Origin of the sequence: Rhodococcus sp. F64268 (genome assembly GCF_023015605.1) — a bacterium.
Taxonomy (GTDB): Bacteria; Actinomycetota; Actinomycetes; order Mycobacteriales; family Mycobacteriaceae; genus Rhodococcus.
Genome location: NZ_JALKAI010000010.1, coordinates 115,344 through 157,185 on the forward strand (window position 1 = coordinate 115,344; position 41,842 = coordinate 157,185).

Sequence of the window (41,842 nt, forward strand, 5' to 3'; positions counted from 1 at the left end):
GTCGGGGTCGGCGAGCAGCCGCATCGTGGTGGCACGGTCGGACGCCGAGATGCCGGTGCCGATACCTTCCTTCGCGTCGACGGTGACCGTGTACGCGGTACCGTGCTTGTCCTGGTTCGTGGAGTACATGGGGGGCAGACCGAGCCGGTCGCAGTCGTCACCGTCGAGCGGCACACACAGATAACCGGAGGTATAGCGCACCATGAACGCCACGAGTTCGGGAGTGGCCTTCTCCGCAGCGAAGATGAGGTCGCCCTCGTTTTCACGGTCTTCGTCGTCGACCACGACGACCGCCTTACCGGCGGCGATGTCGGCGACCGCGCGCTCGATGGTGTCGAACCTCGTCACTTGCCCTGACTCCAAATCTTCTAGTCGGACGACTCGTGCTTCGCGTCCACTGTCCTGTTCCACAGTACGACCTCTCACCGAGCGTTCTGCAGTCGCTCCACGTACTTCGCGATCACGTCGACCTCGAGGTTGACGGTGGTACCCGCCTCGGCGCCACCGAGCGTGGTCAGCGACAACGTCGTCGGGATCAGTGAGATCTCGAACCATTCGTCGCCGGGTTCGCCGCCGAGCGCCGACACCGTCAGCGACACACCGTCTACCGTGATCGAACCCTTCTCGACGACATACCGGGCGATGCTCGCAGGCAACGAAATCCGGACCACCGTCCAGTTCTCGGACGGCGTGAGCAAGAGCACGGCTCCGGTACCGTCGACGTGGCCCTGAACGATGTGCCCGCCGAGACGACTGTTCACCGCCGCCGCGCGTTCGAGGTTGACGCGGCTGCCCGCAGTGAGACCTTCGAGGCTCGAACGGTTCAATGTCTCCTGCATCACATCCGTGGTGAAGGAGTCGGTGTCGACCACGTCGACGACGGTCAGGCACACACCGTTGACCGCGATCGAGTCGCCGTGTTTGGCGTCGGCTGTCACCACCGGCCCCCGCACAGTGAATCGAGCAGCATCCGCGAGGTCTTCGCGCGCCACGATTTCACCCAGTTCTTCCACGATGCCGGTGAACACGGTCGGCTCCTTCACTCCCGGTCCGGGACCGGGTTCGTCAGTCCCGGTCCGGGACCAGGGTCATGAGGACATCGGCGCCGACGGTCTCGACGCGCTCCCGACGAAACCGTAGCGCCTCGGTGATCGTGGTGACGCCCGCGTCCTGCACAGCGGCGGTGCCGTCTCCGAGCACGACCGGCGCGATGTAGGCCTGGATTCGATCGACCCGGCGGGCCGCGAGGAATGCCCCCGCGAGACGCGGGCCACCTTCGAGGAGCACGTCGGGGTGATCGGCGAGCGCAGCAAGGACCTCGTCGACGTCGTGGGTGCGCAGCACCAGGGTGGGCGCGCTGTCGTCGAGCACTCGCGCATCGGTGGGCAGGTCGCTGAACCCGACGACCACACGCAAGGGCTGATGGGGCGCGAGATCACCGTCGGGCAGACGCGCGGTCAACCATGGGTCGTCGGCGAGAACGGTGCCGGTGCCCACGACGATCGCGTCCAGTCTGCTGCGTTCGTCGTGCACGCGTGTGCGGGCGTCCGCTCCGGAGATCCACTGGCTGGTGCCGTCGGCGGCCGCGCTGCGCCCGTCGAGCCCCGCCGCGTACTTCCAGGTCACGTGCGGCCGGCCGGTGCGTTGCCGATGCAGCCACGCGCGAAGTGAGCTGTTGGCCACACTGTCCGCGCCGAGACCTTCGTGGACCGCCACGCCTGCGCCACGCAGGGTGTCTGCGCCGCCCCCGGCAACCGGGTTCGGATCTGCGATCGCGTAGTGCACTGTCGCAATGCCGGCATCGATCAAAGCTTGTGCGCAGGGTCCGGTACGACCGGTGTGGTTGCAGGGTTCGAGGGTGACGACGGCGGTTCCGCCACGCGCCCTGTCTCCGGCGGCCGCCAGGGCGCGCACTTCGGCGTGGGGACCGCCGGGCGGTGCAGTGGCCCCCACTCCGACGATTCGACCGTTCGCGTCGACGATGGTCGCGCCCACCGGCGGATTGGGGCTCGTCGTCCCACGCACTGCTTCCGCGGCGTCGAGCGCGAACTGCAGCGCTTCGGTGAGTTCCGGCGCGATCACGGCGCGAGGGTCAGGTGCGCGGAGGCCTTCCCGGCCTGCGCGCGCAGTTTGCGCACCGCGTCTGCGGGATCCTCCGCGCCGTAGACCGCAGAACCTGCGACGAAACAATCGACACCGGCCTCGGCAGCGGCCTCGATGGTATCGGCGTTGATCCCCCCGTCGATCTCCACGAGAAGGCGCAGTTCACCGGAATCCACCAGTTTCCGGACCGCGCGGGCTTTGCCGAGCACGTCGGGGATGAAGGACTGCCCACCGAATCCCGGTTCGACACTCATCACGAGAAGCGTGTCGAACTCTTTCAGGATCTCGAGATACGGCTCGATGGGGGTGCCGGGCTTCACAGACAGTCCGGCCTTACCACCTGCGGCGCGGATATCCCGCGCGACAGCGATGGGATCGTCCGTGGCCTCGGCGTGAAACGTGACGTTGTGCGCGCCGGCCTCGGCGTACGGCGGCGCCCACCTACCCGGATCCTCGATCATCAGATGACAGTCGAGAGGGATGTCGGTTGCCTTCAGCAAGGACTGCACGATCGGCAGTCCGAGAGTCAGGTTCGGTACGAAATGCGCGTCCATGACATCGACATGCAACCAATCGGCGCCGGCGACGGCCTGGGCCTCGTCGGCGAGGCGTGCGAAATCCGCGGACAGGATGGAGGGGGCAATCATCGGGTGGGCCACATCGGTCGAGTCTAGTGCGCGCGATGACGTCCGTGTCGGTGCGGGCTACACACCGAATCGGGGACTTTCTGCCCTGGTCAGCGTGCCGACAGGATGGTTTCCTGAAGGAAGGTCAGGGCACTGTGCCCGCTACCGCGGGTAATCCGCCGAACTCGGCGAGGTGCCATCCGGCCTTGTCCACCGCACTATCTCGGTCGCGGTCGCCTCAGCGCCGCAGGGGGGTGCTCCGGTGATCGCGACCGCGGTGCGGTCGCAGAGGAAGCGCGCTCCGCACCGAGGATCGCATCGGTCGACGACACGACGCACGCAACGCCGATCAGGCCGGCACGCCGGTGGGCTGCGCGCGCCCCAATCCCACCGCACGAGTTGCCTGCACCAAGGAGCGGGCCGCTCGCGCGGCGAAGGAATCCGACACCGGAATCCGCACCGGACGAATCCGGCCATTATGGATCGCCGTGAACAGCCAACCCTCCGCGGTTCGAACCGCAACGATGGTGTTGCGGGTCAATCGCCGTTTCGGTGGTTGCGACCGCCATGCAACGACGACCGAACCGGTGCCGTACAACAGCGCGACATCGTCACCGAGGTGACGTATCGAGTCGATCTCGCCGACCAGGGCGCTACCGAACAGCACACCTCGGAACAGCGCGTCGTGGGATTCGATAACCGCGCCGCGCCCGATGATTCGGGTGCCGTCGAACGAGACATAGTCGCAATCCTCGCTGAAGCACGCGCCGTAGGCCTTCGCGTCGCCGTCGGTCCACGCTCGGCACATCCGATCGAACAGATCCCTGAGCTGTGCATCATCGGTCATGATCTTTCTCCTTTGCTCTCGATATCGCTTCGGTCCGCATGATCGCGACCCTCCGGTACGAGAATTCGATGCTGCGGGAGAGGAATTCGGCAATGGTGGCGAGTTCGTGATCGTCGAATCCCGCGACCAGACCGGCCGCGTCGTCTCGGATGCTGCCGAACACCTCGGCGATCTCGGGCGAGGCATCGAACACCGGACGCAGGATCTGCTTGCGCCCGTCACGAGGGTCGGGCTCACGTGTCAGGTGCCCCGCCTTCTCCAGCCTCGCGACGACCCCGGTGACCGCGCCGGTGGTCAACCCTGTGATCGCCGCCAACTCACTGCCGGTCATCGCACCCCTCTCGTACAGCAGATCGAGGCACTTGTGGTCGGTGGGACCGAGCCCGAGCCGTTCGGCGACGGCGTGATGAAACAGGACCGTGGCCGTGCTCAATCGACGGGAGAGATCACTCGTGACCACGTCCGCCAGATCGTCGCGGCCCTCCCACATCGACCTGTTCACGTCACTCCCCTTCGTTTTCGCTTAGAATCTAAGCTACTTTCTAAGCGGGATTACGACAAGGGCGGAGCGCTCGCGAACGCCGTCGGCTTCCGGGACTTTCCTCTCGTCACACGGGTTTCCTCAGGTCGTCGAGGTGCGGAAACCCACAGACATGGGCGAAACTTCGAGCACTCATGGACACGGCGAACCAGTGGAGCCGTCGCGTTCGACCCGAAGCGGCGCCGTCGAAATCACAGACCGCGGGCGAGCGCGTCGAAACGATCGATGTCTTCGCGGCGGCAGACGTGGCTGCCCGCCGTCAGCAAGGCGGCGGAGCCGCAGGCAATTCCCAGCGCCAATGCGTCACGCAGCGGCCGATCCTGCAACAATCCCACGACAAGCCCGGCGACCATGCTGTCACCGGCACCGACCGCGCTGCGCACCTCGACGTCGAGGGCAGGCACCTGCACGACCTCGGCGGCGGTGACCATGATGGCTCCGTCGGCGCCGAGCGACACCACGACGATCTCCGCGACACCACGGTCGACGAGTTCGCGGGCCGCGGCGATCCGGTCGTCCGAGGTAGGGAGGTCATGACCGACCCATTCGCACAGTTCGTCCAACGACGGTTTGACGAGAAAGATCCCCGACTCGATGCTCGTGAGGGCGTCGCCCGACGAGTCGAGGACGAACCGCGCACCGGCGTCGCGGGCGGCCTCGGCGACCCTCCGCACGAAGGTGCCCCGCACGCCGGGCGGGAGGCTCCCGCTGGCAACGACGTATTTCGCGTCTTTCGCCACCTTGGTCAGCGTGGCGAGGCACTGTTCCTGTTCCGCAGCGGTCAGTTCTGGGCCGGGCGTGACGAACCGGTATTCGAGCCCACTCGTGCGGTCGATCGCCGTGAAGCATTCCCTGGTGTCGTCGACGATGGGCACGATGTGTTCTTCGACGTCGTCGTCGTCGAGCAGACCGCTCATCTGCTCGCCGCGCGTACCCCCGGCCGGATACACCGCTGCGGCCGACGCACCGAGTACGCGGGCGACCTTCGCGACATTCACCCCGCCCCCGCCGGCGTCGTAGAACGGCTCGTCGCACCGGAGTTTGCGGGTGTGCACCACGTGGTCTGTGAATGTGGTGACATCGAGGGCCGGATTCATGGTGAGCGTGACGATGTCGGGCATATGCGAACCTTATGGGCAGAGATGCGCACACGTCGACTCACGTCGCGGGAGACCGCGCGCTCCTATCGATCAGGCGGTGTAGCGCAGCAGGGAGACGCCGTTCCGGAAGCCTCGGGCCTCGATCAACTGGAGGCCGGTTGCCTCGTACCCGTCGGGGAACAAACGTCTCCCCCGACCTTGGACAATGGGATAAACGAACAGTCGGTACTCGTCGACCAGACCGGACTCGATCAGGCCGTGGGTCAGCATGATGCTGCCGGTGACGACGATGTCTTGGCCTTCCTGTTCTTTCAGGGCCGCAACCCGGGCAATCCAGTCGCCGGTGAGCACGGTCGAGTGCTGCCATCGGGGATCGGCCAGCGTCGACGAGACGACGTATTTCTCGATGCGGTTGAGTTCGTCGGTTATCCCGGTGTGGTCGTCGGTCTGCTCTGGCCAGAAGCTGCGGAAGTCCTCGAAGGTTCGCCGACCCAGCAGGATCGCGTCGGAGTCTTCGGACTGTGAACGGGTTGCGTCCAGCAGTTCCGGGTCCTGACCCATCGGATCGAACCAGTCGCCGAGCATCTCGATGGCGCCGTCGAGGGTGATGTTCTGGGTGATCGCGAGTGTCCTCATGTCGAATATCGACCTTTTCGGGACTGCAGAATCATCGCTGCTGCAGGGCTGCGGATCGGGAATCCGTCGAATCCGGCATCCTGCTCTGTGCGCGTCAGGCTGCGGTCACCGCGGCCACCCGGCGCTTGTTCTTCTTGCCTCGTCCCCTGTTCCGGCATGCGACAGCGGAGCCGAGCATGAGCAACCGCATGGACCGGGCAGCGGCGTCGACCAGCAGCTCGTGTCCGTTGGCGACGGCCTCTTCGAGTTTCATCGGGACGGGGATGATCGACGCAATCGCGCCGATCCCGACGTCGTGCACGTCCGGGGCGCCGCGGCCGAGCGACCCGGCGAGCGCGAGCACCGGAACCCCGACCTGCTGAGCGCGCCGCGCGATCTCGGCGGGCACCTTGCCGTGCGGCGTCTGGAAGTCGATGCTTCCCTCCGCGGTGATGATCAGGTCGGCGCGGGCGACGAGACCGTCGAGGTCGATGCCGGACAGTCCGCTGTCGAGCAGCACGTCGAAACGGGATGCGATACGTGCCCCGGCGAGCGCTGCGAGTCCCGCGCCGAGCCCGCCGGACGCCCCGGTTCCGGGACCGGTCCGGATATCGAATCCAGGAGTAGTGCAGTGTTGTTCGAGCACCTCCGCCCACCTGCTCAGCGCGGCGGAGAGTTCGTCGACCTGCGTGGGAGTCGCGCCCTTCTGGGGACCGAACACGCGGGCGACCCCCTGCGGCCCGCACAGTACATTGTGGGTGTTGCAGGCAAGGACGATCTCGGCATCGGCGAGGGCCGGGTGCAGGGCGTCGAGGTCGAGTCGATCGGCTCGCACGAGGTGGCGACCGCCGTCGGGAAGATCATGTCCGTCCCGGTCGAGGATCCGAACGCCGAGTGCGCGCAGGGCGCCGGCGCCGCCGTCGCTGGTTCCGGAGTCACCGCATCCGACGACGATGCGGCGGATCCCGTCGTCGAGCACAGCGGCGATGAGTTCGCCGACACCCCGGGTGGTGGTCGCACCGGGGTCGCGGCGGCTGCCGGGCACGAGTCGCAGGCCGGCAGCCGAAGCCATCTCGACCACTGCGGTGCCCGCGGAGGCACCCCCGAGTCGCGCCCACTGCGCGACCACGGGCTCGCCGACAGGGCCGGTGACCGTGGCCGGAACGAGAGTGCCTCCGGTGGCCGCCGCGAGGATCGCGGCGGTGCCCTCCCCTCCGTCCGGGATCGGAACGGTGTCGACGGCGACGCCGGGCAGCGCCCTCCGGACCCCGATCGCGATCGCCGACGCAACAGAAGGTGCGTCGAGACTCTCCTTGAATCCGCTGGGTGCGACAAGAATTCGGTGCGGAACCTTCAATGCCATTACGCCACTCCTATCGGTGAGGGGAGAACAATTCAGAGGGTGACCACGGGTGGAATCACGGGAACAGCGGCATGCCGAGCAGCGGCCACACGAACCAGGCGAACAGGAGCACAAGCACGGCGCTGAGTGGGCCGAGAACCGCGGACAACCGCAGCAGGTCCCTGCTCGTGTAGGTGGGGACCTCCGGCACCGACGAGAACAGCGTCACCGGTTTCGCGGAACTGGGCAATGTCAGACAGAAACCGGCTGCGGCGGTCGAAATGAATGCTGCCGCAAGCGGATCGACGCCTACCGTGGGTGCGAGTGCCACGACCACGGGAATGAGCACCGCCGACCGTGCCGAACGCGACTGGATCACCAGGTGCGCGGCGGTCGAGATCACGACGACGACCACGACGAACAGCGGTCCCGCTGCCGCACCGCGTGAGGTGAGCGGACCGAACGCGGTGGTTGCGAGCCAGTCCGCGGCGCCGCTGGTGGTGAGCGCGGTACCGATCGACAGGGTCGCGGCCATGAACAGCAGCAGTGTCCACGGCACGGTCTTCAGCGCGGCGCCGAGCTTCACGGATCCGTAGCGCGGTGAGGTTGCCACGAGCGCGCCGAGCAGCGCCACCACAGCAGGATGGATGCCATGCAGCGGCTCGGTGCACCACAGCACAATCACAACGGCGAGCAGCAGCGCTGCCCGGGACTCGGCGACGGTCAACGGACCGGTCACCGGAGTCGAGGACTGCGCACCGATGTCCTCGGCGGTGATCGACAGGCCCCGATGACGGTCCTCCGCGTCGGTGAACATCCAGAGCACCAATTCCGCCGCAGCATGCGACGAGACGATCGCCAGGGGCAGCCCCAGCAGCATCCACGTCGCGAATTCGAATCCGCTGCCGGTCGCGGTGGTGACGATCCGGCTCGTGATCAGGTGTGCACCGGCGCCGAGCAGCGAAGCCACGGCCGACAGCAGTATCACCGTCGGGAACAGCAGCGCCAGGGCACGCACCAGCCGGGGGCGGTCCGCCAGGACGGTGGCAATCGCGATGAAGACCGGCAACACGAGCGCCGCACGCCCCGAAGTCGACGGTACGGCGAACGCGGACACCACCAGCGCCGCGGTCACCAGGTGGATCAGAGCCCGTGGGGTTCGCGCGCCGGTGACGAGGAACGCGGCGCCGCGGGTGGCCAGCCCGGAGGAGGCAACGCCTGCGGCGATGACGAACGCCGACATGAGCAGCCACACGATGTCGTCGCCGAGCGCGGCGAACAGCGCATCGGCGTCGGTGACTCCCACGACGGTGAGGGTCGCGGCAGCACCGAGCGCAATATAGGTGTCGTCGACACGGGTGAAGATCCACAGCCATACCGCAATCACGAACACGATCAGGGTGAGTGCGGCGTCCGCGCTCAGAGCGACATCGGTGCGGGCGAGATACACGATGCCTGCGCATGCGACGAACAGGACGACAAGGGCTGACAAACGACCCGGGGTCGGCAGGTGCCGCTCCCGCCGAGGTGAGCGCGGCGAGGTTGTCGGCGCGCGCGGTGGTGTGGTCGCGAAGTACGTCATCGCAGCCGATACCCCGCTCCGCGGATCGTCTCCACCCGGTCGCCGCCGATCTTGTTGCGTAACGCGCGCACGTACACATCGACGACGTTGGAGGCCGGGTCGAAGTCGTAGCCCCACACGTGCCCGAGGATCTGTTCACGGGAGAGCACCTGGCCGCGATGCCGCAGGAACACCTCGAGTAGGGAGAATTCGCGGCTGGTGAGGTCGACTGTGGCGCCACCGACCTCGACGCGGCGGGTACGGAGGTCCAGTGCAAGATCGCCGTCGCCCAGTACCGACGTCGGATCGGTCGCGCCGACGTCACCGATCCGCAGCCGGATCCGTGCGAGGAGTTCGGCGAACTGGAACGGTTTGCTGACGTAATCGTTGGCTCCGCCTTCGAGCCCTGCGACGGTGTCGGTGACGCTGTCGCGTGCGGTGAGCACTATGACCGGAGTCCGGACCCCTTCGCCCCTGAGCCGGTCGAGCACGGTGAAACCGTCCATCTTGGGCAGCCCGATATCGAGGATGACCAGGTCGAACGCGTCACTGCGGGCCAGCAGCAGCGCCGTCTCCCCGTCGCCCGCATGGGTGATGGTGTAGCCGGCGGCGCGCAGCCCCTTATCCAGGAAGGCGACGATCCGTGGGTCGTCCTCGGCGATCAAGATGCGGCTCAATGGATTACGGCCTCTCCAAGGTCGGAGCTGATACGGGCTCGCGGGGGCCCGGCTCGGTGTGTTCACGGTGGTCGGTGGCGTGGACGCGCGCACCGGGACCGTCCACAGGGAGGTCGATACCGAAAGTGGCGCCCTCTCCCGGGATGCTGTCCACCCACACCGAACCGTGGTGGGCGTCGGTGATGGCCCGCACGATCGCCAATCCGAGTCCCGCACCGCCACGTTCGGGTGCCGGCCCGTCGACGTCGGCAGGGCCGGGGTTACCATGCCGGAACCGCTCGAAGATGCGACTCGCGTCCTCCGGTGCCACACCGGGACCGGTGTCCTTCACCCACACCCGGAACAGACGATGCCCGTCATCGACGACGAAGGCAGATCCGAGCTGGATGACGTCGCCGGCGTGAGTGTGGGAGACCGCGTTGGTGGCGAGCTGCAACGCGGCCTGGGTGACACGCTGGCTGTCGATGTCGGCGACCCCCTCTGCCACTTCCATGAGCTGCCAGTCGCGGGTTCCGAGCATCTGTGCCTTGGCTTCGATGTCGAGTGTCAGGTCGGTGACGTCCACGTCGCGGCACGTCACGAAATCGGGGCGTTCGGCCTTGGCAAGCACAAGCAGGTCGCTGACGATGCGGGCCATGCGATCGAGCTCGTCCTCGACGAGGCGAAGAGTCGCGGCGCGGGTGGTGGCATCGGTGGTTCGGTCGAGTTCCATCACTTCGAGGTGCCCGCGGATCACGGTGATCGGCGTGCGCAATTCGTGTCCGGCGTCGTCGACGAACCGTTGCTGGGTTGCGTGAGCCTGTTCCAAGCGATCGAGCATCGAGTTGAAGGTTTCGGCGAGCGCAGCAATATCGTCGCGCCCGTGGACGGGCACCCGACTCGTGAGGTCTTTCTCTCCGATCGACGCGGCGACCTCGCGCACCTGCCGGATCGGGGCGAGGATCTGGGCAGCGACAAGCCAGCCGATGACTGCGGTGAGTCCGAGTCCTCCGACCGCGACGAGCGCGATGGTGCGGATGGTCTCGCCGACCTGCGCTCGTTGTTCGGCGGTGAACACCGCGACGATGAGCGCGCCGTCGTCGCTACCCGAGGTGACGTCGGAACGGGCCCACCGTACCCGGCCGCCCGGGGCGTCGATGACGCCCGAACTGGTAGGTGTGGCAAGCATCTGGTCGAAGAGATTTCCGTCCTCGGTCAGGCCCGGCGGCAGGTCCGGCCTGTCGAGGGCGATACGCCGATCGAACAGCAGGTCACCACCGACGACCCCGACGATCACCTCACCTTCCGAGGTGTGTTGCCGGTTCAGGTACACCTCGAGCATCCGGTCCACGCTGGTGAACGGCGCGGCGGTGGTCGGGTCGACACCGACGGACGCGAAGGCGCGGAACTCGTCGATCTCCTGGGTGATGTCGGCGTTCGCGTCGTGGTCGACATCGTTGAGCAGCAACGCGCGGGCCGTGACAACGACCGACACCAGCGCGACGGCGGTGGTGAGGAGAATCCAGGTGAGGATGCGCCAGCGGGCAGGCAGGGCCGACCCTCGCGATGCAACCACCTCATCACTCGCCATCGTCGTCCCAGTCATCATCCTCGGTGTCGTCGTCCCAATCGTCATCGTCCCAGTCGTCGTCCCATTCCTGTGCGGGAGCGGGTAGCGGCTGACGTTGCACATCGGAGATCTGAGGTGTGGGAGGCGCCGTGTTCTCTGCCGTCGGCGCGACAGGTTCCACCGTAGGAATCGGACCGGGACGCACCGCCTCCGGGCCCGGCGCGTCGGTTTCCTCTGCGCCGTCACCGGGTGACTGCGACTGCGGTCCGCGCACGCGGGGAGCGTCGTCGGTCCTGCCGGGGTCGCGGGGATCGACCGACACCGTGATCGAAGCGTTGCCCACGTCCGGGGACCCGGCATGGCCGCCGAGTAACTGGCCCGCCCATGCGAGGCCCGCCGGAATCACCAACAGGGCTACCAGCGCAGAGATCCGCTTCACGATTGCCATGACCACAATGTTCTGGCCTCGGCGTGAACAGTTCGTGAAGCGAAGATGAGAGAGTCTTCATCTTTCGACACTCGTCGTGGTTGCGCCCGACCCGTGCCACCAGGCCCAACGGTCACCGGACAGCACGGTCGGGAGCCGGCTACTCCACCGGCTTACGCAGTGCCGCCATGAACATCGCGTCGGTGCCGTGCCGATGCGGCCACAGCTGCACGCCCGGCCCTGCACCGAGTTGCGGCACCCCCGGGACGAGTTCGCGGGTGTCGAGTTCTTCGACCCCGTAGCGGCGCACCGCGTCGGCGACGACCGCCACCGTCTCGGACACGTGCGGCGAGCACGTCGAATACAGCACGACACCGCCCGGACGCAACAATCCGATCGCAGATGCGAGAAGTTGCTTCTGCAGGCGCACCAGGTCGGCGACATCGCCAGGTCGGCGGCGCCACCGCGCCTCGGGCCTGCGGCGCAACGCCCCGAGCCCGGTGCAGGGCGCGTCGACGAGGATACGGTCGTAGCCGGGTTCGAGACCCGGTTCGCGTCCGTCCGCCACATGCACGGTGACCGGCAGACCACGAGCGGTCTTGCGAACCAGGTCGGCGCGGTGTTCGACCGGTTCGACGGCATCGACGGTGAACCCGTCGAGGTCGGCGAGCGCACCGAGCAACGCGGCCTTGCCACCCGGTCCGGCGCACAGGTCGAGCCAGCGTCCACCGTCGTCGCCGGTGAGCGGAGCCAGGGTCAATGCCCGGGCGACGAGTTGGCTACCTTCGTCCTGCACGGCGGCCATGCCTTCGCGGACGGGTTCGAGCCGGCCGGGGTCGCCGTGGTCGAGATGCACCGCGTACGGCGACCACTTGCCTTGTTCCCCACCGGTGATGAGCGCGAGTTCTTCGGCGGTGATGATGCCGGGGCGTGCCACGAGGTGCACGATCGGGCGGGCATCGTCTGCAGCGAGCACCTCGGCGAGCTCCCCGGCGTCCGGGCCGAGTGCATGCGCGAACGCCTGCGCTATCCACACCGGGTGTGCGTGGCGGAACGCGAGGTGTCCCACCGGATCCCGGTCCGCGTCCGGAGCGAGCCGCTCGACCCATTGGCCCTCGGTCTGCTCCCCCACACGCCGCAGCACCGCGTTGACGAATCCTGCTCGGCCCTGGCCGAATTCGGCGCGGACCAGATCCACACTGGTTGCGACAGCAGCGTGATGCGCGACGCGAGTCCGCAGCAGTTGGTAGGCCCCCAGGCGCAGCACGTCGAGCAGCGCACCGTCGATCTCGTCCACGGGACGCTGCGCGGCGGACTCGATGACCGCGTCGAGCATCCCCTGGGCGCGACACGCACCGTACGTGAGTTCCGTCGCGAGCGCTGCGTCGCGGGAATCGAGCTTACGTTCACGCAACAGCGCGGGAAGGACGAGGTTGGCGTAGGCGTCACGGTCCCGGACCGCGCGCAGCACGTCGCGCGCGGCGGTGCGCGCGGGATCGACCGCGGACTGCGATGGGCGTCGGGCCTGACGCGGTTTCGGGTTGCGATCGCCGGTTCCTTTTCCGGGACGCCGTGCGGGCCTGCGAGATTCGGTCACTGTGCACTCACTTCGGTGTCGAGGCGGGCGCCGCGCGCCCAGTCGGCGGCGGCCATCGCCTTCTTGCCGGGTGGCTGGACGGTGCCGAGCCGGACAGCGCTGGTTGCCGTCCCGATGAACAGGCCGTCCTTCCGAGCGAGAATCTCGCCGGGTTCGAGAGTTTCGTCCGTTACGGTGACGGGTCCGAGCTTCACACGCAGGTCACCGATCATGGTCCACGCGCCGGGTGCCGGGCTCACGGCACGAATGTGGCGGTCGACGACGTGCGCGGGATGCGTCCACGTGACCCGGGCCGCGTCGACTGTGATCTTCGGGGCCAGCGAGACTCCCTCGGAGGATTGGGGTACGGGGCTGAGTATGCCGTCGGCGATACCGTCGAGGGTCGATTCGAGGAGGATCGCTCCAGCGTCGGCGAGGCGGTCGAGAAGGTCACCGGCCGTGTCGGTGGGGCGAATGGTCTCGGTGACCACGCCGTAGACGGGACCGGTGTCGAGGCCGGCCTCGAGCCGGAATGTGCTCGCGCCGGTGATCTCGTCGCCTGCGGCGAGTGCGGCCTGTACCGGTGCGGCGCCGCGCCACGCCGGGAGCAGCGAGAAGTGCAGGTTGACCCATCCCTGGGCGGGGATGTCGAGGACGTCCTGCGGGATCAACGCGCCATACGCGACGACCGGGCAGCAGTCGGGTGCCAGCTCGGTCAGTCGGGTCACGAACTCGGGGTCGCGCGGTGAGCGCGGGGTGAGCACCTCGATGCCGTGCTCGTCGGCGAGCCGGCCCACGGCCGACCGGACGGCTTTGCGACCGCGGCCTGCGGTGGTGTCGGGGCGGGTCACCACAGCCACGACCTCGTGCCGGTCGGATTCGATCAGTCGGCGAAGCGACGGGACAGCGGGCTCGGGTGTGCCCGCGAAGACGACGCGCATGTCAGCGGACCACCGCTTCGACTCGAGGTGGTGCGGAGGGGCGGGGTCCGGTCGGACGTGTCACGAATACTGCTCCCGAATCTCGACGACGATGATTCCCACAGTCTAGGGAGTCGACGGGTGGCAGATCGGAGCAGCCGACTGTCGGCGACTCAGAAGTTGCTCTGGATGATCATCTCGGGGATGCCGGTGCCCAACGCCACGGGAACACACTCGCCGAGACCGTATCGGTCCGGATCCAGAGCATGCCGAATCAGGGACAGCGCGAACGGGTCGTAGACCATGTTGAAATGCCCGGTCAGGTTCTGCGGGCACAGCTCCTGGATCACGTAGTTCAGTGCGCCACCGCTGCGCAGTGCGACGTTGCCGGGGGGCTGGATCACCTCGTCGACATTCGTGCCGATCGTCGTGTACTGCACTCCGGGCACAGTATCGGTGGGGGTGTTGACCTCGGCGAGCAGCTCCGAGCCCTCAAGTTGCTGGACGAGCGCTTCGGAGAACGACTCCTGTGCGATCTCCAACGCTCCGGGTACCAGCGCGGCAGCGGCACCGAGACCGTAGAAGGTTCCTCCGTAGCTCGGCGACGCGACACCTACCCAGCGGTCGACGAACTCGGCGCCGCCGAGTTCGTTGATGTAGTAGCGGGCGACGGTGGCGCCCTGCGAATAGCCGACGAGGTCGACCTCGTCGGCACCGGTGGCCGAGCGTACGGTGTCGACGAATCCGCCGAGCTGAGCGGCGCTGACACGGATGTCTCCGGTGCCGTACTCCTCGTCGCCCGCGGCGAGGCCGTAGTCCAGGACGAACACGCACCAACCGGACTCCGCGAGCAGTGGAGCGAGAGCAGCGAAGTCCGAGTAGCTGTTGGAATCGGTGCCGTGTGCCAGGATCACCGGCTTCGGATGTTCGCTCGACGGTCGGCAGGTGAAGTCATTGGCGCCGGCGGGCGCTGCACCCCGGTGAGTCTCGGCGTACTCGGCAGCCTCTGCGTGAGTGCGAACTACCGGACCGGGGGTCGAGGGCACGAAAGCGGTGGAGCTTCCGGCGGGTTGGGCACCCGCTGGACCTGCGACGAGAGCGAGGCTGCACAGCGCACCCACCACGGCCGCACCCACCGTCCGATGTGTCCGCACAGCGGCTTCCTTCCTCTGAACCCGACCCGACACAATTGTGACCTGAAACAGTGGAGCTGTCTCGCCGACATGAGATTCCACGGAGAGAGAGATGGGTCACCCGCGGGGCGCGGCTAGCATGTCGGGGTGGCAACGACCGGAGTGATCACCGTCAGTGCAGTCGTGTTGCGCAATGCGGAAGGCTCGTCGGTATTGACCGTCCGCAAGCGCGGAACCGATCGCTTCATGTTTCCCGGCGGAAAGCCCGAACCGGGTGAGACGGCCGCCGAAACGTTGATCCGTGAACTCGACGAGGAACTCGGCGTACGTCTCGACCCCGACGCCCTGCGACCGCTCGGAGTGTTCCGGGCCGCGGCCGCCAACGAAGCCGGTTTCGAGGTCGAGGCCACCGTGTTCGCACATCCGACGGTGCCGATCGGGGGGCCGGCCGCCGAGATCGACGAGGTGCGCTGGCTCGACCTCGGCCTCGACGACATCCCGGACGACATCGCGCCACTGACCGCACAGATGCTTCCCGCGCTGCGGGCCGATCTGCACGGGCACTGATCCCGTCAGCCGATCTTCGGCGGGTCCATCTGGACACGCAGCGGCCCATTCGCTCGGCGTGCTGTGCGGGTCGCCTGCGCCTGCCGCAACGCCAGACCGAGTTCCCGTCCACGGTTGCGGGCAACCCGGATGAGCATGCGGTGCACCTCGTCGGGTTCCGGATCGTCGGCGCTGAACGGCAGCCGCTGACCGGGCGGTAACGGAACCGGTCCCAGCACCTCGGCACCGTCGGGCAGATGTGTGGCCGCGATCAGTTCGGCCACCGCCGTCGCTCCCCCGTCGATCGCGGCCATGTGCACGGCGGGCGGGAAACCGACCTCTGCGCGCTCGGCGACTTCGTTGCGCGCATGCCCGACCGGATCCCAGCGCACCAGCGCCTGCACGGTCGGGATCCCGGAATCCGCGACCACGACAACCTGACCGCCGTCCGAGAACGACCGCACCAGCGCCGACGCAGTGAGCCACCGGCGCATCGTCTCTTCTGCGGCCCTCAGGTCGGCGCGGCCGAGCAGCGCCCAACCGTCGAGCAGCAGCGCGGCGCCGTATCCTCCGGGCACCACAGGTTCCGCACCGACGGTCGACACCACCAGAGCGGCACCTTCGGGTGCCGTGGCCTTCACCTCCGAGCCTCCCGACGTCACGACCGGCACACCGGGAAACGCTCGACCCAACTCCTCGGCGGTGCGTCCTGCTCCGACCACCACCGCGCGCAATGACCGAGCACCGCACGCATGACACCGATGGGTGGCGTCGGCAACACCGCACCACCGGCAGGCCGGCACCGCCGCCCCGTCGGGTCCACCGGCCGACGGCAACGCCAGGGGCCCGTTGCAGCGGCGGCACCGAGCGGGTGCCCGGCACTTACCGCACGCCAGAGCCGGGACATAGCCGCGACGCGGTACCTGCACCAGCACACCGTGCCCCGCAGCGAGCGCGGAACGGGCCGCCGCGAACGCGATCGCGGGGAGGCGGGCTGCTCGGGCCGCAGGATCACGAGCCAATGCCTGATCACTGTCGGCGAGCGCGGTGACCTTGGGTGCGCACGCGCGCAGCAGCTCACGGGACGGGATCAGATCATGTGCCCATCCGGCCTCGACGAGCGCCTGGGTCTCGGCGGTGCGCGCGTGCCCCGCAACGACGACCGAAGCACCCGTGGCGTGGGCGCGCAGCGCCGCAACCTCTCGGGTGTGCGGGTAGGGCGAACGTGGTTCGCAGTGTAGGTCGTCGCCGTCGTCCCAGATGACGAGCAGTCCGAGCCGCGGTGTGGGGGCGAACACGGCGGCGCGAGTCCCCACCACGATGCGGGCCGAGCCGCGCAATGCGTCCAGCCAGCGTCGATAACGCTGCGCGGGACCGAGACCGGCCGCGAGACCCACGACGTGTTCGGTCCCGGCAACTTCGATGCACGCGGACAGGACCCGGTCGAGGTCACGCTGATCGGGGACGACGAGCACTGCCGCGCGGTCATCGGACGCGACGACTGCCGCGAGCTCGGCGAGTCGTCGCGGCCAGTCGTCGCCGGGAAGTACCTGCCACGCGGCACGAACGGCACGACCGGCGCCGAGCGCTTCGAGAAAGTTGGCCCCATGTCGGTAGCGGGCCCACGCCGCGTGATCGATCTCGGGCACCGGGGGCACCGCGGTGACGCGGGTGGGTTCGGCTTCGACTCGGGCGTGTCTCGGCGGGACCGCGAGTCGCAAGACGTCTGCGCGGGTCCCGGCGTAGCGCGTGGCGACCTCGTCGGCGAGTCCGACGATCTCCTCGGTGAGGACCACTTCCCCGGACACCACGCGATCGAGCCAGCCCAGTTTGCCCGGATGATCACTCGTCGCGACGCGGGACAGCAGGAATCCGTCGACGAGCCGCCCTGCGAACCGCACGCGGACGCGGACGCCCGGTCGGGCGTCCGCGTCGAACTCGTGCGGGATCAGGTAGTCGAATTCGCGGTCGAGGTGCGGCAGCGGAAGCAGCGGAAGCACCCGCGCGACCGGGTCGACTTCGGCAGCGCGTCGTGGCTCGGCCACCGCTACCCGATCCCCGGGTTACAGACCGGCGGCCGCGCGGAGCTTCTCGGCGCGGTCGGTGCTCTCCCAGGGCAGGGAGATGTCGGTGCGACCGAAGTGGCCGTACGCGGCGGTCTGCGCGTAGATCGGCCGCAGCAGGTCGAGGTCGCGGATGATCGCGCCGGGGCGCAGATCGAACACCTCCCCGATGGCCTGCTGGATCTGTGCGGGATCGGTCTTCTCGGTGCCGAAGGTCTCCACGAACAGCCCGACGGGTGCGGCCTTACCGATAGCGTACGCGACCTGCACCTCGATGCGGTCGGCCAGGCCGGCGGCGACGGCGTTCTTCGCGACCCAGCGCATGGCATAGGCGGCCGAACGGTCCACTTTCGACGGGTCCTTGCCGGAGAACGCACCGCCGCCGTGGCGTGCCATGCCGCCGTAGGTGTCGACGATGATCTTGCGGCCGGTAAGCCCTGCGTCGCCCATCGGGCCGCCGAGCACGAACGACCCGGACGGGTTGACCAGCAGCCGGATGTCGGAGGTGTCGAGCTGCGCGAGGTTGGGGTCGGCCAGCACGGCATCGACGACATGGGTGCGCAGGTCGGGGGCGAGCAGGTTGTTCAGATCGATGTCCGCGGCGTGTTGCGTGGAGATGACGATGGTGTCGAGACGAACGGGGATGTCGCCGTCGTACTCGATGGTGACCTGGGTCTTGCCGTCCGGCCGCAGGTACGGGAGTACACCGGTCTTCCGGACCTCGGTGAGCCGTCGGGCGAGCCGATGCGAAAGGGAGATCGGAAGGGGCATCAGTTCGGGGGTGTCGGAGCAGGCGTAGCCGAACATCAGGCCTTGATCGCCGGCTCCCTGCAGGGCCACCTCGTCGTCGGTCAACGTGCCCGTGCGTGCTTCGTGGGAGACGTCGACGCCACCCGCGATCTCCGGCGACTGCGCGCCGATTGCGATGTTGACGCCACACGAGTTTCCGTCGAATCCCTTGGACGACGAGTCGTATCCGATCTCGAGGACACGGTCACGCACGATCTTGGGGATGTCTGCGTAGGCGGAGGTGGTGACCTCACCGACGACATGAACCTGTCCGGTGGTCACGAGGGTTTCCACCGCCACGCGCGAGCGGGGATCCGCGGTGAGCAGCGCGTCGAGGACGGAGTCGCTGATCGCGTCACAGATCTTGTCCGGATGTCCTTCTGTCACGGACTCACTGGTGAAAAGACGACCGCCGGTCTTGCTCACAGAACTCCCTCTCGCCTGTTGGATGTAGCGCTGAACCGTACCTGGTGGAACACGAATGCCGATGATCGGGACACATCCGACCACGTGCCGACGCTACTGCTCCCGGAGCGTCGGCGCGAGTGCTGAAAATCACTCGAGCACATTGCCGGATGGGTTGCGATCAACTCGGCGGGGGAAGCAGCGGACGCAAGGCGTCGAGCACGCGACTGGCCATGAGGGCCTTCGAGCCGTGCGCGAGTGCGGTCTCCGAGCCGTCCGCCGCGAGCAGCCACCCGTCGTTGTGATCGACTTCGAAGGCCTTACCGTCGCCGACCGCGTTGACCACGAGCAGGTCGCACCCCTTGCGGGCGAGCTTCGCGCGGGCGTAGGTGAGCACATCGCCCTGTTCGTCCCCGGTCTCAGCAGCGAACCCGACGATGACCGTCTCGGCCGACAGGCTGCCGTCGCTGCGGGACTGCACCAGACCTGCGAGGATGTCGTCGTTCTTGGTCAGGGCGATCGAGTCCGGCTCCCCCGCACCTTTCTTGATCTTGCTGCTGGCGAAGGTTGCGGGACGGAAATCCGCGACGGCCGCCGACATGATCACGGCGTCGGCGCCGACGGCGTGCTTGCCAACGGCATCGCCCATCTGCTGTGCGGTCTGGACCCTCACCACGTTCACCGCAGCCGGATCGTCGAGTCCGGCGACCGCCCCCGCGACGAGGGTGACCTCGGCGCCGCGCTGCGCGGCGAGGCGCGCGAGCGCGTAGCCCTGCTTACCGGAGCTACGGTTTCCGAGGAAACGCACCGGATCGAGCGGTTCACGGGTACCGCCGGCCGAAATCACCAGGCGGCGACCTGCGAGGTCGCGGGGCAGGGCGTCCGCGCGTTCGAGGAGCAATGAGGCCAGCGCGAAGATCTCATCCGGTTCGGGCAGGCGCCCGGCTCCGGTGTCCTTGCCGGTCAGTCGTCCCGACGCGGGCTCGACGACGATGCTGCCGTGTCGGCGCAAGGCGGCGACGTTCTCGACCGTGGCGGGGTGTTCCCACATCTCGGTGTGCATCGCGGGCACGAACATCACCGGGCAACGCGCAGTAAGCAGCGTCGCGGTCAGCAGATCGTCGGCGCGTCCGGTAGCGGCACGCGCCATCAGGTCCGCGGTCGCGGGGGCCACCACGACCAGATCGGCTTCCTGACCGAGCCGCACGTGCGGCACCTGCGGCACATCGGTGAACACGCCCGTATGCACGGGGTTCCCGGAGAGCGCTTCGAAGGTGGCACGCCCGACGAACTCCAGAGCGGATTCGGTCGGCACGACACGAACCTGGTGCCCGGCCTCGGTGAGGGCGCGGATCAGCGCACAGGATTTGTAGGCGGCGATCCCACCGGCAACCCCGACGACGACGCGACGGCGCCCGGAGTCCGGGACGCCGTCGACAGCCGGAGCGTTCACTCGCCTTCGGTGTGCTCGAGCAGATCCGAGTGGATCTCGCGCATCGCGATCGACAGCGGCTTCTCCTGCAGGCCCGGCTCGACGAGGGGGCCGACGTACTCGAGGATGCCGTCGCCGAGCTGGTTGTAGTAGTCGTTGATCTGGCGGGCACGCTTGGCCGCGTAGATCACCAGCGCGTACTTCGAGGACGCACGCTCGAGCAGCTCGTCGATCGGCGGGTTGGTGATACCCAGCGGGGTGTCGTAGACCGGGAGGGCGTCGCCCGCCAGGTCGGTCGCGGCTGCCTGAATGCTGCTCACTCGGTGTTCTCCTGAGTATTGGCGGGAATGAAAACTGTGGCGGATGCGCCCCGAACCGCAGTCGGCCGAGGGGGTCGGTCGCGAACGTCGGCTAGGTAGCGCGGGATCCGACCAACAAGGATACCAACTCCGCGCAAGCGCGGTCGACATCATCGTTGACGATCACCGTGTCGAACTCGTCTTTCGCCGCGAGTTCGGTGCGCGCGGTCTCGAGTCTGCGAGCCACCACGTCCTCGGATTCGGTGCCTCGACCGGTCAGCCGCTCGACGAGCACCTCCCAACTGGGTGGTGCAAGGAATGCGAGTGTGGCCTCGGGCATCGCAGCGCGCACAGCGCGTGCACCGGCGAGATCGACCTCGACGAGTACGGGCCGGCCGGCGTTCAGCGCTTCCTCCACCGGCGCGGCAGGCGTTCCCGATCGTTGCAGGCCACCATGGATGTCCGCCCATTCGAGCAACTCGCCGTTGTCGATCATGCGATCGAAGGCATCCCTGGTGACGAAGTAGTAGTCGTGTCCCTCGACTTCGCCGGGTCGCGGATCGCGGGTCGTCGCCGACACGCTGAACAGCAGATCCGGTACAAGGGTGCGCAGAACGCGCACGACAGTCGACTTCCCGACGGCGGAGGGGCCGGCCAGAACGACCAGCCGACCCCTTCGCGTCTCGGGTGCGCTGTCCGACACAGGTTGTGCGTCAGCTACCACGGTGCTCAGGCTTCGAAATCGAACCTGGCAAGCAGTGCCTTGCGCTGGCGATCACCGAGTCCGCGCAGACGGCGGGTCGGAGCGATCTCCAGTTCGGTCATGATCTCCTGCGCCTTGACCTTGCCGACCTTCGGCAGTGCCTCGAGCAGGGCAGACACCTTCATCTTGCCGAGGATCTCGTCGTTCTCGGCGTCAGCGAGCACCTGCTTGAGGTCGGTGCCGCCACGCTTCAGGCGCTCCTTGAGCTCTGCCCGGGCACGACGGGCAGCAGCCGCCTTCTCCAGAGCAGCGGCGCGCTGCTCGTCAGTCAGCTGGGGAAGGGCCACGGTTCCTCCGTCTCATCGTTGGAAAACAGTCTTCGACCGCTGTAACCAGCGGCGATAGCGACCGTACTCACGCGCGCCGACGATTGCGAACCCGACCCCCGCCGTTCCACTCGAAAATCCGTGCGGTAATGCACGCGAATCCCGCAGCGCGGAACTCGCAGGTCGCCGCGCCGCCGGAACGGCCGTCCTCTCCCCTGTCGACGAAGAACCGCAGGTGAGAGGCATCTGCAACGGCGTTCACCCGGTCCCGGCAGCACGCGCACCAGGTCGCCGTGAATCGAGCGCGGGTACCTCGAAGCACCGGACGAAAAAAATCTGTGCCCTGCGCGTGTCGCGCAGGGCACAGAGCTGCGAAAAGGCGTGCACCGTGCATGTTCGGCCCGCGGGCCGGCCCGGCGCTCAGGCCCGGAGGAACGCGAACCCGTCGACGGTGCGCGCCACCGCGTCACGCAACGCCGCGACGGACGGCCCCGCTCGCAACACTTCACGTGAGACGTTCGGCACCACCCACCCGAGCGCATCACCGGCGAGACGACGCACGTCGTCGGCGGTCCCTCCCTGCGCGCCGACTCCGGGCATCAGAATCGGTCCGTGCAGCGCACTCAGGTCCGGAGCATCGGTCAGGGTCGCTCCGACCACCACACCCACGGACCCGAGAGTGTCGGCGCCGGCGTTGCGTCGGGCGGCCTCGTCGACCATCACCTGCGCGACGGTCCGGCCGTCGTCCACCCGGGCTCGTTGCACCTGGGCGCCCTCCGGGTTGGAGGTCGCGGCGAGCACGAACACCCCGCGCTGGGTCTGTGCAGCGAGCTCCAGGGCCGGAGCGAGCGCGCCGAAGCCCAGGTAGGGCGATACGGTCACCGCGTCGGAGCGCAGCTCAGAGCCCTCGGCGAGCCAGGTGCGTGCGTACGCGTCCATGGTCGAGCCGATGTCGCCGCGTTTGGCGTCGGCGAGCACCAGGGTGCCCGAACTCCGCAGTGCCTCGAGGGTGCGTTCGAGGACAGCGATTCCCGCCGACCCGAAGGCCTCGAAGAACGCCACCTGCGGCTTCACCAGCGCAACCGAGCCGAACGCCTCGACGCACAGTTCGCTGAACGCCTCGAGTCCTGAGACATCGACGGTCAGGCCCCATTCGGTGAGCAATTGCGGATGCGGATCGATGCCCACGCACAGCGGCCCACGCTCGGCCATTGCCGAGGCGAGCCGCTTCCCGAACGGCGTGCCTGCTGCGTGCTCGGTCACTGTGCTGCGCTGTCGCGCAGCCGCGCCTGCAGACGCTGGATCGACGCGACCCCGATGTCCCCGCGCAGAGCTGCCTCGATGCCCTGGATCGCGGCCGACGCGCCCTGCACGGTCGTGACACACGGAATGTTGGCCGCGACCGCCGCACTGCGGATCTCATATCCGTCGACGCGCGGACCGGAGTTGCCCCACGGGGTGTTGATCACCATGTCGACGTCGCCGGCCCGGATGCGGTCGACGATGTCCAGCGCGCCCTCGGGTCGTTCCTCCCCCGACACCTTGTACACCTGCTCGCACGGGATGCCGTTGCGACGCAACACTTCCGCGGTACCGACGGTGGCCATCACATGGAACCCGAGGTCCGCGAGCCTCTTCACCGGGAAGATCATCGACCGCTTGTCCTTGTTGGCGAGCGAGACGAACACCACTCCGGAAGTCGGCAGCGGACCGTATGCGCCGGCCTGGCTCTTGGCGAACGCGGTGCCGAAGTCGTCGTCGATGCCCATGACCTCGCCCGTCGACTTCATCTCGGGGCTGAGGAGGGTGTCGACGCCGGTGCCATCGGCCCGGCGGAACCGATTGAAGGGCAGCACCGCTTCCTTGACCGCGACCGGGGTGTCGAGCCGGGTGTCGCTGCCGTCGCCGGTTGCGGGCAGGATGCCCGATGCGCGCAGTTCAGCGATGGTCTCACCGAGCATCACCCGTGCACACGCCTTGGCGAGCTGTACCGCGGTCGCCTTCGACACGAACGGCACCGTGCGGCTCGCGCGGGGGTTCGCCTCGAGGACATAGAGGATGTCGTCCTTGAGGGCGTACTGCACGTTGAGCAGACCCTTGACCCCGATGCCCTTCGCGAGCGCTGCCGTCGAGCGGCGGACGTTGTCGATGTCGGCGCGGCCGAGAGTGATCGGAGGCAGCGCGCACGCCGAGTCGCCGGAGTGGATGCCGGCCTCCTCGATGTGCTCCATGATGCCGCCGATGTACACCTCGGTCCCGTCGCACAGCGCGTCGACATCGATCTCGATCGCGTCGTCGAGGAACCGGTCGACCAGCACAGGCCGATCGTCGGAGATCTCGGTGGCGTTCTCGATGTAGGTGGCGAGTGATTTCTCGTCGTAGACGATCTCCATGCCGCGTCCGCCGAGGACGTACGACGGGCGCACCAGCACGGGATATCCGATTCCGGCGGCGATCTCGCGTGCGCCGTCGAACGTGGTGGCGGTTCCGTACTTCGCGGCGGGCAGGTCCGCCTCGTCCAGCACACGACCGAATTCGCCGCGGTCCTCCGCGAGGTCGATGGCCTCCGGGCTGGTGCCGACGATCGGGACGCCCGCATCCTTCAGGCGGCGCGCCAGTCCCAGCGGTGTCTGGCCGCCGAGCTGCACGATCACGCCCTCGACCGTGCCGGATTCACATTCGGCGCGATACACCTCGAGCACGTCTTCGAAGGTCAGCGGCTCGAAGTACAGACGATCGGCCGTGTCGTAGTCGGTGGAGACGGTCTCCGGGTTGCAGTTGACCATGACGGTCTCGTACCCGGCCTCCGACAGGGTCATCGCCGCGTGCACACACGAGTAGTCGAACTCGATGCCCTGGCCGATGCGGTTCGGACCGGAGCCGAGGATCAAAACCTTCGGCCTGTCCGGCTGGGGGGCGACTTCGGTCTCCGCCGCGGGGTCCAGCTCGTAGGTCGAGTAATGGTACGGGGTCTTCGCCTCGAACTCCGCAGCACAGGTGTCGACGGTCTTGTACACGGGGTGGATGCCGAGCTCTCCGCGCAGCGCCCGCACGTCGTCCTCCGACCGGAACTGCGCGGGACGCAGCTCCGCGATCTGCCGGTCGGAGAACCCGTGGTGCTTCGCAAATCGCAGCTCGGTCGCGCCGAACTCTTCGGCCGAACGCACGTGCTCACCCAGCTCGGAGATCTGCTGGAACTGATCCAGGAACCAGGGGTCGATTGCGGTGGCATCGAACAGTTGCTCGACGGTCGCGCCCAGATCGAGCGCTCGCGCGATCTGGTAGAGCCGCCCGTCGGTGGGGGTCTTGATCGCCTCGAGCAACTCGTCGAGGGTGCCCTCGACCTCGGGGCCGGTCCAGAACCCGGCGCGCTTGGTTTCGAGCGAGCGCAATACCTTGCCGAAGGCCTCGGTGAAGTTGCGGCCGATGGACATCGCCTCTCCCACCGACTTCATCGTGGTGGTGAGGGTGCCGTCGGCACCCGGGAATTTCTCGAACGCGAACCGCGGCGCCTTGACCACGACGTAGTCGAGCGTCGGCTCGAAGCAGGCCGGGGTTTCCTTGGTGATGTCGTTGACGATCTCGTCGAGCGTGTAGCCGATCGCGAGCTTGGCAGCCATCTTCGCAATCGGATAGCCGGTCGCCTTCGAGGCGAGCGCCGAGGAGCGTGACACGCGCGGGTTCATCTCGATGACGACCAGGCGCCCGTCCCGCGGGTCCATCGCGAACTGGATGTTGCAGCCGCCGGTATCGACACCGACTTCGCGCAGGATCGCGATCGACAGGTCGCGCATCGCCTGGTATTCGCGGTCGGTCAGCGTCATCGCGGGGGCGACGGTCACCGAGTCACCGGTGTGCACACCGACCGGGTCGACGTTCTCGATCGAGCAGACGATGACGACGTTGTCGCGCCCGTCGCGCATCAACTCGAGTTCGTACTCCTTCCAGCCGAGGATGGACTCCTCGATCAGGACGTTCGCGGTCGGTGACGCAGCGAGACCACCGCCGGCGATACGTTCGAGGTCGGCTTCGTCGTAGGCCATGCCGGAGCCGAGGCCGCCCATGGTGAACGACGGCCGGACCACGACGGGGTACCCGAGGTCGGCGACGGTCGCACGTACCTCGTCCATCGTGTAACAGACTGCCGACCGGGCGGATTCGCCACCGCACTTGGCGACGATGTCCTTGAACTTCTGCCGGTCCTCGCCGCGCTGGATGGCGTCGAAGTCGGCACCGATGAGTTCGACGCCGTACTTGTCGAGAATTCCTTGCTCGGACAACGCGACCGCGGTGTTCAGCGCGGTCTGTCCGCCGAGTGTCGCGAGCACCGCGTCGATGGGGGTGCCGTTCGCCGCCTCGGTCGCGAAGACCTTCTCGACGAATTCGGCGGTGATCGGCTCGATGTAGGTCGAGTCGGCGAATTCCGGGTCGGTCATGATCGTCGCGGGGTTCGAGTTGACGAGCGAGACCCTCAGGCCTTCCTCGCGCAGCACCCGGCAGGCCTGGGTGCCCGAATAGTCGAACTCACAAGCCTGACCGATGACGATCGGACCTGAGCCGATCACCAGGACATGGGAGAGATCGGTACGGCGTGGCATCAGTTCTTCTCTCCCTCGAGCATGCGGGTGAAACGGTCGAACAGGTAGGCGGCGTCATGCGGTCCGGCAGCCGCTTCCGGGTGGTACTGAACGGAGAACGCGGAACCATCGGCGAGCTTGACACCCTCGACGGCACCGTCGTTGGCGCACGTGTGGCTGACCACCGCACGACCGAACGGGGTATCGAACTCTTGGCCGGCTTCTCCCTCGAGCGCGAACCCGTGATTCTGTGCGGTGATCGCGATACGACCGGTCTCGTGCTCGACGACCGGGATGTTGATGCCGCGGTGGCCGAACTTCATCTTGTAGGTGCTCAGCCCCAGCGCGCGACCGAGGATCTGATTGCCGAAGCAGATACCGAACAGCGGCAACCCCTGTCCGAGTACCTCCTTGGTCAGGTGGACCGCCCCGTCGGCGGTGGCCGGGTCGCCGGGCCCGTTCGACAGGAACACGCCGTCGGCCTTCAGGTCGAGGATGTCGTGGAGCGTCGCGGTGGACGGAAGCACGTGGACGCGGATACCGCGCTGCGCGAACATGCGCGGCGTGTTGGTCTTGATGCCGAGGTCGATCGCCGCAACAGTGAAGCGCGGTTCACCGCCGGTGGGTTCGACGACGTACCCGCTGGTGGTGCTCACTTCCCCGGCGAGATCGGCGCCGAGCATCGACGGCTGACTCTTCACGCGGTCGACAAGGGTGTCGATGTCGAGGTCGTCGCCCTTCCACACGAGCGCATCACCGGAGAACACGCCGGCGCGCATCGAACCGCGAGTGCGTAGGTGCCGGACGAGTGCGCGGGTGTCGATCCCCGCGAGTCCGACGACGTGCTGTCGCTCGAGTTCGTCCTGGAGCGAGCCGGTGGCACGCCAGCTCGACGTACGGCGGGACGGGTCGCGGACCACGAATCCCGCCACCCAGATCTTCGACTCGGCGGAATCTCCGGTCGGGCCGACCGACTCGTTGTCTTCCTGGTTCCAGCCGGTATTGCCGATCTGCGGCGCGGTGGCCACCACGATCTGGCGGTGATAACTGGGGTCGGTCAGAGTCTCCTGGTATCCGGTCATGCCGGTGCTGAAGACGGCCTCACCGAGGGTCTGGCCGACGGCGCCGAAAGGGACGCCGCGGAATACGCGTCCGTCCTCGAGAACCAACACTGCGGTGCCACCACCGAATGTTCTGCCGCTCATGCGTTGTCTCCGTTCTGTTCGACCTCACCAGAGCCGGCCGCATGGGCTGAATTCTCGCGTGTCGTGATCGTCATCGTCGTCGTGATCGTCATCGTCGTTGTGATCGTCACAGTCCTATGAATTTTCGTTCTCTTCGCGGGTCCAGGCCGGATACACCGACTTGTCATCGCCGCGGAATCCGGTGTCGATCTCGGTGCCCGAGGGCAACTCCCAGCGGATCACCAGGACGCCGTCCTTGGTCATCACCTTCCCCGCCAGTCCCCGTTCGGTTCGGATGGCGCGGATCGAGCCCTGCGGAATCCAGATGGGCGTCTCACCGCTACGCCGCAACAGGATGCCTTCGGTGTGACGGCTCAGTTCCGACTCTGCTCGGTGCCCGAGGTCACCGACCGCGATGCGGTCCTGCCAACTCGGGGCGAGAGTGCTGCCGACGTACAGACCGGTGCTCGGAGCGATCAGTTCGCTGCCGAGATCGTCGGGCAGCGTGGGCAGCTCACCGACGACGTCGGCCTGTCGTCGGGCCCGACCACGCCAGCCCTTCCACATGAGCAGGACCAGCACCACCCACAGTGCAGCGAAACCCAGAGTCAGCAGAATGCGGTCCATCACAGCACTCCTTCGCTGCCGTGACGCGGGAACACCGCACCGTCACGGGCAGTGATGCGCCCGCGCAGCACAGTGGCCGTGACCTTGCCCGGCAACGTCATCGCTTCGTACGGAGTGTTGTGCGAGATGCTCGCCAGATCGGGCCCGCTGACAGTCCACTCGGTGTCAGGGTCGACGAGTACCACGTTGGCAGGTTCACCGACTTCGAGCGGACGGCCCTGATCGTCGAGACCGACGATCTGCGCGGGTCGTTCGCTCATCACCTTCGCGACACCGCGCCAGTCGAGAAGGCCCGGGCGCACCATCGTCTCGATCACGATCGACAGGGCCGTCTCCAGCCCCAGCATGCCCGGGCGTGCCTCGGAGAACTCACAGCACTTGTCCTGTTCGGCGTGCGGGGCATGATCGGTGGCCACACAGTCGATGATTCCTGCAGCCAGACCGCGACGGAGCGCTTCCACATCGGAGCGTTCACGCAGCGGCGGGTTGACCTTGTTCACTGCGTCGTAGGTCTCGAGCCTCGAGTCGTCGAGCAGCAGGTGGTGGGGGGTGACCTCGGCGCTGATCGAGATACCCTGCCCGCGAGCCCATTCGACGAGTGCGACCGTGCCCGCCGTGGAAGCGTGGCAGATGTGCACGCGCGCCCCGGCGTCGCGGGCGAGCAGCGCGTCGCGCGCGACGATCGATTCCTCTGCGGCGCGCGGCCAGCCTGCCAGGCCGAGTCGCGCGGCGGTAGGTCCTTCGTGGGCGACCGCGCCGACCGTCAGGCGCGGCTCTTCTGCGTGCTGCGCGATGAGCACACCGAGCGAGCCCGAGTATTCGAGTGCACGCCGCATGATCAGCGGGTCGTAGACGCATTTGCCGTCGTCGGAGAACATCTTGACCTGGCCGATGCCCGCGGCCATGGTCCCCATCTCGGCGAGCTGCTTGCCCTCGAGTCCCACGGTCACGGCCCCGACCGGGTGCACGTCGACGAGGCCGCATTCCTGGCCGCGGCGCCACACGTGATCGGTGATGACCACCGAGTCGGCGACCGGGTCGGTATTGGCCATGGCGAATACAGCGGTGTAACCGCCGAGCGCGGCTGCGGCCGAGCCCGTCTCGATCGTCTCGGTGTCCTCTCGACCGGGTTCGCGCAAGTGTGTGTGCAGATCCACGAACCCGGGCAGCAAGATCTGTCCGGTTCCGTCGAGGACGGTCGCGTCGGCGGGCGCTTCGACGGTGGTGCCGATCTCGAGGATCAGTTCGTCACCGAGCAGGACGTCGACCGGATCCCCTTCGCCATAGAGCCGGACGTTGCGGATGAGCACCTGCGGCGTCACCGGGGTATCTCCTGTTCCTGAAGGATGGGTCATGACAGCTCCCCTTCCGCGCCGACGAGCAGCCGGAAGAGCACCGCCATACGGACGTGCACACCGTTGGTGACCTGCTGGAGGACGGCGGTCTGCGGTGCATCGGCGACCGGGAATCCGATCTCCATGCCGCGCAGCATGGGGCCTGGATGCAGCACCACGGCGTGCTCGGGCAGCATCGCGGCACGCCGGGCGTTGAGTCCGTAGCGGATCGAGTACTCACGCGCGGACGGGAAGAACCCACCGTTCATGCGTTCGGCCTGCACCCGCAGCATCATGACCGCGTCGAGTGCCGGCAGTTCGGCGTCGAGCGAGTCCGCGACGGTCACCGGCCACGTTTCGACCCCGACCGGCAGCAGCGTGCGCGGGGCGACGAGCACGACCTCCGCACCGAGCATGCTCAACAGCAGCGCATTCGATCGGGCAACGCGGCTGTGCAGGACGTCGCCGACGATCGCGATGCGGCGGCCCTCGACCGAGCCGAGCCGCTGGCGGATCGTCAGAGCGTCGAGCAGCGCCTGGGTGGGGTGTTCGTGGGTGCCGTCGCCGGCATTGATCACTGCCGGGCCCGATCCGGATTCGTTGGTCCACTCCGCGATGCGGTGCGCGGCACCGGATGCGGGATGCCGGACGATCAGGGCGTCCGCACCGGCAGCGTGCAGTGTCAAGGCGGTGTCGCGCAGCGACTCTCCCTTTGCCACCGACGAACTCGATGCGGACACGTTGATCACGTCCGCGCTCATCCATTTTCCGGCGACTTCGAAGGAGACGCGCGTACGGGTGGAATTCTCGAAGAACACGGTCATGACGGTGCGGCCCCGCAGCGTCGGCAGTTTGCGGACCTCACGGCCGAGCAGTGCCTGTTCGAAGCGTTCGGCGTCGTCGAGAAGCTCGGTCGCGGAGTCCCGGGACAGGTCCGCGATGGAAAGCAGATGCTTCACGAGGTCTTGCCTCCCGAGATTTCCACGGCATCGCGGCCGTCCTGTTCGTCGAGCAGCACGCGGACGTCTTCGGTGCGCGCGGTCGGGACATTCTTCCCGACGTAGTCGGCGCGCAGCGGCAGTTCACGATGCCCGCGGTCGACGAGCACGGCCAGCTGCACGGCGTCGGGCCGGCCGAGGTCGCGCAACGCATCGAGGGCAGCACGCACCGAACGTCCGGAGAAGAGCACGTCGTCGACGAGGACGACGAGAGTGTGGTCGACGCCGCCTTCGGGCACCGAAGTGCGTTCGAGGGGACGGTGCGGCTTGGTGCGCAGGTCGTCGCGGTAGAGGGTGATGTCGAGTGATCCCACGGGGACACGCACACCGGAGAATTCTTCGATTCGGTCTGCGAGGCGGTGTGCCAGTGTGATGCCCCGGGTCGGGATCCCGAGCAGGACGACGCGGGGTGCGCGGTCGTCGGAGGCATCCAGTGCGGTCTTCTCGATGATCTGATGCGCGATGCGCGCGATGGTCCGGCCGACATCAGCGGCGGACAACAGTTCGCGGGCCTGCGCGGACACGTCGGGTGTCGACTCGGGTGCAGCTGTGGACCTGTCCTCGGACATGGCCATGCAGCGACCTCCTTCTCCGCCTCACTGGACGGGTCGTTAAAGGATGCCTGACGGTCAATGAGCCTATCAGCGGCCCGACAGCACCCGGCCTCGTTCACGGGTGAAGCTCAACACAGCCACTGCAGCAACGTCGGCCGCCGACACATACGAAACGTGTGAGCGGGCCCGCCAGGAGACCTGACGAACCCGCTCACACGGAACAGCTGAGGAGGCCTGTCAGGACCGGTCGGCGCCTGCCGCGTCGCCGCCGGAGCCCGATTTCTCGGTGGCCGGACGGACCGAGGTGGCCGCAGCCGCCGCACGCACCTGGTCGGCGAGCGTCACGATCTGACCGAGCACACCGTTGATGAACGCCGGCGAGTCGTCGGTCGAGAGCTGCTTGGCCAGCTCGACGGCCTCGTCGACAGCGACCACCGGCGGCACATCCGTGGTATGGAACAACTCCCAGACCGACAATCGCAGGATCGCGCGGTCCACGGCAGGCAGACGGTCGAGAGTCCACTCGTGCAGATGGTCGGCGATCGTGCGGTCGATCTCGTCGAGGTGCTCCGCGACCCCGCGAATGATTGTCTGTGCATAAGGCGGCACCGGTGCAACCTGGTCGTCGCGGACTGCGAGCGCGACCCGGTCGGCCGCGAGGTCGACGGGATGCGTGTCGCGGGCTTCCGCCTCGAACAAGAGGTCGACGGCGCGTTTACGCGCCTTGTGACGAGCCCCGAGCTTCTTCTGGGTACCGGACACTCAGGAGTTCACTCGTCCCAGGTAGTTCCCGTCGCGGGAGTCGACCTTGAGCTTGTCACCGGTGTTGATGAACAGCGGGACCTGGATCTCGGCGCCGGTCTCGAGAGTCGCGGGCTTGGTGCCGCCGGTGGAGCGGTCACCCTGCAGACCGGGGTCGGTGTGCTTCACGACGAGCTCGATCGTGACGGGAAGCTCGACGAACAGCGGAATATCCTCGTGTGTCGCCACCTGGACCGGCATGTTCTCGAGCAGGAACTTCGCGGCATCGCCGAGCAGTTCGGGCGTGATCGAGATCTGGTCGTAGGTCTCGCCGTCCATGAAGACGTAGTCGGTGCCATCGTTGTACAGGTAGGTCATGTCGCGGCGGTCGACCGTGGCGGTCTCGACCTTGACACCGGCGTTCCACGTCTTGTCGACAGTCTTGCCCGACGTCACATTCTTGAGCTTCGTGCGCACGAACGCCGGGCCCTTGCCCGGCTTGACGTGCTGGAACTCGATGATCTGCCAGAGCTGGCCTTCGATCTTCAGAACGAGACCGTTCTTGAAATCACTGGTGTCAGCCACTTATTTCGCGTCTCCTAGAGTCGGGGGGGACCGCCCTTACACGACGGTCAATGTCTTGGCGGTGAGCGTCAACAGCTCCGGAGACTGCTCGCGCACCACGAGCGTGTCCTCGATCCGCACGCCTCCGCGCCCCGGGAAGTACACACCCGGCTCGACGGTCACCGCCGCACCGGCGACAAGTGTACCGGTCGCGGCGGCACCGATTCCCGGCGCTTCGTGGATCTCGAGGCCGACACCGTGCCCGAGACCGTGCAGGAACAATTCCGCGTGGCCGGCCTCGGCGATGACCGAGCGGGCCGCCGCGTCCACAGCAGCGCACTCGATACCCGGTGCGAGAGCTTCGCGACCTGCGCGTTGGGCCCGCAGGACCACGTCGTAGACATCCCGCTGCCAGTCGGCGGCACGGTCGAGGATGTAGGTGCGGGTCATGTCGGAGTGATACCCGCCCACCTGCGCGCCGAAGTCGAATTTGACGAAGTCTCCGGATGCGAGGACCGCACTGGCCGGGCGATGGTGCGGTACCGCAGAATTGGCACCGGCCGCGACGATCGTCTCGAATGAGATGCCGTCGGCTCCGTGCTCGAACATGCGCCATTCGAGGTCGCGCGCGACCTCCTTCTCGGTGCGGCCGGGCCGCAAGCCCCCAGCGTCGATCAGATCGGCAAGCGCCCGATCCGCGGCACCGCACGCCTGCCGGAGCAGGTCGATCTCGTGTTCGTCCTTGATCATGCGCAGTTGCTCGACGAGGCGGGGTGCGGCAACGAACGAGACGGCAGCGTCGAGGCCATCCCATTCGGCACGGTCGTCGACGGTCACGATATGACTTTCGAAACCCCAGGACCGGTTCGGTCCCCGCCCTGCGGCACTCACCAGGTGGACTGCCGACGCGCGGGCGATCTCGGCGCGCAGATCGGGGACCTGCTCGGCCACCTGAGACAGGTAGCGTCCGTCGGTGCAGATCAGGGTGCGAGACTCGTCGGCGTCCTCATCGGTCGACACGAGCAGGGCTGCGTTGGATCCGGTGAATCCGGTCAGATACCGGATATTGAGCAGATCGGTGACCAGCATGGCGTCGAGGCCACGTTCGGCCAGGAGTCCGCGCAGGGCCGCGCGGCGGGAAGCATGATCAGCGGGCATGGTGTTCAACGTACCGCGCAGTTCAACCTACCGCGCAGAGGGAATGTGGGCCCTGACACACTTCCGCTGTGGCAGGCGTTACTCTCGGGTACATGAAATCCTGGTTACTTCGCGGGCTCGGGCTCGCCGTGGTCCACGTCGTCGTGCGTGTCCTGCTCGGTGCCGCACTGATCCAGTGGCCCCTGCAGGGCTCGGTCCTGCGGTGGGCCGGGCTGGTCGTGGTCATTCTTGCGGCGGTGGCATGGGCCGGTCTCGACGGCATTCGCGACCGTCGCGCCCACCCGGACCCGGACGACGGCGACGACCTGACGATGCGGTGGCTCGCCGCAGGCGCGGTCACCGGCCTGGTCGGCGGCTTCGTCACCTGGCTGGTCGACACCGTCACCGCAATTCCGGTGGGAGTGAAGTCGCTGTTCTTCGAACTGACTTCCGGTGCCGCGTTCACCGTGCTGCTGGTGTTCCTTCCGGCGATGGTCGCGGTCGGAGTCGGGCGGTACCTGGTCCGGCACGACAAGCCCGGCGACGAGGACTGGGCCGATCATTCGAACCGTCCGGAACGCGAGCACGCGATGGCCGCACAGGGCGCTTCCACCGCAGATTCGACCCGCGACACCGCCGCGACGGAAGCCTGGCGCAATGAGGAGGCACCGACAGAGGTGTTCCCGGCGGTCGATCCGACAACCCGCAACCGCGACGCCTGACTCGAGCACCTGATTTACTCAAACAACCCTATCGTTCCCTATTGATACATGAAGATAGGTAACGATAGGGTTGTTTCATGTCTGAAGTTCTCTATTCGGTGGACCAGGTCGCCGAGCGCCTGGGGCTGCACGTCCGCACCGTCCGCACCTACGTGCGTGATGGGAAACTCCCCGCGGTACGCATCGGCAAGCAGTACCGGATCGCCCACGAAGATCTCGAAGCGTTCACCGGACGACCCGTGCCACCACCGCTCCGCGACAGCACCCCGCCCGAGCGGCACAGTGAGGTGTCGAGCATCGTCGAGATCGACGCCGTCGACCCCCACACCGCCTATCGCCTCAGCACCCTTCTCACAGCATCGGTGGCCCAGCGCGACGACAGCCCGGCATTGCGCCTCGACACGGTCTACGACGAACAGCGCGGGCGCATGAAGGTCGTCGTTCTCGGCGGCCTCGCCGACACCGCACGCCTGCTCGAATCCGTCGAGGCGGTGCTCGACTCGTGAGCACCATCTACCGATCCGAGGCGGGTGGACGCCGGATCGTGCAGCGCTACCGCGAACACCTCAGCACGTGGCCCGTACCCGCCGAGCACCTGCTCCTCGACACGCGCCAAGGCGAAACCTTCGCCCTCGCATCCGGTCACCTCGATGCACCACCCGTGCTGTTGTTGCACGGATCCGGTGCGAATTCGTCGACATGGCGGGAAGATATCGCGTCCTGGTCCAGGAGTTTCCGTGTGTTCGCGGTCGACATGGTCGGCGAGCCCGGCCTGAGTGCCCCGTCCCGCCCCCGCCTCGACACCGAAGACGTCTCCCAGTGGCTCGACGATGTCCTCGACGGACTCGGCCTCGCCGCGACCGCGCTGGTAGGAATGTCACTCGGCGGGTGGAGCGCGCTCGACTACACCCTCCGCCGACCGGAGCGGGTCACCCGGCTGGCACTGCTGTGCCCGGGCGGAGTCGGACGGCAAACCACCGGACGAGTCGCGCTGACCGCGGCGCTGGGTCTGTTCGGCCGATGGGGTCGACGCCGGTCCGCGGCGCGGATGACCGGCCTCGACCCGAACGATCCCGTCGTCGACGAGATCCTCGCTACCTTCGCGACCTTCCGGCCCCGCACCGAGCGACTCCCGGTTTTCGACGACGCTGCGCTGGCCGGCATCGGTGTACCGGTGCTCGCCGTGGTCGGCGACCGCGACCTCATGTTCGACTCCGCCGACACCGCGACACGACTCGAACGCGCCCTGCCCACCGCACGTGTACACGTCCTGTCCGGCGTCGGACACGCGATTCTCGGCCAGACCGACACGGTTCTCGAATTCCTGCGAGAGCCCTGACCGCGCTCAGTTTCGCGCTCGCCCGTGGTCAGTACAGCCAGAACCACTGGCCGAGGAGGAACCATGCCCGAAATGCTCGACCTGTCCCCCGCCGCCGACCGGATGGCCGATGTCCTCGAGAACATCGACGACGCTCACCTGGATCGGCCGACTCCCTGCGACGGCATGCCGGTCCGGGTTCTCGTCGGCCACGTACTGGGGCTGTCACTCGCATTCGAGGCCGCCGCCCGCAAGGATCTCGGCTTCGCCGACAGCACGCCGTCGCCTGGCACGGACGCACTCCCCACCGATTGGCAGGCACTCGGTCGCGAGCGTCTCGACGCACTCCGGCGGGCGTGGCGGGACCCGGCCGCGTGGTCGGGCCCCACCCGAGCCGGCGGCCTCGATCTACCCGGCCACATCGCGGGACTCGTCGCGCTCGACGAACTCGTCGTACACGGCTGGGATCTCGCCGTCGCTACCGGCCGGTCGTACGCGTGCACACCATTCGAGATCGCCGCGTGCACAGTGTTCGCCGAGTCGATCACCGACGAGCAGCGCGACGCCGGTGGCCTGTTCGGTCCCGCGGTACCTGTTGCGGATCGCGCCTCGGATCTCGATCGATTGATCGCACTGACCGGCCGCGACCCGGCCTGGTCGCCTGACGGCAGCTGACGAACTACAGCAGAACTGTGCCTGCGTCCGCCGTGCCCTGCCGAGCCACCTCGGAATAGGCAGCCGCCAGCAGTGACGGATCCGGACCCTCGAGCCGACCTGGCTTCGCAAGTCCGTCGAGCACCACGAACCGCAGCAGGCCAGCGCGGTTCTTCTTGTCGGTCTGCATGCCCGCAAGCAGATCACCGAACGCATCCGACGCATACGTCGTGGGCAGACCCACCGATTCGAGGATTACGCGGTGCCGGTCGGCGGTAGCGTCGTCGAGACGCCCCGCGAGCCTGCCCAACTCCGCGGCGAACACCAGACCGACCGACACCGCCGCGCCGTGACGCCACTTGTACCGCTCGCGTCGCTCGATGGCGTGACCGAGTGTGTGGCCATAGTTGAGAATCTCGCGCAGGCTCGATTCCTTGAGATCCGCCGCCACGACCTTCGCTTTGACCTCGACCGACCGTCGAATCAACTCGGGCAGGACGGACCCGGCCGGGTCGAGCGCGGCCTCCGGATTCTCCTCGATCAATTCGAGGATCACCGGATCTGCGATGAATCCGGTCTTGATGACCTCGGCCAGCCCCGCGATTATCTCATTGCGCGGTACCGTCTCGAGGGTCGCGAGGTCGACGAACACCGCCGACGGCTCGTGGAACGATCCCACGAGATTCTTGCCCGCCTCGGTGTTGATGCCGGTCTTACCGCCCACGGCGGCATCGACCATGGCGAGCAGCGTCGTCGGAATGTGGTAAACCCTCACACCGCGCATCCAGGTTGCAGCCACGAACCCCGCGAGGTCGGTGGCGGCGCCACCACCGAGGCCGACGATCGCATCCGAACGAGTGAGGCCGATTTTTCCGAGCACCTCCCAGCAGAAACCGGCAACGGCAAGTTCCTTGCCGTCCTCGGCATCCGGAATCTCGATGCGATGCGCGTCGATGCCGGTCTCCGCCAGCGCTTCCCGCACCGCTTCCGCGGTAGCTGCCAAGGTCGGCTGGTGGAAGATCGCGACAGTGCGAGTACCGGCCAGGGTCTCGACGACATCGCCGAGCAGTCCACGTCCGATGACAACCGGGTAAGGCTGGGAGGTTTCGACGTCGATGCGTACCGGTTCGGTCACGGTGTGCTGCTCCGATTCTCTTCGCTGGTCATGTTGTTCGAGTTCTCTTGCACCGAATCGAGTTTGGCGAGCACCTGCTGGACGACGCGACCTGGGCTCCGGCCGTCGGTGCGCACCCGGATCGTCGCCGACTTCCGGTAGAGTGGCCGCCGCCTCCGCATCAGATCGCGGTACTTCTGCGCAGGATCCCCGCCGTTGAGCAGAGGCCGGGTGGTGTTCGTCCCGGTCCGACGCAAGCCTTCCGCGACGCTGAGTTCGAGGTAGACCACCGTGTGTCCCGCCAGCAGCTCACGGGTCCGATCCGACAGAATCGCCCCACCACCGAGTGACACCACCCCGTCGTGCGAGGCAAGAGCCGCTGCGACGACCTGCTCCTCTATCCGGCGGAACTCCGGTTCTCCGTCCTCGGCGAAGATCTCCGGAATCGTCCGTCCCGTGACACGCTCGATTTCGACATCAGTGTCGAGCAGCGGCACATCGAGCGCCTGGGCGACCCGTCGCCCGATGGTGGATTTCCCGGCCCCCGGGGGTCCGATCAGGACTGCACGCGGCACCATGGCTCTCACCGCGGCGGACGCGCCGCGATCCCCTTCAAGTAATGGTCGACGTTGCTCACGGTCTCGGCCAGCGAATCGCCACCGAACTTCTCGAGCGCGGCCTGCGCGACCACGAGGGCGACCATCGCTTCGGCCACCACACCCGCAGCGGGCACAGCACACACATCGGAGCGCTGATGGATCGCGACGGCTTCCTCACCGGTGCTCATATCGATCGTGGACAGGGCACGCGGCACCGTCGAGATCGGCTTCATCGCCGCGCGCACGCGCAGTGCCTCACCGTTGGTCATGCCGCCTTCCAACCCACCGGCGCGGTTGGTCGACCGAATCACTCCGTCCGGGCCCGGCACCATCTCGTCGTGGGCGGCGCTGCCGCGGCGACGCGCGGTTTCGAAGCCGTCGCCGACCTCCACGCCCTTGATGGCCTGGATACCCATCAGTGCAGCGGCGAGGCGGGAGTCGAGACGCTCGGCGCCACTGACGAACGACCCGAGGCCCACCGGCAGCCCGTGGACCACGACCTCGACCACACCGCCGAGGGTGTCACCGTCGCGCTTGGCGGCTTCGATCTCGCTGATCATCGACTCTTCGGCCGCCTTGTCGAAGGCGCGAACGGGGCTCGCGTCGATCGCGTCGAGGTCTGCACCCGACGGCCCCGGGCCGACGTACGGATCGGAGGCACCGATGGAGATGACATGAGAGACGACCTCGGCGCCGAACACCTGGCGCAGGAAGTTGCGGGCCACAGTTCCGGCAGCGACGCGGGCAGCGGTCTCGCGCGCGCTCGCGCGTTCGAGCACCGGGCGGGCGTCGTCGAAGCCGTATTTGAGCATGCCCGAGTAGTCGGCGTGACCCGGGCGGGGACGGGTCAGCGGTGCATTGCGGGCCTGCCCTGCGAGCAGGTCCGGGTCGACCGGGTCGGCAGCCATGATGGTTTCCCACTTGGGCCACTCGGTGTTGCCGATCTCGACGGCGACGGGGCCGCCGAGTGTGCGCCCGTGCCGGACACCTCCGATGATGGTGACCTTGTCGGCCTCGAACTTCATGCGCGCGCCGCGTCCGTAACCGAGACGTCGCCGAGCGAGCTGCTCCGAGATGTCGTTCGACGTCACCTCGACACCAGCAACCATGCCCTCGAGCATCGCAACGAGGGCGGGACCATGGGATTCTCCGGCAGTTATCCAGCGCAGCACGCATCCATCCTTCCATGGTCCCCGGGTGAGTTGTGACGCCACCCTGTTGACGTCCTCCCGGCCGAGAACAACCGGGATTCCTACCGCAGCGCTACACGCCACCTGGGTGGGTTCCTGTTTCATCGAGCCACGCTCCCCACTAAGCAGGAAGACTTACCGTCTCTCCGCAGGCGTTTCGCCTCTCCGCCCGTCCAGCGGCGAGGATGTTTCGTGCTGCATTGACATCGCGATCGTGGACCACGCCACACCCCTGACAGGTCCACACCCTCACCGACAACGGCTTCGGTCCGTCGACCCGCCCGCACGCCGAGCACAGCTGCGACGACGGAAACCAGCGGTCCACCTTCACGAACACCCGCCCATACCGGGCTGCCTTCTCCTCCAGCATGCGGGTGAACATGCCCCACCCGGCATCGTGCACCGACTTCGCCAACCGCGTCCGCGCCACACCCTTCACGCACAGATCCTCGACGAACACCGCTTGATTTTCGCGGACGATCGCCGTGGAGTGTTTGTGCGCCCAATCTCTGCGGGCATCGGACACCTCGGCGTGGGCCTTGGCCACCCGGATGCGGGCTTTGGCACTGTTCTTGCTGCCCTTCTCCTTGCGAGACAGACTCTGCTGCGCCCTGCGGAGTCTGCGTTCGGCGCGTCGGAAGAACCTCGGGGACTCGATGACCTTCCCATCCGAGAGCACCGCGAACGCGGCGAGCCCGAGGTCGATCCCCACCTCGGTGTCGCACTCCGGCAGCGGCTCGTCGGTGGTCTCCACCACGAACGACGCAAAATAGCGGCCTGCCGCATCCTTGATGATCGACACACTCGACGGCTCCGACGGCAACTCCCGTGACCATGCCACCTTCACCTCGCCGACCTTCGCGATATACAGCTTCCGGTTGTCCCGGATACTGAACCCGTTGCGGGTGAGTCGGATCGTCTGCCGGTTGTCCTTGCGGGACCGGAAGCGCGGCGCCCCGATCTTGCGGCCCTTCCGCTTACCGGACAGTGAGTCGAACCAGTTCCGGTACGCGCGCCGCGCGTCCTGACATGCCTGCACCAACACCACCGACGCGACCTCGGCCAGCCACGCCCGCTGCGGGGTCTTCTTCGCCTCGGTGACCACCTGTTTCTGCACGTCGGTGTCCGAGATTTTCACCCCGGCCGCATACGCCTCCTGCCGGGCGCGCAACGCATCGTTGAACACCACCCGCGCGCATCCAAACGACCGGGCCAGCATGTCCTGCTGGCCGGGCGTCGGATAGACGCGGTACTGGTATCTGAGTTGCACGCCCGCACCGTACAAGCGACCACCGACACACACCGTTCGAGAGATCGGCTATCCCGCCGGCGAACGACCGGGCTTGCGCCGAAGACAGTGTGGTCAACCGGCGGACAGTACTGCGAGCACCGTCGCGACACACATCGACGGACCATGCGGCAGCACCGTCGACGTGAAAGGCCGCCCGCCCGACGAAGGCCGCTCGATTCGTCGCCACAGCAGCACGAGCACTCCGGCAACGGCGGTCAGCAGCGGGGGGAGCAGCAGCGTGATTGTCAAAGCCTGCGCGCCGGCGACACCCGCGGCGCCGCCCAGTCCGATCGCGAGTTTGACATCGCCGGCGCCCAGGGAACGCGGGGAGAGAAGATGCGCGGTGAGCATCACCCCGGTCAAGAGCGCAGCGCCGACCGCGGCCGCGCGGCCGTGCCCCGCGCACACCCCGATCGCCACGACCGCCAGTCCCCCACCGAGGGTGAGCACATTGGGAAGCCGTCGCACCAGCAGATCGACCCCACTGCAGCTCACGCACCACCACATCAACAATGCGAGGGCAGCTGCTGCGGGCCACGTCGCCGCGGTGGCGAGGGCGCCGCCGGTGGCGCACGCGATCTCGCATGCGCCGCGCCACGGCTCGGCTCCGGACAGTCGCGCCGTGAGCTTCCGCACGCACACGCCTACCATCGCTCCGAGCAGCGCCATCATCACTACGGGCATCACGACTGCGGTGAACACACTCGCAGCATGGGCCGTTCACGCCGACCGTAGGTGCCACCGGTCGCGGAATCGTCGAATCTGTGGATCGATGCACCTCCTGTGGACAACTCGACATGCAAGCATGAGCGGGTCGGTCGTTCCGGTTTTCCCGGCTGGGAGGGAGTTTCACTGATGCAGGTGGCAGAACTTCTCGAGCACGTGGGATCCGCGATCGATGTCGTCGGTGTCGCGTGCATCGTTCTCGGCGCGACAGTGTCCACCTGGATTGCGTTGGATTCGTGGCGGCGCAGGAACGGCGCGAAGATATACGAACCCTATCGACGAAATCTCGGGCGCTCCATCCTGCTCGGACTCGAGTTCCTGGTCGCGGCCGACATCATCAAGACCGTCGCGGTCACTCCCACGTTCACGTCGGTCGGGGTGCTCGCGATCATCGTCCTCATCAGGACATTCCTCAGCTGGTCGCTCCAGCTCGAGATCGAAGGCCGGTGGCCATGGCAGAAGGAGAAGCCCGCCGTCACGGCGAGCTGAGATCGTCGCGGCGGCGCAGCAGGAACTGTCGTTCGACGTCGTTTCCGGTCTGTTCGGCCGCGAGGGTGTACTCGGCCGCAGCCTCCGTCCTGCGGCCGAGGCGTCGCAGCAGATCGGCGCGCACGGCGTGGGCCACGTGGTAGCGGTCGAGTGCGAGTGTGTCGACGATCTCCAAGGCGACTGCCGGGCCGTCGACCTCTGCCACCGCAACCGCGCGGTGCAGCGCGACGACGGGCGTGGGCGCGACCGAGTACAGCTGATCTTGACTTCCTCCTCCGCGTGAACACGGAGGATTCCTACGCAGCCTCACCAGGTGGTGAGGTCTGTTCGGCGGGTTCCTGCTTCACCGGGTCCGCGCATGCAAGCACACGTCTTACGCTCCCTCCACAGGCATTTACCCTCTCCACCAGCCCGGCGGCGAGCATCACATTCACAGCAGCGTT

43 protein-coding genes and 1 pseudogene (1 of these 44 running past the window's edge) are annotated in these 41,842 nt (G+C 67.4%); 6 read left to right on the plus strand and 38 right to left on the minus strand.

The features are described 5' to 3' along the window. The 16 genes from MWU77_RS20700 to MWU77_RS20775 all read right to left on the minus strand — a co-directional run. Positions 1–348: the 5' end (the start) of a bifunctional 3,4-dihydroxy-2-butanone-4-phosphate synthase/GTP cyclohydrolase II gene (locus MWU77_RS20700; RefSeq protein WP_169690580.1), read on the minus strand. 903 nt of this gene lie to the left of the window's left edge; the window shows 348 of its 1,251 coding nt (coding positions 1–348); it begins with the start codon at positions 346–348; its stop codon lies off the left edge, out of view. Positions 349–422: 74 nt separating this feature from the next. Continuing rightward, complete coding sequence (locus MWU77_RS20705) at positions 423–1,028, minus strand: riboflavin synthase (RefSeq protein ID WP_169690581.1); 606 nt, start codon at positions 1,026–1,028, stop codon at positions 423–425. A 37-nt stretch (positions 1,029–1,065) separates the two neighbouring features. Next, on the minus strand, positions 1,066–2,082 hold the full coding sequence (gene ribD, locus MWU77_RS20710; RefSeq protein WP_247274655.1) for a bifunctional diaminohydroxyphosphoribosylaminopyrimidine deaminase/5-amino-6-(5-phosphoribosylamino)uracil reductase RibD: 1,017 nt from the start codon (positions 2,080–2,082) through the stop codon (positions 1,066–1,068). Continuing rightward, positions 2,079–2,762, minus strand: coding sequence for a ribulose-phosphate 3-epimerase (gene rpe / locus MWU77_RS20715; protein ID WP_169690583.1), 684 nt, complete (start codon positions 2,760–2,762; stop codon positions 2,079–2,081). The genes ribD and rpe overlap by 4 nt, the downstream gene beginning before the upstream one ends. A 316-nt stretch (positions 2,763–3,078) precedes the next feature. Continuing rightward, positions 3,079–3,576 carry an SgcJ/EcaC family oxidoreductase gene (locus tag MWU77_RS20720; RefSeq protein WP_206040475.1) on the minus strand — a complete coding sequence of 166 codons (498 nt, stop codon included), beginning with the start codon at positions 3,574–3,576 and terminating at the stop codon, positions 3,079–3,081. Beyond that, positions 3,566–4,078 (minus strand): MarR family transcriptional regulator, encoded by a 513-nt coding sequence (locus tag MWU77_RS20725; RefSeq protein ID WP_206040476.1) that lies wholly within the window; start codon positions 4,076–4,078, stop codon positions 3,566–3,568. Before MWU77_RS20725 ends, MWU77_RS20720 begins: the two co-directional genes overlap by 11 nt. Positions 4,079–4,308: 230 nt before the next feature. Beyond that, positions 4,309–5,238, minus strand: coding sequence for a 1-phosphofructokinase family hexose kinase (locus MWU77_RS20730; protein ID WP_247274656.1), 930 nt, complete (start codon positions 5,236–5,238; stop codon positions 4,309–4,311). Positions 5,239–5,307: 69 nt separating this feature from the next. Then, entirely contained in the window at positions 5,308–5,853 is a 546-nt protein-coding gene (locus MWU77_RS20735) for a dihydrofolate reductase family protein (protein WP_169690585.1), read from the minus strand. Positions 5,854–5,947: 94 nt separating this feature from the next. Beyond that, positions 5,948–7,195: a glycerate kinase gene (locus MWU77_RS20740; RefSeq protein WP_247274657.1), complete on the minus strand. Its 1,248-nt coding sequence runs from the start codon at positions 7,193–7,195 to the stop codon at positions 5,948–5,950. Between the two features lie 55 nt (positions 7,196–7,250). Next, complete coding sequence (locus MWU77_RS20745) at positions 7,251–8,756, minus strand: SLC13 family permease (RefSeq protein WP_374229939.1); 1,506 nt, start codon at positions 8,754–8,756, stop codon at positions 7,251–7,253. Continuing rightward, on the minus strand, positions 8,753–9,412 hold the full coding sequence (locus MWU77_RS20750) for a response regulator transcription factor (protein ID WP_169690587.1): 660 nt from the start codon (positions 9,410–9,412) through the stop codon (positions 8,753–8,755). The genes MWU77_RS20745 and MWU77_RS20750 overlap by 4 nt, the downstream gene beginning before the upstream one ends. A gap of 4 nt (positions 9,413–9,416) precedes the next feature. Continuing rightward, a complete protein-coding gene (locus tag MWU77_RS20755; protein ID WP_247274659.1) occupies positions 9,417–10,982 on the minus strand; it encodes a HAMP domain-containing sensor histidine kinase in 1,566 nt (521 codons plus the stop codon). Next, the gene (locus MWU77_RS20760) at positions 10,972–11,409 is read right to left on the minus strand and encodes a hypothetical protein (RefSeq protein ID WP_247274660.1); all 438 of its coding nucleotides are present in this window, start codon (positions 11,407–11,409) and stop codon (positions 10,972–10,974) included. Before MWU77_RS20760 ends, MWU77_RS20755 begins: the two co-directional genes overlap by 11 nt. A gap of 139 nt (positions 11,410–11,548) precedes the next feature. Beyond that, positions 11,549–12,985, minus strand: a complete 1,437-nt coding sequence (locus tag MWU77_RS20765) for a transcription antitermination factor NusB (protein WP_169690590.1) — start codon at positions 12,983–12,985, stop codon at positions 11,549–11,551. Then, positions 12,982–13,905: a methionyl-tRNA formyltransferase gene (fmt, locus tag MWU77_RS20770; protein WP_247274661.1), complete on the minus strand. Its 924-nt coding sequence runs from the start codon at positions 13,903–13,905 to the stop codon at positions 12,982–12,984. Before fmt ends, MWU77_RS20765 begins: the two co-directional genes overlap by 4 nt. Before the next feature lie 152 nt (positions 13,906–14,057). Further along, complete coding sequence (locus tag MWU77_RS20775) at positions 14,058–15,038, minus strand: triacylglycerol lipase (RefSeq protein WP_247274662.1); 981 nt, start codon at positions 15,036–15,038, stop codon at positions 14,058–14,060. 126 nt (positions 15,039–15,164) lie between these two features. Between MWU77_RS20775 and MWU77_RS20780 the strand changes: the two genes are divergently transcribed. Continuing rightward, positions 15,165–15,584, plus strand: a complete 420-nt coding sequence (locus MWU77_RS20780; protein WP_169690593.1) for an NUDIX domain-containing protein — start codon at positions 15,165–15,167, stop codon at positions 15,582–15,584. A gap of 5 nt (positions 15,585–15,589) precedes the next feature. Here the strand turns inward: MWU77_RS20780 and MWU77_RS20785 are convergent, their stop codons facing one another. The 16 genes from MWU77_RS20785 to MWU77_RS20860 form a co-directional block, all read right to left on the minus strand. Further along, the gene (locus MWU77_RS20785; RefSeq protein ID WP_247274663.1) at positions 15,590–17,608 is read right to left on the minus strand and encodes a primosomal protein N'; all 2,019 of its coding nucleotides are present in this window, start codon (positions 17,606–17,608) and stop codon (positions 15,590–15,592) included. Positions 17,609–17,626: 18 nt separating this feature from the next. Continuing rightward, complete coding sequence (gene metK / locus MWU77_RS20790) at positions 17,627–18,841, minus strand: methionine adenosyltransferase (RefSeq protein WP_169690594.1); 1,215 nt, start codon at positions 18,839–18,841, stop codon at positions 17,627–17,629. A 160-nt stretch (positions 18,842–19,001) separates the two neighbouring features. After that, a complete protein-coding gene (coaBC, locus tag MWU77_RS20795; RefSeq protein ID WP_169690595.1) occupies positions 19,002–20,273 on the minus strand; it encodes a bifunctional phosphopantothenoylcysteine decarboxylase/phosphopantothenate--cysteine ligase CoaBC in 1,272 nt (423 codons plus the stop codon). Continuing rightward, entirely contained in the window at positions 20,270–20,572 is a 303-nt protein-coding gene (gene rpoZ, locus MWU77_RS20800) for a DNA-directed RNA polymerase subunit omega (RefSeq protein ID WP_169690596.1), read from the minus strand. Before rpoZ ends, coaBC begins: the two co-directional genes overlap by 4 nt. Before the next feature lie 91 nt (positions 20,573–20,663). Continuing rightward, the gene (gene gmk, locus MWU77_RS20805) at positions 20,664–21,275 is read right to left on the minus strand and encodes a guanylate kinase (protein ID WP_169690597.1); all 612 of its coding nucleotides are present in this window, start codon (positions 21,273–21,275) and stop codon (positions 20,664–20,666) included. Between the two features lie 5 nt (positions 21,276–21,280). Next, positions 21,281–21,601, minus strand: coding sequence for an integration host factor, actinobacterial type (gene mihF / locus MWU77_RS20810; RefSeq protein ID WP_054720859.1), 321 nt, complete (start codon positions 21,599–21,601; stop codon positions 21,281–21,283). Between the two features lie 399 nt (positions 21,602–22,000). After that, the gene (pyrF, locus tag MWU77_RS20815) at positions 22,001–22,843 is read right to left on the minus strand and encodes an orotidine-5'-phosphate decarboxylase (RefSeq protein ID WP_308198839.1); all 843 of its coding nucleotides are present in this window, start codon (positions 22,841–22,843) and stop codon (positions 22,001–22,003) included. Further along, complete coding sequence (gene carB / locus MWU77_RS20820; protein WP_247274664.1) at positions 22,840–26,178, minus strand: carbamoyl-phosphate synthase large subunit; 3,339 nt, start codon at positions 26,176–26,178, stop codon at positions 22,840–22,842. Before carB ends, pyrF begins: the two co-directional genes overlap by 4 nt. After that, complete coding sequence (gene carA, locus MWU77_RS20825) at positions 26,178–27,362, minus strand: glutamine-hydrolyzing carbamoyl-phosphate synthase small subunit (RefSeq protein WP_247274665.1); 1,185 nt, start codon at positions 27,360–27,362, stop codon at positions 26,178–26,180. Before carA ends, carB begins: the two co-directional genes overlap by 1 nt. A 114-nt stretch (positions 27,363–27,476) precedes the next feature. Then, positions 27,477–27,968: a transporter gene (locus MWU77_RS20830; RefSeq protein ID WP_247274666.1), complete on the minus strand. Its 492-nt coding sequence runs from the start codon at positions 27,966–27,968 to the stop codon at positions 27,477–27,479. Next, positions 27,968–29,323, minus strand: a complete 1,356-nt coding sequence (locus MWU77_RS20835) for a dihydroorotase (RefSeq protein WP_247274667.1) — start codon at positions 29,321–29,323, stop codon at positions 27,968–27,970. The genes MWU77_RS20830 and MWU77_RS20835 overlap by 1 nt, the downstream gene beginning before the upstream one ends. Further along, positions 29,320–30,261: an aspartate carbamoyltransferase catalytic subunit gene (locus tag MWU77_RS20840; protein WP_247274668.1), complete on the minus strand. Its 942-nt coding sequence runs from the start codon at positions 30,259–30,261 to the stop codon at positions 29,320–29,322. Before MWU77_RS20840 ends, MWU77_RS20835 begins: the two co-directional genes overlap by 4 nt. Then, the gene (gene pyrR, locus MWU77_RS20845; RefSeq protein WP_169690604.1) at positions 30,258–30,875 is read right to left on the minus strand and encodes a bifunctional pyr operon transcriptional regulator/uracil phosphoribosyltransferase PyrR; all 618 of its coding nucleotides are present in this window, start codon (positions 30,873–30,875) and stop codon (positions 30,258–30,260) included. Before pyrR ends, MWU77_RS20840 begins: the two co-directional genes overlap by 4 nt. 216 nt (positions 30,876–31,091) lie before the next feature. Next, a complete protein-coding gene (gene nusB, locus MWU77_RS20850; RefSeq protein WP_247274669.1) occupies positions 31,092–31,616 on the minus strand; it encodes a transcription antitermination factor NusB in 525 nt (174 codons plus the stop codon). Beyond that, positions 31,617–32,180: an elongation factor P gene (gene efp / locus MWU77_RS20855; protein WP_169690606.1), complete on the minus strand. Its 564-nt coding sequence runs from the start codon at positions 32,178–32,180 to the stop codon at positions 31,617–31,619. A gap of 36 nt (positions 32,181–32,216) precedes the next feature. After that, positions 32,217–33,317, minus strand: coding sequence for a Xaa-Pro peptidase family protein (locus MWU77_RS20860; protein ID WP_247274670.1), 1,101 nt, complete (start codon positions 33,315–33,317; stop codon positions 32,217–32,219). A gap of 92 nt (positions 33,318–33,409) precedes the next feature. Between MWU77_RS20860 and MWU77_RS20865 the strand changes: the two genes are divergently transcribed. The 4 genes from MWU77_RS20865 to MWU77_RS20880 all read left to right on the plus strand — a co-directional run bounded on the left by MWU77_RS20865 (position 33,410) and on the right by MWU77_RS20880 (position 36,011). Next, a complete protein-coding gene (locus tag MWU77_RS20865; protein ID WP_169690608.1) occupies positions 33,410–34,018 on the plus strand; it encodes a B-4DMT family transporter in 609 nt (202 codons plus the stop codon). A gap of 77 nt (positions 34,019–34,095) precedes the next feature. Continuing rightward, the gene (locus MWU77_RS20870; protein WP_247274671.1) at positions 34,096–34,524 is read left to right on the plus strand and encodes a helix-turn-helix domain-containing protein; all 429 of its coding nucleotides are present in this window, start codon (positions 34,096–34,098) and stop codon (positions 34,522–34,524) included. Next, positions 34,521–35,357, plus strand: coding sequence for an alpha/beta fold hydrolase (locus MWU77_RS20875; RefSeq protein WP_169690610.1), 837 nt, complete (start codon positions 34,521–34,523; stop codon positions 35,355–35,357). Before MWU77_RS20870 ends, MWU77_RS20875 begins: the two co-directional genes overlap by 4 nt. Positions 35,358–35,420: 63 nt before the next feature. Next, a complete protein-coding gene (locus MWU77_RS20880) occupies positions 35,421–36,011 on the plus strand; it encodes a TIGR03086 family metal-binding protein (protein ID WP_247274672.1) in 591 nt (196 codons plus the stop codon). A 4-nt stretch (positions 36,012–36,015) separates the two neighbouring features. On the opposite strand, the gene aroB is transcribed toward MWU77_RS20880, so the two are convergent. From aroB to MWU77_RS20905, 5 genes are all read right to left on the minus strand, one after another. Continuing rightward, the gene (gene aroB / locus MWU77_RS20885) at positions 36,016–37,125 is read right to left on the minus strand and encodes a 3-dehydroquinate synthase (RefSeq protein ID WP_169690612.1); all 1,110 of its coding nucleotides are present in this window, start codon (positions 37,123–37,125) and stop codon (positions 36,016–36,018) included. Next, positions 37,122–37,682, minus strand: coding sequence for a shikimate kinase (locus MWU77_RS20890; RefSeq protein WP_169690613.1), 561 nt, complete (start codon positions 37,680–37,682; stop codon positions 37,122–37,124). The genes aroB and MWU77_RS20890 overlap by 4 nt, the downstream gene beginning before the upstream one ends. 5 nt (positions 37,683–37,687) lie before the next feature. Next, positions 37,688–38,875, minus strand: coding sequence for a chorismate synthase (aroC, locus tag MWU77_RS20895; protein ID WP_247274679.1), 1,188 nt, complete (start codon positions 38,873–38,875; stop codon positions 37,688–37,690). Between the two features lie 139 nt (positions 38,876–39,014). Beyond that, on the minus strand, positions 39,015–40,163 hold the full coding sequence (locus MWU77_RS20900) for a transposase (RefSeq protein ID WP_247274673.1): 1,149 nt from the start codon (positions 40,161–40,163) through the stop codon (positions 39,015–39,017). 93 nt (positions 40,164–40,256) lie between these two features. Continuing rightward, positions 40,257–40,886 (minus strand): prepilin peptidase, encoded by a 630-nt coding sequence (locus MWU77_RS20905; protein ID WP_247274674.1) that lies wholly within the window; start codon positions 40,884–40,886, stop codon positions 40,257–40,259. 153 nt (positions 40,887–41,039) lie between these two features. Here MWU77_RS20905 and MWU77_RS20910 point away from each other — a divergent pair, with 153 nt between their 5' ends. Next, positions 41,040–41,399, plus strand: coding sequence for a DUF1622 domain-containing protein (locus tag MWU77_RS20910; protein WP_169690615.1), 360 nt, complete (start codon positions 41,040–41,042; stop codon positions 41,397–41,399). On the opposite strand, the pseudogene MWU77_RS20915 reads toward MWU77_RS20910, so the two are convergent. Further along, positions 41,386–41,661, minus strand: a pseudogene (locus tag MWU77_RS20915) (RNA polymerase sigma factor); the annotation flags it as partial. The gene MWU77_RS20910 and the pseudogene MWU77_RS20915 overlap by 14 nt on opposite strands. Positions 41,662–41,842 lie beyond the last annotated feature (181 nt).

Coding starts and splice junctions, on each gene's coding strand:
- MWU77_RS20720 (WP_206040475.1), bottom strand. CDS start 3,576: ATGACCGATGATGCACAGCTCAGGGATCTGTTCGATCGGATGTGCCGA.
- MWU77_RS20730 (WP_247274656.1), bottom strand. CDS start 5,238: ATGCCCGACATCGTCACGCTCACCATGAATCCGGCCCTCGATGTCACC.
- MWU77_RS20735 (WP_169690585.1), bottom strand. CDS start 5,853: ATGAGGACACTCGCGATCACCCAGAACATCACCCTCGACGGCGCCATC.
- MWU77_RS20740 (WP_247274657.1), bottom strand. CDS start 7,195: ATGGCATTGAAGGTTCCGCACCGAATTCTTGTCGCACCCAGCGGATTC.
- MWU77_RS20745 (WP_374229939.1), bottom strand. CDS start 8,756: ATGACGTACTTCGCGACCACACCACCGCGCGCGCCGACAACCTCGCCG.
- MWU77_RS20755 (WP_247274659.1), bottom strand. CDS start 10,982: ATGGCGAGTGATGAGGTGGTTGCATCGCGAGGGTCGGCCCTGCCTGCC.
- MWU77_RS20760 (WP_247274660.1), bottom strand. CDS start 11,409: ATGGCAATCGTGAAGCGGATCTCTGCGCTGGTAGCCCTGTTGGTGATT.
- fmt (WP_247274661.1), bottom strand. CDS start 13,905: ATGCGCGTCGTCTTCGCGGGCACACCCGAGCCCGCTGTCCCGTCGCTT.
- carB (WP_247274664.1), bottom strand. CDS start 26,178: ATGCCACGCCGTACCGATCTCTCCCATGTCCTGGTGATCGGCTCAGGT.
- carA (WP_247274665.1), bottom strand. CDS start 27,362: ATGAGCGGCAGAACATTCGGTGGTGGCACCGCAGTGTTGGTTCTCGAG.
- MWU77_RS20830 (WP_247274666.1), bottom strand. CDS start 27,968: ATGGACCGCATTCTGCTGACTCTGGGTTTCGCTGCACTGTGGGTGGTG.
- MWU77_RS20835 (WP_247274667.1), bottom strand. CDS start 29,323: ATGACCCATCCTTCAGGAACAGGAGATACCCCGGTGACGCCGCAGGTG.
- pyrR (WP_169690604.1), bottom strand. CDS start 30,875: ATGGCCATGTCCGAGGACAGGTCCACAGCTGCACCCGAGTCGACACCC.
- MWU77_RS20860 (WP_247274670.1), bottom strand. CDS start 33,317: ATGCCCGCTGATCATGCTTCCCGCCGCGCGGCCCTGCGCGGACTCCTG.
- MWU77_RS20865 (WP_169690608.1), top strand. CDS start 33,410: ATGAAATCCTGGTTACTTCGCGGGCTCGGGCTCGCCGTGGTCCACGTC.
- MWU77_RS20870 (WP_247274671.1), top strand. CDS start 34,096: ATGTCTGAAGTTCTCTATTCGGTGGACCAGGTCGCCGAGCGCCTGGGG.
- MWU77_RS20880 (WP_247274672.1), top strand. CDS start 35,421: ATGCCCGAAATGCTCGACCTGTCCCCCGCCGCCGACCGGATGGCCGAT.
- MWU77_RS20890 (WP_169690613.1), bottom strand. CDS start 37,682: ATGGTGCCGCGTGCAGTCCTGATCGGACCCCCGGGGGCCGGGAAATCC.
- MWU77_RS20910 (WP_169690615.1), top strand. CDS start 41,040: ATGCAGGTGGCAGAACTTCTCGAGCACGTGGGATCCGCGATCGATGTC.